The 57,671-nt window shown below is 71.6% G+C and carries 38 protein-coding genes and 1 pseudogene (1 of these 39 running past the window's edge); 17 read left to right on the top strand and 22 right to left on the bottom strand.

All coding sequences use genetic code 11. From position 1 onward, the window contains the following. The 4 genes from ACH4FX_RS03550 to ACH4FX_RS03535 form a co-directional block, all read left to right on the top strand. Window positions 1-2,663, top strand: the final stretch of a protein-coding gene (locus tag ACH4FX_RS03550) for a DEAD/DEAH box helicase (RefSeq protein WP_398474712.1). The gene continues 4,006 nt to the left of window position 1, outside the view; only the last 2,663 of its 6,669 coding nucleotides appear in the window; its start codon lies off the left edge, out of view; it ends in the stop codon at window positions 2,661-2,663. After that, window positions 2,660-5,053 carry a UvrD-helicase domain-containing protein gene (locus ACH4FX_RS03545; RefSeq protein ID WP_398474710.1) on the top strand — a complete coding sequence of 798 codons (2,394 nt, stop codon included), beginning with the start codon at window positions 2,660-2,662 and terminating at the stop codon, window positions 5,051-5,053. Before ACH4FX_RS03550 ends, ACH4FX_RS03545 begins: the two co-directional genes overlap by 4 nt. A 1,489-nt stretch (window positions 5,054-6,542) precedes the next feature. After that, window positions 6,543-8,507: a glycosyltransferase family 2 protein gene (locus ACH4FX_RS03540; protein WP_398474708.1), complete on the top strand. Its 1,965-nt coding sequence runs from the start codon at window positions 6,543-6,545 to the stop codon at window positions 8,505-8,507. Window positions 8,508-8,534: 27 nt separating this feature from the next. After that, window positions 8,535-10,460: a galactose oxidase-like domain-containing protein gene (locus ACH4FX_RS03535; RefSeq protein WP_398474706.1), complete on the top strand. Its 1,926-nt coding sequence runs from the start codon at window positions 8,535-8,537 to the stop codon at window positions 10,458-10,460. Between the two features lie 12 nt (window positions 10,461-10,472). Here the strand turns inward: ACH4FX_RS03535 and ACH4FX_RS03530 are convergent, their stop codons facing one another. Further along, on the bottom strand, window positions 10,473-11,357 hold the full coding sequence (locus ACH4FX_RS03530) for a glycoside hydrolase family 6 protein (RefSeq protein ID WP_398474704.1): 885 nt from the start codon (window positions 11,355-11,357) through the stop codon (window positions 10,473-10,475). A 319-nt stretch (window positions 11,358-11,676) separates the two neighbouring features. On the opposite strand from ACH4FX_RS03530, the gene ACH4FX_RS03525 reads away from it, so the two are divergent. The 4 genes from ACH4FX_RS03525 to ACH4FX_RS03510 all read left to right on the top strand — a co-directional run bounded on the left by ACH4FX_RS03525 (window position 11,677) and on the right by ACH4FX_RS03510 (window position 15,619). Next, window positions 11,677-12,372, top strand: a complete 696-nt coding sequence (locus ACH4FX_RS03525; protein ID WP_398474702.1) for a TetR/AcrR family transcriptional regulator — start codon at window positions 11,677-11,679, stop codon at window positions 12,370-12,372. 240 nt (window positions 12,373-12,612) lie between these two features. Next, the gene (locus ACH4FX_RS03520; RefSeq protein WP_398474700.1) at window positions 12,613-13,755 is read left to right on the top strand and encodes an FAD-dependent oxidoreductase; all 1,143 of its coding nucleotides are present in this window, start codon (window positions 12,613-12,615) and stop codon (window positions 13,753-13,755) included. A gap of 67 nt (window positions 13,756-13,822) precedes the next feature. Beyond that, a complete protein-coding gene (locus ACH4FX_RS03515) occupies window positions 13,823-14,575 on the top strand; it encodes an alpha/beta fold hydrolase (protein ID WP_398474698.1) in 753 nt (250 codons plus the stop codon). A gap of 147 nt (window positions 14,576-14,722) precedes the next feature. Next, complete coding sequence (locus ACH4FX_RS03510; RefSeq protein ID WP_398474696.1) at window positions 14,723-15,619, top strand: VOC family protein; 897 nt, start codon at window positions 14,723-14,725, stop codon at window positions 15,617-15,619. A gap of 90 nt (window positions 15,620-15,709) precedes the next feature. Here ACH4FX_RS03510 and ACH4FX_RS03505 read toward each other — a convergent pair whose 3' ends face one another. Then, the gene (locus ACH4FX_RS03505) at window positions 15,710-16,099 is read right to left on the bottom strand and encodes a VOC family protein (protein WP_398474694.1); all 390 of its coding nucleotides are present in this window, start codon (window positions 16,097-16,099) and stop codon (window positions 15,710-15,712) included. Between the two features lie 202 nt (window positions 16,100-16,301). Here ACH4FX_RS03505 and ACH4FX_RS03500 point away from each other — a divergent pair, with 202 nt between their 5' ends. Next, window positions 16,302-17,189: a LysR family transcriptional regulator gene (locus ACH4FX_RS03500; RefSeq protein ID WP_398474692.1), complete on the top strand. Its 888-nt coding sequence runs from the start codon at window positions 16,302-16,304 to the stop codon at window positions 17,187-17,189. Between the two features lie 137 nt (window positions 17,190-17,326). Here ACH4FX_RS03500 and ACH4FX_RS03495 read toward each other — a convergent pair whose 3' ends face one another. Continuing rightward, window positions 17,327-17,845 (bottom strand): phenolic acid decarboxylase, encoded by a 519-nt coding sequence (locus ACH4FX_RS03495; protein ID WP_398474690.1) that lies wholly within the window; start codon window positions 17,843-17,845, stop codon window positions 17,327-17,329. Between the two features lie 150 nt (window positions 17,846-17,995). On the opposite strand from ACH4FX_RS03495, the gene ACH4FX_RS03490 reads away from it, so the two are divergent. Then, complete coding sequence (locus ACH4FX_RS03490) at window positions 17,996-18,445, top strand: MarR family winged helix-turn-helix transcriptional regulator (protein ID WP_398474688.1); 450 nt, start codon at window positions 17,996-17,998, stop codon at window positions 18,443-18,445. A 9-nt stretch (window positions 18,446-18,454) separates the two neighbouring features. Here ACH4FX_RS03490 and ACH4FX_RS03485 read toward each other — a convergent pair whose 3' ends face one another. The 6 genes from ACH4FX_RS03485 to ACH4FX_RS03460 form a co-directional block, all read right to left on the bottom strand. Continuing rightward, window positions 18,455-19,903, bottom strand: a complete 1,449-nt coding sequence (locus ACH4FX_RS03485) for a hypothetical protein (RefSeq protein ID WP_398474686.1) — start codon at window positions 19,901-19,903, stop codon at window positions 18,455-18,457. Next, entirely contained in the window at window positions 19,900-21,231 is a 1,332-nt protein-coding gene (locus ACH4FX_RS03480) for an MFS transporter (protein ID WP_398474684.1), read from the bottom strand. Before ACH4FX_RS03480 ends, ACH4FX_RS03485 begins: the two co-directional genes overlap by 4 nt. 75 nt (window positions 21,232-21,306) lie before the next feature. Then, the gene (locus ACH4FX_RS03475) at window positions 21,307-21,762 is read right to left on the bottom strand and encodes a MaoC family dehydratase (protein ID WP_398474682.1); all 456 of its coding nucleotides are present in this window, start codon (window positions 21,760-21,762) and stop codon (window positions 21,307-21,309) included. 60 nt (window positions 21,763-21,822) lie between these two features. Then, the gene (locus ACH4FX_RS03470; RefSeq protein WP_398474680.1) at window positions 21,823-23,325 is read right to left on the bottom strand and encodes a long-chain fatty acid--CoA ligase; all 1,503 of its coding nucleotides are present in this window, start codon (window positions 23,323-23,325) and stop codon (window positions 21,823-21,825) included. 13 nt (window positions 23,326-23,338) lie between these two features. Next, window positions 23,339-24,211, bottom strand: coding sequence for an amidohydrolase family protein (locus ACH4FX_RS03465; protein WP_398474678.1), 873 nt, complete (start codon window positions 24,209-24,211; stop codon window positions 23,339-23,341). Beyond that, complete coding sequence (locus tag ACH4FX_RS03460) at window positions 24,208-25,161, bottom strand: SDR family NAD(P)-dependent oxidoreductase (protein ID WP_398474677.1); 954 nt, start codon at window positions 25,159-25,161, stop codon at window positions 24,208-24,210. The genes ACH4FX_RS03465 and ACH4FX_RS03460 overlap by 4 nt, the downstream gene beginning before the upstream one ends. A gap of 278 nt (window positions 25,162-25,439) precedes the next feature. On the opposite strand from ACH4FX_RS03460, the gene ACH4FX_RS03455 reads away from it, so the two are divergent. The 3 genes from ACH4FX_RS03455 (at window position 25,440) to ACH4FX_RS03445 (ending at window position 31,855) form a co-directional block, all read left to right on the top strand. After that, window positions 25,440-25,868, top strand: coding sequence for a MarR family winged helix-turn-helix transcriptional regulator (locus tag ACH4FX_RS03455; protein ID WP_398474675.1), 429 nt, complete (start codon window positions 25,440-25,442; stop codon window positions 25,866-25,868). A 141-nt stretch (window positions 25,869-26,009) separates the two neighbouring features. Continuing rightward, a complete protein-coding gene (locus ACH4FX_RS03450; protein WP_398474673.1) occupies window positions 26,010-29,882 on the top strand; it encodes a hypothetical protein in 3,873 nt (1,290 codons plus the stop codon). Between the two features lie 284 nt (window positions 29,883-30,166). Next, window positions 30,167-31,855, top strand: coding sequence for a GDSL-type esterase/lipase family protein (locus tag ACH4FX_RS03445; RefSeq protein WP_398474671.1), 1,689 nt, complete (start codon window positions 30,167-30,169; stop codon window positions 31,853-31,855). 79 nt (window positions 31,856-31,934) lie between these two features. Here the strand turns inward: ACH4FX_RS03445 and ACH4FX_RS03440 are convergent, their stop codons facing one another. From ACH4FX_RS03440 to ACH4FX_RS03415, 6 genes are all read right to left on the bottom strand, one after another. Next, window positions 31,935-32,333, bottom strand: a complete 399-nt coding sequence (locus ACH4FX_RS03440) for a hypothetical protein (RefSeq protein WP_398474669.1) — start codon at window positions 32,331-32,333, stop codon at window positions 31,935-31,937. 285 nt (window positions 32,334-32,618) lie between these two features. Continuing rightward, window positions 32,619-33,314, bottom strand: coding sequence for a formyltransferase family protein (locus tag ACH4FX_RS03435; protein ID WP_398474667.1), 696 nt, complete (start codon window positions 33,312-33,314; stop codon window positions 32,619-32,621). Between the two features lie 299 nt (window positions 33,315-33,613). After that, window positions 33,614-34,855 (bottom strand): cytochrome P450, encoded by a 1,242-nt coding sequence (locus ACH4FX_RS03430; RefSeq protein WP_398474665.1) that lies wholly within the window; start codon window positions 34,853-34,855, stop codon window positions 33,614-33,616. Next, window positions 34,852-36,636 carry a beta-ketoacyl synthase N-terminal-like domain-containing protein gene (locus ACH4FX_RS03425; protein WP_398474663.1) on the bottom strand — a complete coding sequence of 595 codons (1,785 nt, stop codon included), beginning with the start codon at window positions 36,634-36,636 and terminating at the stop codon, window positions 34,852-34,854. The genes ACH4FX_RS03430 and ACH4FX_RS03425 overlap by 4 nt, the downstream gene beginning before the upstream one ends. Before the next feature lie 37 nt (window positions 36,637-36,673). Further along, a complete protein-coding gene (locus ACH4FX_RS03420) occupies window positions 36,674-38,491 on the bottom strand; it encodes an amino acid adenylation domain-containing protein (RefSeq protein ID WP_398474661.1) in 1,818 nt (605 codons plus the stop codon). Further along, window positions 38,488-44,553, bottom strand: a complete 6,066-nt coding sequence (locus tag ACH4FX_RS03415; protein ID WP_398474659.1) for an acyltransferase domain-containing protein — start codon at window positions 44,551-44,553, stop codon at window positions 38,488-38,490. The genes ACH4FX_RS03420 and ACH4FX_RS03415 overlap by 4 nt, the downstream gene beginning before the upstream one ends. A 1,238-nt stretch (window positions 44,554-45,791) precedes the next feature. Here ACH4FX_RS03415 and ACH4FX_RS03410 point away from each other — a divergent pair. After that, complete coding sequence (locus tag ACH4FX_RS03410; RefSeq protein ID WP_398474657.1) at window positions 45,792-47,138, top strand: MFS transporter; 1,347 nt, start codon at window positions 45,792-45,794, stop codon at window positions 47,136-47,138. 45 nt (window positions 47,139-47,183) lie between these two features. On the opposite strand, the gene ACH4FX_RS03405 is transcribed toward ACH4FX_RS03410, so the two are convergent. Continuing rightward, the gene (locus ACH4FX_RS03405; protein WP_398474655.1) at window positions 47,184-49,526 is read right to left on the bottom strand and encodes an FUSC family protein; all 2,343 of its coding nucleotides are present in this window, start codon (window positions 49,524-49,526) and stop codon (window positions 47,184-47,186) included. 318 nt (window positions 49,527-49,844) lie between these two features. On the opposite strand from ACH4FX_RS03405, the pseudogene ACH4FX_RS03400 reads away from it, so the two are divergent. Then, window positions 49,845-50,074 (top strand): annotated as a pseudogene (locus ACH4FX_RS03400) (transposase); the annotation flags it as partial. 54 nt (window positions 50,075-50,128) lie between these two features. Here ACH4FX_RS03400 and ACH4FX_RS03395 read toward each other — a convergent pair. The 3 genes from ACH4FX_RS03395 to ACH4FX_RS03385 form a co-directional block, all read right to left on the bottom strand. After that, window positions 50,129-51,214, bottom strand: a complete 1,086-nt coding sequence (locus ACH4FX_RS03395) for an FAD-dependent oxidoreductase (protein ID WP_398474654.1) — start codon at window positions 51,212-51,214, stop codon at window positions 50,129-50,131. 83 nt (window positions 51,215-51,297) lie between these two features. Continuing rightward, window positions 51,298-51,738, bottom strand: coding sequence for a MarR family winged helix-turn-helix transcriptional regulator (locus ACH4FX_RS03390; protein ID WP_398474652.1), 441 nt, complete (start codon window positions 51,736-51,738; stop codon window positions 51,298-51,300). A gap of 163 nt (window positions 51,739-51,901) precedes the next feature. Further along, a complete protein-coding gene (locus ACH4FX_RS03385) occupies window positions 51,902-52,963 on the bottom strand; it encodes an ATP-dependent DNA ligase (protein ID WP_398474650.1) in 1,062 nt (353 codons plus the stop codon). An 88-nt stretch (window positions 52,964-53,051) separates the two neighbouring features. On the opposite strand from ACH4FX_RS03385, the gene ligD reads away from it, so the two are divergent. Further along, window positions 53,052-54,056: a non-homologous end-joining DNA ligase gene (ligD, locus tag ACH4FX_RS03380; protein WP_398474648.1), complete on the top strand. Its 1,005-nt coding sequence runs from the start codon at window positions 53,052-53,054 to the stop codon at window positions 54,054-54,056. Between the two features lie 40 nt (window positions 54,057-54,096). Here ligD and ACH4FX_RS03375 read toward each other — a convergent pair whose 3' ends face one another. Then, entirely contained in the window at window positions 54,097-54,972 is an 876-nt protein-coding gene (locus ACH4FX_RS03375) for a hypothetical protein (protein WP_398474646.1), read from the bottom strand. Continuing rightward, entirely contained in the window at window positions 54,972-55,541 is a 570-nt protein-coding gene (locus ACH4FX_RS03370) for a SigE family RNA polymerase sigma factor (protein ID WP_398475488.1), read from the bottom strand. Before ACH4FX_RS03370 ends, ACH4FX_RS03375 begins: the two co-directional genes overlap by 1 nt. A gap of 295 nt (window positions 55,542-55,836) precedes the next feature. Here ACH4FX_RS03370 and ACH4FX_RS03365 point away from each other — a divergent pair, with 295 nt between their 5' ends. Further along, window positions 55,837-56,646 (top strand): endo-1,4-beta-glucanase, encoded by an 810-nt coding sequence (locus ACH4FX_RS03365; protein WP_398474645.1) that lies wholly within the window; start codon window positions 55,837-55,839, stop codon window positions 56,644-56,646. Window positions 56,647-56,814: 168 nt separating this feature from the next. On the opposite strand, the gene ACH4FX_RS03360 is transcribed toward ACH4FX_RS03365, so the two are convergent. Continuing rightward, the coding region (locus tag ACH4FX_RS03360; protein WP_398474643.1) for an IS701 family transposase at window positions 56,815-57,671 on the bottom strand (857 nt) is incomplete at its 5' end.

The following is a 57,671-nucleotide window of genomic DNA, read 5'->3' as shown; positions in this document are numbered from 1 at the left end:
CGGCCGACCAGAAGCCGCGCTACAAGTCGAAGACGTACTCCTACGAGCGGCCGCGCGCTTACGCGCTGTCCGAACTCGCCCCCGGGAACACCTTCTACGCCGAGGGCTACAAGCACCGCATCACCGGCATCGACATCGTCACCGGCAAGGAGCAGGACTGGCGCACCTGGCGGTTCTGCCCCTCTTGCGGGTACGTGCGCACCGAGCACGCCGAGAGCGACATCGCACCCTGCCCGCGCTGCGGCGATGACGGCATCGCCGACTCCGGCAGCCTGTGGCAGATCGTGCAGCCCACCGTCGTCACCGCGCGCGCCAAGCGCGACGACGCGCGGATCGGCGACGAGAGCGACGATCGCGACCGGCGCTACTACACCGTCATCGACACGGTGGACATCGCACCCGAGCACTTCGTGGCCGGAAAATCCTGGCGGCACAAGCGTGAGATCTTCGGCGTCGACTACACCCGCAGGGCCGTGATCCGCAAGGTCAACGCCGGGCCGCTGCGCGTCGGCGCGCAGGAGAACGACCAGCTCGCGGGCCAGAGCGTACGTATCGCGCCGTTCCAGGTGTGCACCTCCTGCGGAGCTGCCAGCGCGGACGGGCGGCCGGTCTTCGACGACGACCGGGACGCCGTCGACAACTCCGCCAACCGCCAGAGCGACGTCAAGCACCACACGCCCTGGTGCCCGGTACGACGCGGAACGAAGGGTGTGCCGCAGGAACAGGTCCTGCTCGCGCACGAGCTGGAGACGGAAGCCCTGCGCATCCTGCTGCCTGCCGCAACCGTCCTGGTCGAAGAGAAAATCCACTCCTTCCAAGCGGCCCTGCGCCTCGGCGTGGACCGCGCCTTCGGCGGCGACCCGCAACACCTGGACACCACGCTCGCCTCCATGCCCGACCAGGCCACCGGCGAGAAGCGCAACTTCCTGGTCCTGTACGACAAGCTGCCGCACGGCACCGGCTACCTCGACCGGCTCACCGCCCCGGCCGACTTCCGGCAGGTCCTCGAGGACGCCCGAAGCATCCTGGTCGACTGCCCCTGCAACGACGAAAGCAGGGCGGCATGCCACCGATGCATGCTGCGTTACGCCGAGGACCGGCACGCTGAGCATGTCTCGCGCCCGGCCGCTCTGGAGATCCTCGACGGGCTACTGGGCACCGAAACCGACGCCTGGGACACCGAACAGGTCGGCAACACCGACCAGATCGGCCTGGACGGACAGGTCGAGTCCGATCTGGAGACCCGGTTCCTCAAGGCCCTGCGCGGCTGGGCCGCCAAGCGCGATGACACCGTCCTCGACGAGAGCGGCGACAACAGCGGATACCTGCGCCTGGACGAGGCCGGCACGGTGCACGGCTGGCGGCTCACCGCTCAGCGCAACGAGGGCTTCACGCGTACCGACTTCACCTTCGAACGCACCGACGGGCCCAAGCAGAAGATCACTGTCTACCTGGACGGGCACCGCTACCACGCCACGCGCAAGCACAACCGGCTCGCCGGCGACGCCGACAAGCGCAACCGACTGCGCGCAGACGGCCGGATCGTGTTCCAGCTGACGTGGGACGACCTCGATTCCTTCGAGCAGAAGGCCTCGGTTTCCGGGGGTGGGGCCGCGCGGGAGACCGCCGAGGCTGTGTGGCCGCCGTACCCGCACAGCGCTCGGGCTGTCGCCAAGCAGCTGTACGGCGGCGGGGACGACCTCGCCGACACCGTCTTCGCCGACCCGATGAGCATGCTGCTCTCCTACCTGCGCGGACCGGACAACGCGGCCTGGGGCAAGCGGGCGACCGCCGTGGTGGGAGGACTCCTGGGAGGCGACAAGAAGCTGCTCGTCGGTAACGGCACTGCTGAGCAGGCGGGTGAGCAGCTCGGCCGGGTGCTTCAGGCCTGGGGCGACACCGGTGGCATCGGCCCGTCACCCGTAACGGGATCCGGCACCCTCAACCTCTTCCAGGCGTGGGACGCTTCCAGTCTGCCCGTCGCACTCCTCGTCGACGGGGCCACACAGCGCTGCACCGCGCTGACCTGTCTCGACGACACCGACCTGGCTCAGCTCGGCACGCCGGAGCACAAGGCGCGCTGGCGCGCCTGGCTCCAGTGGTCCAACGTCCTGCAGTTCCTCGCGTACGACGGTGGCGACGGCGCCCAGCTGACCACCTCCGCGGCCGGCGCTTTCGACCCGTCCGTACTCAAGGCGCTCGGCGGCGTCGGCGAACTCGAAACCCTCGTCATGCGCCACGGCAGCCCAGCGGCGGGCGCCGCCCTGATCGCGCGCGAACCCTCGGGTGACTCTCGTGTCGAGACGGCCCTGCGCGACCTGCTCTGGGACCGGGAGATCCTCGAACTCCTCGACGAGGACGGCGCCGACGCCCCTCTCACCCGCCTCGCGCACCTCCTCGCCGACCGAGGAAAGAAGGCCCCCGCGTACGGCTACGAGCTTGGCGAACGAGGCTGGCTCGCCGACTTTGCCTGGCCCGACGCCGAGCGCAAGATCGCCGTTATGGTCGACCTGTATGACGAAGAGGACGAGGAGAGCGTCAAGACCTGGGGCGCCTACCGCGACGCGGGATACACCGTCCGCACCGCCGAGGAGTGGCTCGCGGACCTCGACGCGCTTCTCGCCGCACTGCCCGACTCCGACGAACAGAGTGCCGCACGATGACAGCCCGCCTGAGCCTGTACCAGAAGGCCGAGAACGAGCTTTATAAGATGGACTCGTCGGTCAAGACGAAGTTCTACGACTTCTGCCATCTCTTCCGGCAGAACCCCGAACACCCAAGTCTCGACCTCAAGCCGCTCAAGGGCGACGGCCGCATCTACCGGGCCAGGATCAACCCCAAGTACCGGGCGCTGTTGGCCCGTGCGGGGGCTGGTGCCGACGGTGTGCAGCAGTGGCTGGTCGTGGCCGTACGGCACCGTAAGGACGTCTACGAAGAGCTGTCCGTCGCGATCAACCGGATCACCGGTGAGATCGAGTTCGTCGATCTCGGTGTGGTCGGCCAGAGCGTGCTGCAGCGCGCGGGACTTCAGCTGACGCCGGCCGTGGACGAAGCGGAGCCCGGGACTGCGCCTCAGGCCGAGGCCCCGCTGCCCGCCGTCCCGGTCGCGGAGCAGCCGACTTCGGGCTCGGTCGCGGAGTCGCGTGCCTCGGTCCCGGACGAGGAGGCGGCCGTCCCCACGCCCGCTTCCGCCGCGGCCGCGCGGCCGGTGATCGGCGACTGCACTGCCGAGGACCTGCGGCGCCTCGGCGTTGCCGAAGCCCTGGTCGACCTCGCGCTCACGGTGACCACCGAGGAAGAGCTCGATCAGCTCATCGCCGGCGCCCCGCGGCTGACCGCCGAGGTTCTCACCGGGCTCGGCTCCGGCATGGACATCCAGGAGGTCGAGGACGAGATCACCCGGCCCGCCGCCGCCGAGCTTGAGCCCGGTTTCGAGAACGACATGGCCGCGGCCCTGTCCCGCACCGCGGTCACCACCGTCGACGACGACATTCGCAACGTACTGGCCGAAGGCGACTTCCGTGCCTGGAAGGTCTACCTTCACCCCACCCAGCGCAAGGCCGTCGAGAGGCACTACAAGGGCCCCGCACGCGTCAGCGGCGGACCGGGCACCGGCAAGACCATCGTCGCGCTGCACCGCGTAGCGCGCCTTGCGTCCCAGCTCCCTCCCGGCCACGGCAAGCCGATCCTGCTGACCACCTACACCAAGAACCTCACCGCCGACCTGCGCTCGCGCCTCACCTCCCTGGTGGGACCCGAACTGCTGGAACGCGTCGACATCAAGCACATCGACCAACTGGCCCAGGGCGTTCTCAACGAGAACACCGCCCCCGGCTCCCAGCGCTCCCTCACCACCGACGACAAGGCCCTGGAAGTCCTGCGCGAGATCCTCTTCGAGTACGACGAGAAGCGCTGGGACGCCGAATTCCTCCTCGACGAGTGGGAACAGATCGTCCTTGGCCAGTCCCTCGCCACCCGCCAGGACTACTTCAAGGCCCGCCGGGCCGGCATGGGAAAGGCTTTGACCCGCCCCGAACGTGCCGTCATCTGGAAGATCCTCGACCAGCTCACCCTGCGCCTGAACGGCATCAGCCGCGAGACCTGGGCCCAGGCCGCCGAGCGCGCGGCACGCTACGAAATGGAACGCGCCCGCAAGATCCAGATCCGTGCCGAGCGCAAGGAAGAGGTCGGCGGCGATCTGATCCACCTCGATGCCAACAGCTCGGGCAAGCGCTACCTGCGCCACCGCTACCGGCACATCGTCGTCGACGAGGCTCAGGACCTCAGCCCGGCCCACTGGAAGATGCTGCGCGCGATGGTGGCCCAGGGGCCCGACGACCTGTTCATCGCGGGCGACACCCACCAGCGCATTTACGACCGCCAAGTCACCCTTTCCACCGTCGGCATCAACATCCGCGGCCGCTCCTCGAAGCTGACCCTCAGCTACCGCACTACCCAGGAGATCCTCGACAAGGCCGCCATGGTCGTTGGCGACGCCACGTACGACGATCTCGACGACGGCACCGACAACCTGGACGGCTACCACTCCCTGCTGCGCGGCCCTGTCCCCGAACTGGTCTCCTGCGCCGACTGGGACGACGAGATCACCCAGCTCGCCGCGGCGCTGAAGAACTGGCGCGGGGAGATCGTCCAGCCGACCGAGGACGGCACTGTGCGCGACCCCAGCGGCACCATGGCCGTCTGTGTCGCCGACGGCGAGATGGCCGGACGGGTCGCTGCCGACCTGGAGATGAAGCACGGCATCACCACCGCCACCCTCACCAAGGACGGCCCGCAGGGCGGCGGTGAGGTCCACATCGGAACCATGCATCGCTTCAAGGGACTCGAGTACCAGAAACTCGCCGTGGTCGGCGCGAGCGACGGCGTCCTGCCGAGCGCCACAGTCGTCGAGAAGTACCAGAAGCGGGACCCCAAGCGCTATGAACGCGAGCTGAAGAAGAGCCGCAACCAGCTCTTCGTCGCCACTACCCGCGCCCGCGACGTTCTGCGCATCTCTTGGCACGGAGCGCCGAGCCCAATCCTGCCGGTGTAGACGAAGCCGTGTGCCCGGGGAGTGGACGTGGGCTTGCAGTGGTGTGGTCGTGGACGTGACCGGCTCGGTGAGAATGAGTTTTCTGGAGCTGTGCGCCGCAAGCCATATGTCCTGGCGCGTGTGCCCGTCTGGGCGAGCTTCCGGGTGGCAGTGGCTCCTGGGGGCGGCGTGGCGTGAACGGTGCCGACAGTGCCAGTAGTCGCTACCGGCAGACGTCCTTTTGTCAGTGCCGTGCCCAACGCGGCGGTGACGGCGGTCCGGGTACATGGATCCGGCGTACTGGGGCATTGGTCGTGGCCGGGGTCGCGACGTATGCCTCAGCCGTCATGGTGGTGCTTGGTGAGGGGGTGAGGGACTGGAGGAGGTGGGCGGTAGAGCGGCCAGGCCGGAGCATCCTGCGGCTTCGGCCATGATGCGTTCGGCGTGGAAGGCTATTTTGTCGTTGCCGTTGCCGGTGGTGTCGGTGATCAGCAGGAGGCCTGGGCCGGTAGCAAGGTCGGTCAGGTGTCGGGCGATGTCGGCTTGCAGAGGGCGGGGCTGGGGACGTCGAAGGTAGCGGCGAAGGGCTGCAGGGGTTTCTAGGCGGCGGGGGTGAGTCTGTGGGCGCGGACGGTGAGGGGCGGCCGTCTGAACGCGTTGGTATTCGTGTGCCGGGGGCGCTGGGGTTGCCGCATAGCTCGTGGACGAGTTGGGCCAGGGCCGTCGTTCCGGGTGCCAGTGCCAGTGCCAGTGCCCGTGGCCGAGGCGCGGATCGAGGGTGGTCGGGTCTTCCAGCCCGGAGACGGGCAGCATGACGGGCAGGTGTCGTGGTGACCAGCGACGATCTGTGGGAGGGCCCGATGTGATCTCGTGGGAGGTGCGACCTTGCCGACGAGTCCCTCCACGTCGTTACCGGGTTTCGAACCGCGGGATTTCCCCGGATTGTCCGGACAGTGTGGCAGGACGATGACATCCTCGCCGGCGAGATCGCGGAACGCATCTACGCGCAGCTCGCCGCAGACGGCTTCGGTCTCGCCTGTGCCAGCATCCCCGTGCATGGCGCGGTCCGGCAGTTCCGAGACCGATACCCCAGGTTCCAGACTCTTTGGACGGCGCACATCCACCTAAGACCGTGTCAGTCCAGGGGTTGCTCGTCGGCTACCCTGACGGTCGCCTTAACGGAGGTTGGCGGACACCAACGTCGACAACCCCGAACGGAAGGTCCGGCTGAGCTTCCTGGGCTAGGACGCCGGTTCGGTCCGCCGGTAGCCGGGGCGGCGTCGGCACTGCACTCTGCCGAGCGAGCCCGCGCCGGTTTCCGGCCGCCGGGAGTGTTGGCCAAAGGGTCACGGTTCGCGGCCGAGTGGGCCCTGTTGGGCGTCTGCTCGGCTCGGGCCCGGGCGGATGGCGGCTTCTGAGAGGCCCCTCGCGCGAACCCTTGTTAGCTTTTTCCCTGATTGCCCTATCTGCCTGCCATGAGGCGGCAGACCGAGCATGCGGGGACCGTTCCATGTCCACGACGCAGCACAGCTTCCGGCGACGCTCACGGCGCCGCCGTCCAGCCCTTCCGGCCCCGGCCGCGGCCTCCGCGGGTCCGGACGAGCCCGCGGAGAGACCGTACGACTACCCGCGCTTCAGCCGGCTGGCCGGTCCGCTGACCGACCCGGAGCCCGGCGCGGACGGCGACGCCTACCGGGTGCGCTACCGCAGCCTGCTGGGCTCGGGGCGGCACCGGATCGGCACCGCGCTGCTGCTGGCCGGCGCGCCGCTGGTCTCTTTGGGGCTGCTCGTGTGGCTGATGCAACCGCAGCACTGGGTGCACCGTCCGGGTGTGAGCGCCTGGGAGCGCGGCGCCGACCTGGTCATGCTCATATCCCTGGGGCTGCTGGAGACCTTCCGACTGGTCAACGTGGCGTCCAACGCGCACGCCACCTTGATGGCCCGTGACCCGGTCCCGGTGACGCCCCGCCCCGGCAGCCGGGTGGCCCTGCTGACCAGCTTCGTACCCGGAAAAGAACCCCTGGCCATGGTGCGGGCCACGCTGCGGGGAGCACGGGCGGTACGCCACGAGGGGCGGGTGGACGTATGGCTGCTGGACGAGGGCAACTCGCGCGAGGCGCGGCAGCTGTGCCGGGAGCTGGGGGTGCGGCACTTCTCCCGGAAGAACGTCGTGAACTGGAACCAGCCGTCGGGGCCGTTCCGCGCGCGCACCAAGCACGGCAATTACAACGCCTGGCTGGACCAGCACGGTCACGCCTACGAATTCATGGCCGGAGTCGACACCGACCACGTACCGCTGCCGGAGTTCCTGGAGCGCATGCTGGGCTACTTCCGTGATCCGGACGTCGCTTTCGTCGTCGGGCCGCAGGTCTACGGCAACTGCGAAAGCGCCCTCGCCCGCGCCTGCGAGAGCCAGCAGTTCCTCTTCCACGCCCTGATCCAGCGGGCGGGCAACGCCTACCGTGCCCCGATGTTCGTCGGCACCAACAACTGCATACGCATCAGCGCACTCAAGCAGGTCGGCGGCCTGTACGACTCGATAACCGAGGACATGGCCACCGGAATGGAGATACACCGGCACCGCAACCCGGCCACGGGGCGCCGCTGGCGTTCGGTCTACACCCCGGACGTCCTGGCGGTCGGCGAGGGCCCCGCGGCCTGGAGCGACTTCTTCAACCAGCAGCTGCGCTGGAGCCGGGGCACCTACGAGACCCTGGGCCGCCAGTTCCCGCGCGCCGTGTTCAGCCTCCCGCCCGGGCGGATCCTCAACTACGCCCTCATGATCGCCTACTACCCGCTGACGGCCGTCAACTGGATGCTGGGCGGCCTGTCCTGCCTGCTGTTCCTGGGGCTGGGCGCCTCGGGCATCCACATCGAGTCGCAGGTGTGGCTCATGCTCTACAGCGACGCGGCCGCCTTGCAGATCGGCCTGTATCTGTGGAACCGCCGCCACAACGTCAGCCCGCACGAGCCCCAGGGCTCCTCCGGCGCGGTCGGCATGGCGCTCTCGGCGCTGTCCGCTCCTCTGTACGCGCGGTCGCTGGCCGCGGCGGTGCTGCGCCGCAAGGCCGGGTTCGTGGTCACCGCCAAGGGGGACACGGCGAGCCCCGACACGTGGCGCACCTTCGCCACCCACCTGGCGTGGGCCGCCCTGTTCGCCGGCTGCCTGCTGGCCGCTCCGCTGCTCGGCCACACCCAGGTGGCCATGTGTGTCTGGGCCCTGATGGCTCTGGTCATCGCCCTGGCCCCGCCGGTGCTCTGGCGCTGGGGCCGGCGCACCCGGCCCGCCCGCGTCCGCCTCGCCCGCCCCCGGCTCACGGCCGCGCAGGGCCCGGGCACACCCGTCGCCGCCGACCCGGGCAAGCCCGCCACCACCGGCCCGGGCATACCCGTGACCACCGGTTCAGACAAACCCGTCACCACCGGCGCGGGCACACCCGTCACCACCGGCCGGGGCCTGCCCACCGCGTCGTAACTCCGCGCAGCCGAGAAAGGGACCTTCGTGCCGTACCGCCCCAGCGCCCGCACCCGCAAAACGGTCATCGGGGCGGCCGCCCTGCTGACCCTGGCGGGACTGAACGCCCCGGCCGTCCACGGCATCGCCACCCGGGCCTACCACCAGTACGTGATCAGCCGACCGGAGTACCTGGCCGACCACGGGCGCTGGGAGACCGTGGAGGTCCCCGAGCGGTGGCGCGTCAACGCCATCCACGCCGCACTGCTGCACACCGGCAAGGTGCTGCTGATCGCCGGTTCCGGCAACGACGAGAAGCAGTTCGCCGCCGGCACCTTCCGCAGCGTGCTGTGGGACCCGGCCGGGAACACCTTCACGGAAGTGCCCACGCCCAAGGACCTGTTCTGCGGCGGGCACGCCCAGCTGCCCGGCGGACGGCTGCTGGTGGCCGGGGGCACCGCCCGTTACGAGAAGCTCGAAGGCGACGTCCACCGCGCCGGCGGCACCATGATCGTCAGCAATGAGTACCCCGACGCCCCGAAGACGCTGCCCCAAGGCACCGTCTTCCGCTCGCCGGCCGGCAAGACCTACCGCTCGCAGAGCGCCGTCCTGGTGCCCCGGGCGCGGAAGGTTCCCGTCGACGGGGGCCGGCGGGTACGGGTCACCGCCAGCCGGGTCCGGGTGTACGTGGAAGCCGACCGCCCCGGCCCCGAGGGCGCCACGCACACCGCGGCCCGGTACACCATCGACGGGCTCAGCGGCGCCGACGCCCGTAACCACTACGGCACGGCCAGCAAACTCGCCCTGGACAAGAAAGACTTCCAGGGCATCCGGGAAGCCTACGAATTCGACCCGGTCGCCGAGCGTTACGTACCGACCGCCCCCATGGCCGAAGCCCGCTGGTACCCGAGCCTGGCCACCTTGGCGGACGGCACGGTACTGGCCGCCTCCGGCCTGGACGACATGGGCCAGATCATCCCCGGCAGGAACGAGATCTACCGTCCCGCCACCCGCACCTGGTCACCCGGGCCCAACCGCTACTTCCCCACCTATCCGGCCCTGTTCCTGACGGCCGACGGCAAGCTGTTCTACTCCGGCTCCAGCTCCGGCTACGGCCCCGCCGACCGCGGCCGCAGTCCGGGCCTGTGGGACGTACGCGGCAACACCTTCCAGCCCGTGCCCGGACTGGACGAGGCCGACCTGACCGAGACCTCTGCCTCCGTGCTCCTGCCGCCCGCCCAGCAGCAGCGGGTCATGATCCTGGGCGGAGGCGGCGTCGGCGAGTCGCCGCGGGCGACCGGGCGTACCGCCATCGCCGACCTGACGCGGCCCGCGCCCCGCTACCGCCGGGGCCCGGACCTGGGCCGCGGCACCCGCTATCTGAACGCGGTCCTCACCCCCGATGACCGTGTCTTCACCACCGGCGGATCGAGCGACTACCGCGGCAAGGGCACCAGCGACCATCTGGTCGCCCAGTTCTACGACCCGGTACACGACGTCTTCCGCCCCGCCGCCGAGCCCGGCGTGGGCCGCAACTACCACGCCGAGGCCCTGCTGCTGCCCGACGGGCGGATCGCCACCTTCGGCTCCGACCCCCTCTTCGCCGACGAGGCCAACACCCAGGACGGCTCCTTCGAACAACGCATCGAGGTCTATTCGCCGCCCTACCTCTACCGCCCTTCCCGGCCCCGTGTGCTGGCCGGCCCGTCCCGCATCGCGCGCGGCGCCGCCGCCACGTTCACGCTGGAGGCGGCCGGCACCGTGCGCGGGGCCCGGCTGATGCGTCCCAGCGCGGTCACCCACACCACGGACATCGAACAGCGCTCCATCGCCCTGGACATCGCCCAGCACGGCACCCGGCTGCGCGTGACGGTGCCCAAGTCCCCGGGCCTGGTGCCACGCGGCTGGTACATGCTCACCGTCACCGACGCGCGCGGCACCCCGTCGCCGGCCCGGTGGGTGCAGGTGACGTGAGGGGCGTACGGGCTACCGCCGCTCCCGCCCCAGCACGTCCCGGGCCAGCCCCACGGCATAGGCCGTCCACCACTGTCCCGCCGGCGGCCCGCCCCGGCAGGTGCCGTCCGACTCGCCCGGAACCTTGATCCACAGGTACGCGTCCAGCCGGGGGTGCCCGGTGGAGGCGGTGGGCAGGCGCCCCAGCGCCCGCCCCGGCGGATTGCACCACTCCTCGCCGCCGGCCGGCTTCGCGCCGGGCACCGCGGGCGGCGGGCCGTTGCCGTTACGGCTGGTGTCGATCACGAAGTGCGCCCCGCCCAGCGCCTCGGAGATCTCTTCGCCGTACGCGAGGGTGGCGTCCGTGGTGTGGAAGCTGGCGACGTTGAGGGCGAACCCATCGGCCCGCACTCCGCCCGCGGCGGCGAGGGCGGCAGCCAGCCGCCCCGTGTCGGGGACCCAGCCAGGGTTGCCCGCGTCCAGATAGACCCGCGTCCCGGGCCGGCGTTTGAGCGTGCGCACCGCCTCGGCGAGCAGGCGCTGCCGCAGCTCCGTACGCGGGCAGCCGGTGGTCAGGGCCTGCGCCACGGCGTCGGGCTCCAGGATCACGACGGCCCGCCGGTCCTCCAGGCCCTCTGCCAGGCGAGCGACCCACTGGCGGTAGCCGGCCGCGTCCGAGGCACCGCCGGCGGAGTACTGGCCGCAGTCCCTGCCCGGGATGTGGTAGGCCACCAGCACCGGCACCCGCCCGACGGCCTCCGCCGCCACGGTGACCTCCCGGGCCCGCGGCAACGGATCGCTCTGCGTCAGCCAGACCGCGGTCGGCTGCTCGGCGAGCCGGCGCAGTACGGCCCGCTCCTCCTCGTCACCGCCCGAGTGGCCTTCCAGTGCCCGATGCGCGGAGCTGTCCGGATCCACCCACAGGCCCCCCTGCCAGGGTGCCGGTGGCAAACCGGGGTCGCTGCTCCACCCGACGCACGTCAGCAACACCATCACGGCCGGCAACCAGACCGCGCCCCGCCACTGCTTCCTGCTCCACCTGCCCATAACCCTGCCGTGCCTCCGTCCGGGACTGCCCTCGCCCTTTCAGACACACCCTCGCGGAGACCACCGCACACGGCAGTCCCGCCTAGACCGAACGGCCGGGCACCGCCTCCAGATGGTCGGCGGCCTCCCAGCTCCCAGGTCCTCATGCGGTCCGCATTCCGTCGCGAACGCGTTCGTTACGATCGGCATCATGACTGCGAGAAGAGAGCCCATCAGTCGCCGGGAGCGTCCGGCCAAGCCCGCCCTGTCCCGACGCTGGATCGTGGACACCGCCGTACGGATCATGCGGACGGAAGGGCTGGCAAAGGTCACGATGCGTCGTCTGGCACAGGAGTTGGACACCGGTCCGGCTTCGCTGTACGTCTACGTCGCCAACACCGCCGAGCTGCACGCGGCCGTGCTGGACTCGCTGCTGGGCGAGGTCGATCTGAGCGGCGGGGACGGCGGTGACGACTGGCGAGAGCAGCTGCGGGCCGTGCTGACGTCGTACACGCTGGTGCTGTTCGAGCGCCCGGAACTCGCCCGGTCGGCGCTGATCGCCCGCCCGAGTGGCGAGAACTACCTGCGCCTGGTGGAGCGCATACTCGACCTCCTCTCGCGCAGCGGCGCGGGCCGTGAGCAGGTCGCCTGGGGGGTGGACAAGCTGCTGCAGGACGCGACGGCCACCGCCGCCGAGCAGTCGACGCATGAGCACGACCCCGCCGCGGAGGACGACTGGAACGCCATGGTCCGCGCGCTGCACGACGTGGACGCGGCCACGCATCCGGCGATCACCGCGCACATGCCCGCTGTGATCAGTGGCTCGGTGCAGGACAGGATGCGCTGGAGCTTCGACGTCCTCGTGAACGGCATCACGCACACGCCCGTCCCCGGCGCGACGGGCTGAGCCCCGGGCGGGCCCGTTCGTCCGTCCGCCGGTGTCCTCGGCCCGGGTGCGGTTCGCCTGCCCTGTGCCGGGCGCCGCGCTGTGATCTGTCGAACTTGTTCGCTACGAACGCGTTCGTTACGGTGGAGTGGTCGGCCCGCCGTTCGCCGACCGGTCGCGCTCGCCCCCTGTGAAGGGCTTCGCGGCACCGGGCGGCGGCTTTCCGGCGCGCGGAATTCCCTACTTCTCTTCGGAGGCCCCATGAGCACCCGGCATGTCCCCATCGCGATCATCGGCGGAGGCCTCGGCGGCCTGACCGCCGCCCGCGTCCTGCACGTCCACGGCATCGAGTCGGCGATCTTCGAACGGGAGGCGTCGGCGGCGGCCCGTACCCAGGGCGGGATGCTCGACATCCACGAGGAGAACGGACAGAAGGCCCTGCGCGCCGCCGGCCTGCACGACGACTTCCTCAAGATCGTCCACCAGGGCGGCCAGGCCATGCGCCTGCTCGGCCCCGACGGCACGGTGCGGGTGTCCGAGGAGGACGACGGCTCCGGCGGCCGCCCGGAGGTGGACCGCGGCGATCTGCGCGACGTGCTCCTGAACTCCCTTCCCGACGGCACGGTCCACTGGGGCCGGAAGGTCACCGGCGCCCGCGCGCTGGGTGACGGGCGCCACGAGGTGACGTTCACCGACGGCTCGGCCCTCACCACCGATCTCCTGATCGGGGCCGACGGCGCCTGGTCGCGCGTACGGCCGCTGGTCTCGGACGCCGAGCCCGCCTACACCGGCATCTCCTTCGTCGAGACCGACCTGTTCGAGGCCGATACCCGGCACCCGCACAGCGCCGCGCTCGTCGGCGGCGGATTCTTCATCGCCCTGGGGCACGAACGCGGCTTCCTCGCCCACCGGGAGAGCGACGGGTCGCTCCATGTCTACACCGCGCTCAAGGCCGGGGAAGGCTGGCTGGACACGGTCGACTTCACCGACCCCGACGCCGCCAAGGCCGCGGTCCTGGCCCACTTCGAGGGGTGGGACGAGGGCCTGCGCGGTCTGGTCGCCGACGCGGAGGCGATCACCCCGCGCCGCATTCACGCGCTGCCGGTCGGGCACCGCTGGGACCGCGTCCCGGGCGTGACTCTGCTCGGCGACGCCGCTCACGTGATGTCCCCGTTCGCGGGTGAGGGCGCCAACCTGGCCATGTTCGACGGCGCCGAACTCGCGCTGGCCATCGCCGCCCACCCCGGCGACACCGAGGGTGCTGTGACCGCGTACGAGGAAGCCCTCTTCCCGCGCAGCGAGGCGTCCGCGGCCGATTCCGCCGCCGGTCTGGAGAGGATGTTCGGCGAGCGGGGCCTGGAGCAGATGGTCGAGTTCTTCACCGCCGGCCCGGCGGCCCGGTGATGACGGCTCCGACGGCCGCCACATCCCCGGTGCCCCGACCCGCCGCGTACGGAAGGAAACCATGACGGTGACTGTTCGACGCACCCTCCCGATACGGCCCGGCCTCGACCTCGAACTGCGCGATGCCGGCCAGGGCAGTCCGGTCCTCGTCCTGCACGGCGGCCCCGGCCCCGGCAGCATCGCGCCCCTGGTCGATCACCTCGCGCCGCACCACCGGGTCCTGGTACCCACCCACCCGGGCTGGGACGGCACCGTACGGCCCGGCGATCTGGATTCCGTGCCGGCGCTCGCCGCCGTCTACCTGGATGTGCTCGGCCGTCTCGGGCTGGAGGACGTGACGGTGATCGGCACGTCGTTCGGCGGCTGGGTCGCCGCGCAGACCGTCCTGGACGACCGTGAGGGCCGGATCTCGCGGCTCGTCCTCATGGACGCCATCGGCCCGGTGGTGCCCGGCCAGCAGGTCACCGTGCCCGCCGGGCCGCCGGTTCCGGAGCCCGCGCCCCCGACGGGCGGCCCGGCGCCGCGCGGCGGACCCGCGCAGTCGATGGCCGCACTGCGCGCCTATACCGGGCCGGCCATGGCGGACGCCGGCCTGCTGCCCCGCTTCTCCACCGTCACCTGCCCGGTGTTGGTCATCTGGGGCGGCAACGACACCGTGGTCACCCCCGACTTCGGCCGCGCCTACGCGGCGGCGTTCCCGGACGTACGGTTCGCACTCATCCCGGGCGCAGGGCACCTGCCCATCCGTGAGGAGCCCGAGGCGGTCTTCACCGTCCTCGACTCCTTCCTCGCCCGCCACCCTGGTGCCCGCCGTATGTGACCGCGTTCTCCCTCGCGCGCCAGGAACGGGTTCCACGTCAGCAACTGCGCCTCGCCCTACCTGAGAGGGCAGGGCCGCAGTCCACCCCGCTGCGGTTCACCCACGTGCCCATTGCCGGGGAACCGCAGCACGGATGAAAGGCCGACCATGACCGGCTATCGGATGGACCGGACATTCACCCTCGGCCCCGTCGGACTGACGGTGGCCGAACTGGACCGCAGCGTGCACTACTACACGCAGGTCGCAGGATTCGGTCTCCTCGGCCGCCGAGCACAGTGCGCACACCTGGGAGTTGAGGGAACGGTACTGGTCCGCTTGCAGGAAGTCGCCGGGGCCGTCGCGCCGCCGCCGTCGAGCCCCGGGCTGAGCCACTTCGCCCCGCTCGTGCCCGCCATGGCGGACGTCGCCCGCTTCGCCCGGCGGCACCTGGACGCAGGACTCGACATCGATCTGCGCGACCACGTCGTGTCCCGATCGTGCTACGCGACCGATCCCGACGGCCACACCATCGAGGTGACGTGGGCCTGCCCGCAGGAGGAATGGCAGTGGACCGACGAGGGCCTGCCCGTCGTGGTCGCCGCACCGATCGCGTCACAGGACCTTCTCGACGAGCCCGGCGCGAGCCTGCCCGCGCCCCTGCCGGCCGGTACGCACATGGGACACGTCCAGCTCAAAGTGACCGACGCCGCCCTCACGTACACCAAGCGGTTCTACTGCGACCTGCTGGGCCTGGAACTCTATGCCCGCCTGGGTGACGGTTTCGTCGGCGTCGGCGTCCGCGACCACCGCAGCCTCCTCGTGTTCACCAACCGGTTCAGTCCGGACGGTGGCACCCCCGCGGGCCCCGACACCGCCCGTCTGACCTGCGTCGACCTGCTGCTCGGCACCCAGGAGGCGATCGAGGCGCTGGCCGGGCGCCTTACCGCCGACCGCCACCCGCACCAGCGCGAAGGAAGCAGCCTGACCACACAGGACCCCTCCGGGAACATCCTGCGCTTCTCCGTTGCCGACGCCGCGAATCCGGCACCGGGGACGGACTGGTAGGCCACAGCACCACCCACCCCGCGGCGGCCTGCACAGGGACACCGTGCAGGCCGGTCGTCGTGGATGTCCGGCGGGTCGCCGCGATGAGCCTCAGCTGTCCTGCGGGTACCAGCGCAGTTCCACGGTGTTGCCGTCCGGGTCCTGTACGTAGAGGGAGACCGCGGTGCCCCGGGCACCGAAGCGCTCACCGGGGCCGTCCAGCACCGTGAAGACGCCGGATTCGATGACCTGCTGCCAGTCGAGCGGCTCGACCACCAGGCAGATGTGGTCGACGTTGGAGCCCTCCTTCCGGTCTTCGGGCGCCGCGACGAGGTCGATGATGGTGGTGGGGCTCACCCGCACGGACGGGAAGGGGACCTTGCCGGCCCGCCACTCCGCCACCCGCACCGGTTCCAGTCCCAGTGGGCCGGTGTAGAAGGCGAGCGAACGCTCGATGTCGGTGACGTTCAGAACCAGGTGGTCGAAGGCGATCACACGCATGGGTGTCTCCGCGAGGTCGGGACGCCGGGGCGCCGGTGGTGGGTGGGCGGAACCGACCGTTCCGGACTTCGCCGTCCGGAACGGTGGCCGACGGGTGATTGCCGACTGCCGTGGCCCGCCGCCGTGTTCAGCATCGCCGGACGGGGATTCATCTGTCCAACACATGTTTGTCATCCAATCCATCGTGTTTCACGATGGATCAATGGATCTGCAGCAGATGCGCTTCGTCCTCGCCGTGGCGGAGACCGCGAACTTCACCCGCGCCGCCGAGCGGTGCCACGTCGTCCAGTCCGCGCTCAGCCACCAAGTGGCCCGGCTGGAGAAGGAACTGGGCGCCCGGCTGTTCGAGCGGACCAGCCGCCGGGTGCGGCTGACCGCCGCCGGAGAGGCGTTCCTGCCCGCCGCCCGCCAGGCCGTGGAGGCAGCCGAGCGGGCCCGGGCGGAGGTGGCGGCGGCCACCGGCGAGATACGCGGCCGACTGGCCGTCGGGTCGATCCCCACTGTCGCGGCCGTCGATCTCCCGGTGGTGCTGCGGGACTACCGCCTGCGCTACCCCCAGGTCCGGATCGGTCTGCGGACCGGCTCCAGCGAGCGGCTCATCGAGCAGGTGCGCGACGGCGGGCTGGACGTGGCGTTCCTCGGCGTACCGCCCGGTTTCCGGCCGCGGGGCGTCCGTGACCGGGAACTCGCCCACGGGCGGCACGTCGCCGTGGTCGCCCCCGGCCACCCGCTGGCCACGGAGCGGGAGGTGGACCTGCGGCTGCTCGCCGGGGAGGTGTTCGTGGACTTCGTCGCCGGCAGTGCCGCCCGTGCCCAGTCGGACGAGGCGTTCGCGGCGGCCGGCCTGCGGCGCGAGGTCGCCTTCGAGGTGTCCGGCGTCGAACTCATGGCCCGGATGGTCCGCCACGGTCTCGGCATCGCCCTGCTGCCCGCGGCGTTCGCCGCCGAACTGCACGGCCTGCGGAGCGTGGCGGTCACCAACGGGCCGGTCCGGGTGGAGCGCCTGGTCTGGAGCAGGTTCACCCCGTCACCCGCGGCCGCCGCCTTCCTGGCCCTGCTGGACGGCGGGACGCCACCCCCGGCCGCATGACCAACCCGTACTCCGGGGCCGTCGGAGCGGTGGGGCGGATGCCCGGCGACCGGACGCCGACGCGGTGCGGGCCCGGACGGCCGGGCAGCCGACGGGAACAGCCCCGGCATGCCCGGCCATGAAGGCGTCCGCCCCTGTCAGTTGGTGCGGTCGGACCAGCCGGCGGGGAGGTCGCCGGGTGCGGTGGAGACCACCGAGTCGTCGTCCGTGCCGACATGTTCGAACAGCGTGATCTTCGCGAATTCGGGGACGATGTAGATGGGGTAGACCGGGCCCTGGTCGCGGTAGGCGCGCATCTCCTCCAGGTGGTCGTTCTGGAAGCAGACGGTGCGCTCGCCGTGCCGGCGGATCCAGTCCGGGAAGAAGATGACGCCGTGCAGGCGGCGCTTGCCGGGCATGACGTTGACGGCGACGGAGGTGCCGGTGGGTTCGGTCCACGACACCTTGTAGCTGTCGTCGTCGAGCTGGACGAGGTCGACTTCCTGGTCCTTGACCCAGCGCCCGCCGACGTGGCCGCTGTGTATGCGGTAGTCGATGGTGTGGTCGTTCTTCACGTACATCTCGTACTGCCAGCCGTTGGCGTACGTGTAGATGAAGCGGTGGCCGACGATCCCGGAGAGGTCCTGGGCGGGGATGGGGTCGGCGACAGTGGTCATGGGTTCCTCCTTGGACGAGGGGTGCTGGACGCGAGGCGTCACGGATGTGCCGAGGGCGACGGGTCCGCGAGTGCGGGACCCTCACCGCCCCTCTCCATTTTGCTTCAAAACTGTTTTGTTGCAAAATGTTAGATGGGGCACAATGGGGCCATGGACACCGCGACCGAATTCGGCCGACTCCTCGGCCCCCTGCGCCGGGCCGTGCTGCGCACCCGTCGTTCCGAGCGCCTGCCCGACCTCCCCGAGGCCCAGATCGAACTGCTGCGGGTGCTGGCCGAAGCCGGCACGGTCACCCCGCGCGAGGCCGCCCACCGGCTCAAGGCGGCCCCGTCCACGGTCAGCAACCTCATCCGCACCATGACCGCGTCGGGCCTGGTCGAGCGCACGCCCTCGCCCACCAACCTGCGCACCGCCCACCTCACCGCCTCGCCCAAGGCCCTCGACATGCTCGACCGCTACGACCGCACCAGTACGGCCGCTCTGCGCCGTGCTCTGGACGGTCTGCACCCGGAAAGCCGCGAGGCGCTGGAACGGTCGCTGCCCGCGCTCACCGAACTGCTCACCGCCCTGGAGGCACAGGCCCCCGCCGGCCAGGGGTGAGGACGCGGTTCAGGCGGCCGGGTGTGCGAGGTCGTACGGGCGGGGGTACGGGCCGGGCCGGTAGCGGATGTAGCGGGCCGGGGAACTGGGGTCGGCGGTGCGGGACTCGGCGTTGAGGGCCGAGGGGGTGGTGTCGCTCCACCGGCCGCTGCGCAGGCGCTTCTCCAGCGTGTGCAGGGCGGCGGCCCGTTCTCCCGGGGAGAAGGCGCAGTGCCCGGGGGCGTCGACGTACGCCTGGCGCAGCAGGGCGGTGCGCCCCGTGGTGCCGACGGCCTGGCGGTAGGCGCTCTCGGACTGGACGGGGATCAGTCCGTCGCCCGTGGTGTGGATGTCCATCTGCGGTTTCCGGAGGGCGCCGGTGAAGGTGACGTTGCGGGTCATGTAGCGCACGGCGTCGCGGTCGGCCGTGATGCGGGGCGAGTCGGCAAGGGTGCGCAGATCGCCGCTCAGGGAGCGGCCGGCTGCCTTGTAGAGGGCTTTGACCTCCTTGTAGTTCGCCGAACGGCGCAGCATGGCGGTGTAGTCGACGCCGGTGTTCCACGACATGTTGCCGCCGGCCCGCGCTTCGGCCTCCTGCCGCCACGCGAAGGCGGGATTGCGGACGAGGCCGCTGATGGCCTCGTACTGGTTGGCCTGTGCCGTGGCGTGGTCGGAGGGGGCGGGGCGCGGCTGGTCGGGGCCGTTCCAGGCGGGGATGTCGTGCAGGGCGGCGGCGAGCGCGATACGGGCGCGGCCCGCCGCGGTGGTCTGGGCCTTGGAGAGCACGCCGGTGAGTTTCCGCGCGGAGGCGGTGGCCTCGGCCGCGTCGGCGAAGCCGGCCAGCGGGATGCCGGCGTCCGGGGCGAGCAGGGAGGCGAGGGCGAAGACGGCGTCGAGGGTGGAGTTCCAGTTGGCGACACCGCCTTGGACGAGGCCGCACAGGGACAGCGAGCCGTCGATGCGGCCGGCGTGGCGCTCGGCGATGGTGGTGGTGACCAGGCCGCCGTACGACTCGCCCCAGGCGATGGTGCGGCGTGGGGCGCCGATCTTGCCGGTGAAGGCGGTGAGCGTGCCGAGCTGGTCGGGTACGGCCTGTTCGACGGCCCATCCGGTGGTGGCGTAGGACGACCCGGCCAGGGCGTATCCCTGGGCGAGCAGCAGCGCGCGGGTGGCGTCGTCGGGAGCGTTGGCAGCCGGGTTGGGAGAGCCGGCCGGGCGGTAGCCGTGGCTGAACAGGAGCACGGTCCCGTTCCAGTGGCCGGGTACGTCGATCACGTAGGCGGCGCCTGAGGCGAGGGTGCCTTCGAGGTGGCGGGCGTGCTGTGGTGCGGCGTTGGCGACGGGCGTGGTGAGCCCGGCGAGGAGGAACAGCGCCAGGACGACGGCGCGGGCGGACGTTCTCCTACGGGGGGCTGTCCGTCTGGGCGGCGCTGGGAACGTCCTCGGGCCAGGGGACTTCCGCAGGAACAGGGCCTTCATTGCGTGGCTCCTTGCGGGGGGTGGGGGACGGGTGACGTGCCGTCGGTGAGCCGGTCCCGGCTCGTCTCCGCGATCCGCCACACGGTGAGTGCGGTGACCGCCGCGGCGAGCATGAGCAGCAGTGCGACGGGGGTGGTGCTGTCGTAGGCCCGGACGAGGCCGCCGGCGATGACGGGGGACAGGCCGCCGCCGATCAGCGTCGCGGCCTGGTAGCCCAGGGACGCGCCGGTGTAGCGCACGCGGGTGTCGAACATCTCGGTCAGCAGGGCGCCCAGAGGGCCGTACATCGTGGACTGGGCGACGCCGTGGCCGATGACGCAGGCCAGGATCAGCAGCCCGGGGCTGCCGGAGTCGACCAGCGCGAAGACCGGGAACGCCGTGGCCGCCGAGAGGGCGGCGCCCGCCGCCACCACCGGGCGGCGCCCGAACCGGTCGGACAGGACGGCGGAGCACGGCAGCACCACGAGCGCCGTGGCGGAGGCGAGGGTGACGCCGAGGAGGACGTGCGGCCGGGTGTAGCCGTGGCCGACGGCGTACGAGATCAGGAAGGTGGCCAGGACCGACTGCGCGGCGAAGGGCGCGATGCCCGCTCCGGTGCCGAGCAGCAGCGCGCGGGGGCGGCGCAGGACGTCCAGGAGCGGCAGCCGGGGTACGTCGCGGCGCTCCTGGACGGCGGAGAACAGCGGGCTCTCGGCGACCGTGAGCCGTACGTACAGGCCCACCGCGAACAGGACCAGGCTCAGCAGGAACGGTATCCGCCAGCCCCAGGCGAGGAACTGCTGGTCGGGCAGGGTGCTGACCGCGGTCACGACGGCGGTGGACACGAGGGTGCCCACCGGGGCGCCGAGCTGGGTGAAGCTGGTCCACAGCCCGCGCGGGCGCCCGCCGGCGTGCTCGGCCGCCATGAGCGTGGCCCCGCCCCATTCGCCGCCGATCGCCGCTCCTTGGACGACGCGCAGCAGGACGAGCAGTACGGGGGCCCACACGCCGATCGTGGCATAGGTCGGCAGCAGCCCGATGAGGAAGCTGCCGGTGCCCATCAGGCCCATCGTCGTCAGCATCATCGACTTCCGGCCGAGCCGGTCGCCGAAGTGCCCGAAGACGACGCCGCCGAGCGGGCGGGCGAGGTAGCCGGCGGCGAAGGTGCCGAAGGCCGCGATGGTGCCGGTGGCGGGGTCGGCTCCGGGGAAGAACAGGTCGCCGAAGGCGAGGGCGGCGACGGTCCCGTAGACCAGGAAGTCGTAGAACTCCACGGCGGTGCCGAGCAGGCCGGACAGGGCTACACGGCGCAACTGGACGTCTTTCGAGGCGCGTTGGCGTGGCGGCATGACGTACTCCCTTGGGGTGAGGGGGAAGGGACGCCGGGGCCCGGCGGGACGGGCCGGGGCCCCGGTCTCGGCACGTCAGGCGTAGAAGCGGGACAGGCTCTGCAGTACGGCGGCGGGCTTGTCGCCGCCGTCGATCTCGATGGTGCCGTCCACGGTGATCTGCACGCCGCCGGGCACGTCCTCGACCGAGGCGAGGCGGCCGGCCAGGCGGACGCGGGCGCCCGCCTTCACCGGGGCGGGGAAACGCACCCTGTTCAGACCGTAGTTGACCTTGGTGGTGACACCGCGGACATCGAGGATCTCGGTGAACAGCGGGATGAAGAGCGAGAGCGTCAGGTACCCGTGGGCGATGGGGGCGCCGAACGGGCCGGCCGCCGCCTTCCCGGGGTCGGTGTGGATCCACTGGTGATCGTCGGTGGCGTCGGCGAAGGTGTTGATCCGGTCCTGTGACACGGTGATCCACCGGCTGGTGCCGAGGTCGCTTCCGGCGAGGGCGCGCAGTCCGTCCAGGCCGTCGACGGTGATGCTCATAAGGCGTACTCCATGGTGTCGTGATGTCCGTGGCGGATGGGATGTGCGGTACGCGATGGGTCAGCGCGCGCCGTAGAGCTCTCGCACCCGGGGCTTGCGCAGCTTCCCCGAGGCGGTGCGCGGCAACGCGTCCGCGATCACCAGTGACTTGGGGACCTTGTACTTGGCGAGACGCCCGGCGAGCGAGGCGAGCACCGCACCGGCGTCGAGCGCGGCGCCCTCACGGGCGACGACGACCGCGCGGGGCACCTGGCCCCAGGTGGGATCGGGGACGCCGATGACGGCGCACTCCGCGATGTCCGGGTGGGTGAGCAGCGCGGCTTCCACCTCTGCCGGGTAGACGTTCTCGCCGCCCGAGATGATCATGTCTTTGAGCCGGTCGACGATGGTGACATGACCGTCGGCGTCGATGCGCGCGGCATCCCCGGTGCGCAGCCAGCCGTCGGTGAGGACCTCGGCGCTCTCCTCGGGCAGACCCCAGTAGCCGGACATGACGTGCGGCCCCCGCACGATCACCTCGCCGGTTTCCTCCGGCTCGACCGCGGTCAGATCGGGACGGACGACACGTACGTCCGTGAAGAAGTGCGGCACGCCGGCCGACCCGGTCTTGGCCACGGCGTGCTCGGCGTCCAGGAACAGCACCCCGGGCGATGCCTCCGTCATGCCGTACCCCTGCTGGAAGGAGAGACCGCGCCGGTGGTACGCCGCGATGAGCCGGGACGGGACGGGCGCGCCGCCGCAGTTGAGGGTGCGCAGCGAGGAGAGATCGGCCCGCTCCCACCGCGCGCAGCGCGCCATCTGCTCGTACATGGTGGGCACCCCGAACATGAAGGTGACCCGCCGCCGTTCGACGAGGTCGAGCGCGGTGTCCGGGTCGAAGGACCCGACGAGGACGCAGGTGCCGCCCTTGAGCAGGACCGGCAGGGTGAGCATGTTGAGCCCGGCGGTGTGGAACAGCGGCGCGCACACCAGAGCCACCTCGCCCGCCGTCAGGTCGGTGTCCACCAGGACGTTGACGGCGTTCCAGAGGAGGTTGGCGTGGGTGAGCATGGCGCCCTTGGGGCGGCCGGTGGTGCCCGAGGTGTACATGATGAGGCACACGTCGTCGCCGGTGACGGTCGTGTCGATCCGGTCGACGGGCGCCGCGGCGATCAACTCCTCATACTGTTCGCCGACTTCGACGACCTCCGCGAGGTGCGGAGCTTCCCCGGGGCCGGGCACGAGCGGTTTCTGCGCGGCGGCGTGGACGAGGACCGACGCCCCCGCGTCGGCGAGCTGGTAGGAGATCTCGGGGGCGGCCAGGCGGGTGTTGAGCGGCACGAAGACCGCGCCCAGCAGACCCGCGGCGAAGAGGGTTTCGAGGTACGACGGGTGGTTCGGGCCGAGGTAGGCGATCCGGTCGCCGCGGCGCACCCCCAGCCCTCGGAGGGCGTGCGCGAGACGGGTGGTGCGCTCGTGCAGCGCGGCGTAGGTGAGCGCGGCGCCGTCGTGGAACAGGGCGGTGCGGTGGGGCGTCTTGCGGGCCCGGCGCGCGGGCCACGACCCGATTCCTTCGTTGCGCATGGCGGGTGCCCCTTCAGGCGCGGGTGAGGCCGAGCAGGCGGGCGGCGTTCTCCTTGAGGATCTTCGGCCTGACCTCGTCCTTGATGTCCAGCCGGGCGAAGTCGGCGAGCCAGCGGTCGGGGGTGAGGACCGGATAGTCGGAGCCGAACAGGACCTTGTCCTGGAGCAGGCTGTTGGCGTACTGCACGAGCTGCGGCGGGAAGTACTTCGGCGACCAGCCCGACAGATCGATGTGCACACCCGGCTTGTGCGTGGCCACCGCGAGGGCCTCGTCCTGCCAGGGAAAGGAGGGGTGCGCGAGGATGATCTTCAGATGGGGGAAGTCCGCGGCGACATCGTCGACGTACAAGGGGTTCGAGTACTTCAGCCGGATGCCGCCCCCGCCGGGCACACCCGCGCCGATGCCGGTCTGCCCGGTGTGGAACAGGGCGATGGCGCCGGTCTCCTCGATCACCTCGTACAGCCCGTACGCGAGGCGGTCGTTCGGGAAGAACCCCTGGAGGCTGGGGTGGAACTTGAAGCCCCGTACGCCGTGCTCCTCCACCAGGCGCCGCGCCCGCGCGACCGCCGCCCTGCCGCGGTGCGGGTCGAGCGAGGCGAAGGGGATGAGCACGTCCGGGTTGGCGGCGGCCGCCTCGGCGACCTCCTCGTTGGGCACGGGTTCGGTGCCGGTGGCGGACTCGGCGTCCACGGTGAAGACGACCGCGGCCATCTTCCGTTCGCGGTAGTAGGCCGCCATCTCCTCAAGCGTCGGCTTCCGGTCGCCCTCGACCTTGAAGTACGCGCCGGAGGCGGCGTACAGGGTCTCGTCCAGCGACGCCGTTCCCTTCGAGGACACCTCGGCGTGGGTGTGGACGTCGATCGCGGTCAGCTCGTCGAGGTTCACCGGGCCTCCGGGAGGCGGGGAGCAGGGATGCCGACGGTCTGCGGCTCGGCACCGAGGGTGGTGGGCCAGACCGCGGCGATGCCGTCGGGACTCCAGCCGCCGTCCGCGTACGCCGCTGTGACCTCCTGCGGGTGCGACCACAGCGTGAGCCGGTCGCCGCCGATGCCGACGCACTGGCCGGTCACGTCCCGGGCGGCGTCGGAGGCGAGGAACGGGACGAGCGCGGCGCAGTCCTCGGCGGTGCCGAAGCCCTCGCCCTTGCGCAGCGCGTCCGGCAGCGGCCGCCCCTGCTTCAGGGCCGCCACGTACGGCGCGAACGCGGGGATGGTCTCGGTCATCGCGGTCGCCGCGACCGGCACGATCGCGTTGACCGTGATCCGCGCCCTGGCCAGCTCCATCGACCAGGTGCGGGCCAGGGCGGCGATCCCGGCCTTGGCGGCGGCGTAGTTGGTCTGCCCGAAGTTGCCGCGCTGGCCCGCCGGCGAGCCGACGAGGATCAGGCTGCCGCCGTCGCCCTGCTCGCGCATGCGTACGGCGGCGGCTCGGGCGCAGGTGAAGGTGCCCCTCAGGTGGGTGGTCACGACGGCGTCGAAATCGTCGTCGGACATCTTCCACAGCACCCGGTCCCGCAGGATGCCGGCGTTGGTCACCATGACGTCGAGGCGCCCGAACTCCGCGACGGCACGGGCGACGAGCCGGTCGGCGGCCTCGCCCGTGCCGACCGCGACCGCCTCGGCCACGGCCCGGCCCCCCGCCTCGGTGAGGGTTTTCGCGGCGTGTCCGGCCGCCTCCTCGTCGATGTCGTTGACGACGACGGCGGCACCGGCCCGGGCGAGCGCGGCGGCGTAGGCCAGCCCCAGGCCGCGGCCGGAGCCGGTGACCACGGCGACCTTTCCGGTCAGGTCGACGGGGTGGGAAGCGGGGGTGTTCGAGGGTGAAGGGTTCGGCACTGCACGGTCCTTTCAGCAGGGACGGGGCGCGTGGAGATGAGGCGTCCGCGGGGGCTGTCGCACGCCGGGGCGTCTCGCGCTCGGCCGGCGCCGGACGACGTAATGGAAGCTAAGACCAATCATTGTTGTCGTCAATAGTTGTTGAGCGCGACGAGGGTGCGGCATGCTGGTACCGGCAGCGTCACCGCCCCGACCGAGGGGCCCGGACCAGGGAGCTCACCATCACCGCCCAGACAACCCCCGTACGAGCAGAGCCCGTTGACGCCGACGAGCCCTGGATGCGGGGCCTGCACTCCGACACCGGCTATCTGCTCTACCGGATCGGACTCCGCTCCGGGCAGCTGTTCAACGCGGCCCTCCAGGAGTCCGGCCTGCGGCTGCGCCACTACGCGCTGCTGCGCTACCTCGCCACCACCGAGGGCTCTTTGCAGCGTGAGCTCAGCGAACGCCTCGGGTACGACCCCAGTGCCATCGTCGGCCTCGTGGACGACCTCGAACGCAAGGAACTCGTCGAGCGGCGCCCCGCGCCCGGTGACCGGCGCAGCCGCGTCGTCGCCCTCACCCGGGCCGGCCAGACGTTCCTGAGGGACGCCGACGAGTCGAGCCGCCACGTCACCGACCAGCTGGCCGGCCCGTTGTCACCGCAGGAGCGCGAGACGCTGCACGCCCTGCTCCTGCGCATCGCCAATCCCGACGCGGGGGAGTAGCCGCAGCGTCGGCCGGTGTTCCGCGCGCCTTCCGCGGCTCGGCCGGTGCTGCCGGCCATGCCAGTACGTGTTGTTCAGCGTCCGGTAGCTGGTGACGGACAAACCGATGCTGAACAATGCGGGGCTTGGGGAGGTGAGGTGATGCCTCGCGCGGAGCGCCCTCTGGACCCGGGGGACAGCCCGCTGCTGCGGCTCGCCGCGGACCTGCGGCGGCTGCGGGCTCAGGCCGGCAGTCCCACGTACCGGGTGCTGGCGGAGCGCGCGCACTACTCGGCAGCGGCCCTGTCCGGAGCCGCCGCGGGGCGGCAACTGCCCAGCCTGGCGGTGGTGTCGGCGTATGTGCGCGCCTGTGGCGGCGACGCCCGGCAGTGGGAGCGGCGCTGGCGGGAGGTGGCGGCCGAACTCGCCGCCGAGGCGGCAGTGCCGGAGAGAGCTGGCGCGAAGGAGGGGGAGCGTGCGCCGTACGCGGGGCTGGCGGCCTTCCGGCCGCAGGACGCCGACTGGTTCTTCGGCCGCGAGCGCCTGGTCGGGGAATTGGCCACGCGCCTGGAAAGGCAGCGGTTCGTGGCTCTCTTCGGAGCCTCGGGAGCGGGCAAATCCTCGCTGTTGCGGGCGGGCCTCCTGCCGCGCCTGCGTACTCGGAACACACACCGCATCCCCTTGTTCTTCACGCCCGGGGGACATCCGCTGGAGGAATGCGCGATCCACCTGGCGCCGCACACAGGCCGCGCCCCGGGCCGGCTGCGCGGCGATCTCTTGGCCGACCACGCGGAACTGAACCGGGTACTGCGCCAGATCGCGGTCCTGACCTCGGACGACGCAGAGGTCGTCGTGGTGGTGGACCAGTTCGAGGAAGTCTTCACCGTCTGCGGAAGCGAGCGGGAGCGTACGGCCTTCGTCACCGCGCTGGTCACCGCGGCACAGGCCCCCAACAGCCGCTGCCGGGTGGTGCTGGGCGTACGCGCCGACTTCTACCCGCACTGCACCCAGCACGCGCAGCTGGTGGAGGCGTTGCGTGACGCGCAGGTCACGCTGGGGCCGATGACCAGCTGCGAGCTGCACCGGGCCATCGTCCAGCCGGCCGTCCGCGCCGGGTGCCGGGTGGAGGGAGCGCTCCTGGCGGCGCTGACCGCGCAGGTCCACGGGCAGGTGGGCATGCTACCGCTGCTGTCCCACGCTCTGCTGGAGACCTGGCGACGCCGGCAGGGCACCACGCTGACGCTAGCCGGCTTCCACGCGGTCGGCGGGCTCGACGGCGCTCTCTCGCAAAGCGCGGAGGCCTTCTACACAGCCCTCACCGACCGCCAACAGGGCCTGGCCCGCCACCTGTTCCTACGGATGACCGCTCTGGGCGAGGGCACCGAGGACACCAAACGCCGTATCCCGCGCGGTGAACTCGACGAAACCGCGGACCTCACGGCCGTCCTGGACCGTGCGGCCCGCGCCCGGCTGCTCACCCTGGACCGCGGCCACGTGGAGATCACCCACGAGGCACTGATCCGCAGCTGGCCCCGTCTGCGCCGGTGGCTGGCCGAGGACCGCGACCGGCTGCGCCTGCACCGCCAGCTCACCGAGGCCGCCCAGGAATGGGAGGCGCTCGGCCGCGACCCCGGCGCCCTGTACCGGGGCACCCGTCTCGCCCTGGCCAAGGGCCTCCTGCAACAGGACGAGACCACCCTGACCGCACGCGAGCGGGCGTTCTTGGACGCCGGTCTGGCCGCCGAGGCCGCGGAGCACGCAGCGGTCCGCCGCCGCGCCCGCCGGCTGCGCCGACTGGTCGCGCTGCTCGCCGTGTCCGTGGTGCTGTCCGCCGCCGCCGCGCTCTACACGGTGGGCGCCGAACGCCGGGCGACCGAGGAGCGCAACAGTGCGCTGGCCCGCAAGGCGGTGGCCCAGGCCGCCGCTCTCCAGGTGCGGGACCCGGCCCTGGCGGCGCAGCTACGGCTCGCCGCCCACCGGCTGGCACCCCAGGCCGAGACGCGCGACAGTGTGCTCAGCACCTCCTCCCAGCCGTACACGGCCCGGCTGACCGGGCACCACCGCGGCACCACCCACGCGGCCTTCCGACCCGACGGCACCGTGGTCGCGACCACCAGCATGGACCGGACCATCAAGCTGTGGGACGTCAGGGACCGGCACCGCCCCCGGGAACTGTCGACCCTGAGAGGGCACACCGCCACCGTCCAGGCCGCCGCCTTCCGCGCGGACGGCCGCCTACTGGCCACCGTCGGCTGGGACCGGACGATCCGTCTGTGGGACGTCACCGACCCGGAACGGCCCCGTCGGCTGTCCGCCGTCACGGGCCACTCGGCGGACATCAGCGCGCTGGCCTTCCACCCCACGGGCTCGGTGCTGGCCACAGGAGGCCAGGACGGGACGGCCCGGCTCTGGGACGTGGCCGATCCCCGCAGGCCCCGCGCGCTGGCCGTACTGAGAAACCATCGCGACAACGTCAGTTCCGTGGCCTTCAGCCCTGACGGCACGACGCTCGCCTCGGCCGACTACGACGCCACGACCCACCTGTGGGACGTCGCACGCCCCGCTGACCCCCGTCACCTCACCACCCTGACGTCGGCGGGCTATGCGACGGCCTTCAGCCCCGACGGCAAGACGCTGGCCACCGCCGGGAGCGGCCGGACCATCCAGCTGTGGGACCTCCCGCCGCGCCGGCCGCCCCGCCCGCGTACCGCGTCGCTCGCCGGCCACACCGACGTCATCAACGCGCTCGCGTTCAGCCCCGACAGCGCTACGTTGGCCAGCGCCAGCACGGACGACACGACACGGATCTGGCTCACCGCCGGGCCGGGCGGCCCCCCGACGCCGCTGACCGTCCTCACCGGTCACACCGACATGGTCTCCTCGGCCGCGTTCAGCCCGGACGGCACCACGCTGGCCACCGCCAGTGACGACTACAGCGTCCGCCTGGAGGACCTGCGCGCCCTGACCGCACGCCACACCGGGATCGTCTACAGCGTGGCCTTCAGCCCCGACGGACGGATTCTGGCGACCGGGAGCGCCGACCGCACGGTCCGGCTCTGGAACGTCACCGATCCCGCCGCGCCCTCCCGCATCGCCACCCTCACCGGCGATGGTGAGGCCGTCCATACGGTGGCGTTCAGCCCCGACGGCCGGATGCTCGCCACAGGCGGCGCGGCGCACACCATTCAGCTATGGGACATCAGTGACCCCCGCCGCCCCGAGCGCATCGCTACCCTCCCCGGACCCGCCGGTACACCTGGAGGCCCGGGTTCCGGTGTCATGTCGGTCGCCTTCCACCCCCGGGGCCACCTCCTGGCCAGTGCCGGCACGGACCAGACCATCCGCCTGTGGGACCTCACCCACCCGGCACGGGCCCGCCGCCTGGCCGCCATCCCCAGCCGCACCGGTTCCCTCATGGCGGTGAGCTTCCACCCCGGCGGTACGGTCCTGGCCGCCAGCGGCGTCGACCCCACCGTCCGGCTCTGGAACGTCACCGACCCCCGGAACCCCAAGAAGCTGCGCAGCATGACCGGCCACACCGACATCACCGGACTGGCCTTCGTCGCACACGGCGACCTCATGGTGAGCTACAGCGCGGACCGCACCGTCAGACTGCGCACCGTGACCCCGGCAGGATCGGCCCGCGAGCTGTCGGTGCTGCGCGCGCACACCGCCACCCTCCAGGACGCCGCCTTCACCCCCGATGGCAGCAGCCTCGCCAGCGCGGGCAACGACCAGATCGTCCGTCTATGGGATACCGCCGACCCACGGCACCCCACGGAGGCAGCGCGGCTCACCGGGCACACCGCCAAGATCTACTCGGTGGCCTTCCACCCCCGCGGGACCGCCCTCGCCACCACGGACGCAGACGGCTCCGTCCGGCTGTGGGACACCGACCTCGACCGCGTCACCGCCCGTATCTGCCGTACCGTCCACCCGGTCATCACCCGTGCCCAGTGGGACCAGTACTTCCCTGGGGTCGCCTACACACCACCGTGCACGGAACCTGCCACCGGCCACCGGGACCAGGGCTGACCCACGGCATCCCCTTTCGCGGCCCGCTCGCCTCATTGTTCGGTGTGTGTTTGTTGAGTACGGCGCCCTGACCCTGAACAACGCGTCTCCGGTATACCCGGCACACACGAAGCGCCCATCGGCGGCTGCGCAGGCGAGAACTGGTCGGGACGCGGCAGACGACGGTGCGCCACTGTCCTGGCCCGGGCGACGGTACGGCCCGGCCCGGGAGAGGGGCCGGGCCGGCAGGAGCCCGGCCCACCAGGAATGTGTCGTTCTTCCACACGGGAAAGGACTGTCCTTCCATGCGCTCTCTCAGACGCACCGCGGCCGTCGTCGCGGCCGTGGCATTCCCCGGGGCGGCGCTGACCGCCACGGCGAACGCCGCCGAGACGGCACCCGCCTCGCCCCGTACGGCCATCGCCTCAACAGCCGCCGTGCCGGCAACAGCGCCGACGACACCCCCGGGCCCTCGGACCCCGGGCCCCCGGTCCGAGGTGCCCCGGCCCAAGATGTCCGCCAAGGACTGCCTGACCGTCCTCGACCCGGTCCAGCCAGGACAACGGTTCTCCCGCGTCGTCTCGCGCACCTGCGGACAGCGCGCCGAGAAGCCGCTGGCCGAGGCCCAGCAGGCCCGTACTCTGCTGCTGAAGGTCTACGAGCACGAGCAACTGCGCGGCAACTGGGAGGTCTACAGCAGCAGCGACGGCTCCTGCGACGCCAGCGGATACGGCATCCGGGACCTGGGCTACACCGCCAGCACGACGACGACCTCCTTCGTCATGTACAACAACTGCACACAGGTCACGGCCTACCAGGCCACCGACTTCCGCGGCCTGTCCGAGGACTACTACGGCGACCGGGTCGTCAACGTCGGGCTGAAGATGAACGACAGGATCTCCTCCGTCCGGCTGAAGGACGCGCCGCGCAGACTGCCGCCGGGCGAGACCGTCGCGGTGGCCATGGGCGACAGCTACATCTCCGGCGAGGGCGGCCGTTGGCACGGCAACTCGCCCACCGGGGACCTGACGCGCAACGAGTCCGACCGGGCGGCCACCTGCACCGTGCTGTCCTGCGACTACGACCCGGCCAGGATCTACGGCGGCACCACCGCCGACGGCGGCAACGGGTGCCACCGCTCCGACACCGCCGAGATCGAAGCCAGGAGTTCCGGTCTCCCGGTCACCACGCGCATCAACCTGGCCTGTTCCGGCGCCGAGACCACCCACGTACGCAACACGTCCTTCAAAGGAGAACCGCCGCAGGTCGAACAGCTCGCCAATATCGCCGCCCAGGCCCAGGTGAAGTACATCGTGCTGTCCATCGGCGGCAACGACCTGGACTTCACCGGCATCATCACGGACTGCGTGACGCGCTACATGACCGGACAAGGTCCGTGCAACGGCCTGCACCAGCCGAATATCGACCGCAAACTCGCCGGCGTACGGGACGGTATCGCCGCGACCATCGCCGACATCCGCACCGTGATGGGGACCCAGAGCGGCTACCGGATCATTCTGCAGTCCTACCCCTCGCCCCTGCCGCGCGGCAGCGAATCCCGCTTCCCCGCTCCTCCCGGCTCGCTCCGGCGCGGCTGTCCGTTCTACGGCGCCGACGAGGACTGGGCCCGCGACCGGCTGATCCCGCAGATATCAGAGAGCCTGCGGCAGGTCGCCCGGGAGAACAACGTGGAATTCCTCGACCTGCGCGATGCCCTGGAGCGCCGGGAGGTGTGCGGACGGGACACCCGCCAGGCCGACGAGCAGCGACCCGGCGACACCGTCAGTGAATGGGCCCGCGACATTTCCTTCTTCCAGGGGCACGTCCAGGAAGACGCGCACCCCAACGCCTACGGTCAGGCCGCGCTCGGCAATTGCCTGCAGAAGATGGCGGTCCTGTCGCCCGGTTTCTACGGATGCGACAACGGCGGTCCGGGCGCGTCCGCGTCCGCGATGACCGTACGGCCGATACCGCAGGCGAGGGTCCGCGAGTAACGCTTCGCGAGTCCACCGCGCCCCTTGCGCCCGGGCCCCGGCCCGGGCGCAAGGAATTTCTCGAAACCGTCGTGGCTTCCTACTTGCAGTAGGTGACCCCGGTGACACTCGTAGGTTCCGGTGGATAGGAGCCTGCGGGGAAATACCAGCCCTCGGTGTGGCCGGGTGCGATGTACTGGCAGACCCGGACGTAGGTGTAGGTGTTTCCCTTGCCGTTCGAGAAGACCGGGGTCTCGCTCAGGCCGTGATTGTCCGCCCAGCAGTTGTTCCAGTAGACCCAGGCCGGGGCACCGGTACCTCCCGGCTGATCGACCGAAAGACCGCAGGGGCGTTTCCCGGCCTGCACCTCGGCCGCGGTGAGCGTTCGGGGCTGTGGCGCGGTCTTCTGCGCACCGTCACCGGCCCGGCCGGCTGCGGGCACCGCGACGGCGACGACCAGGACGGCCGCTGCCGCGACCCCGGTCCTGACGAATCTCATGAAGCCCTCCCCAACATCGCCGGAGGAGCGGCGCACCGATACCCGCCGCACACCGCCCCGATCGGTTCCTCGCCGCGTCACCGCGACGAGGCGGCCTGTCGAGGGTCCGGTATAGCCGCGACGCGTTGTTCAGTGTCAGGACGCCGCGCTGAACAAACACACGCCGAACAACCGGCCGAGTCACAGGGGTGCGGGAGCCGCGGCCCGGGTCGGGCCCGCCCGTCGTGAACGGGCCCGGACCGGTGGTCCGCCGGTCTTCGACGCGGTCGGCACCGCGCCGCCTCCTCACCGCGCGTGAAGCGCCCACTTGCTGCCGTCGACGAGCTCCGTTCCCGGCAGTGCGATGAGTTCGGGCTTGAACAGCGGTGGCGCGTCCATCGCGGGTTCCCAGGTCGCCAGCTTCTCGTCCTGCGGGACCTCGATCCGCCTGCCCTCGGCGAGGTCGGCGACCACCCGTACCAGCAGCCGTACGCCGAGCGGGGCCAGGTGCTCGCGCCACAGGCTCTGTACGGTCGCGCCCGGGGGAACGAACAGGTGCTCCTGCGCGGCGATCGGGCCGGCGTCGGTACGTTCGGTGAGGTGGTAGACGCTCCCGCCGGTCACCTTGTCACCGTCGCGGATCGTCCATCGGATCGCGTCCCGGCCGCGGTGCAGCGGCAGCAGGCTGGGGTGGTAGCCGATGGCCGCGACGGTGGCCCTGGCGCGCGTCCGGCGGCCGATGAAGGCGTGCGAATGCGCGGCGACGATGACGTCCACGCCGTCCGGGACGTGCATCGCGCGCAGCTCGGCCGAATCCGTCCAGGGGACGTCCCGGGGGAACGCCCAGGAGCGCAGGCGGTCCCAGGACATCGCGTTGCCCTCGTCGGAGTGCCCCTTGCGCAACCGGGGAGCGGCCACGCCCGCGATCTTGTGTCCTTCGTCCCACAGGGCGTCCGCGACCTGCACCGCGAATGCCCCTTGTCCTGATATGTAGATGTTCACTCGCGCTCCCGGCAGTCGCTGGTCGGGTATCTGTTCGGTACGGGTGGAGGGCGCCACACCGCGGCACCGGAACAGCCGGAGGCCGCTCCGGTGCCCGGCACCGGCACCTTCTTGCCTGCGGTTCGTCGCCGCCCGGTGCGGCCGGGCCCACGGGCAGGCCCTCGGCTCGGCGGCCGGTCCGGCCAAGGCCGGTATGCGGGTGGGCGGTCGGTCACGTGGCTGGTCGGGTTACGCGGCGAGTCGGGCCGTCGGCGTCATGAGGTGCTGTGCGACGCGGGCGGGGGCGCCGTCCCGGCCGCTCATCGGTCGGTCTCCTTCATCCCGGAGGGGTCGGGCCGGAACCGCACCGGCAGGGTGGACAACCCGGTCAGGAAGTTGGACCGGATGCGCAGCGCCTCACCGGTCTGCTCGAACCCGGTCGTGAAGTCCCGCAATGCCATGAGCAGTTCGGAGATCTCCACCTTGGCCAGGTACGAGCCGATGCAGAAGTGCGGGCCGTAGCCGAAGGCGAGGTGCTTGTTGGGGGTGCGGCCGAGGTCGAACGTCCCGGGCCGGTCGAAGATCCGCTCGTCCCGGTTGCCGGAGGCGTGCCAGAGGGTGACGATCTCGCCCGGCCGCAGCGGTACGCCGTGCAGCTCGGTCTCGCGGACGACCGTGCGCCCGAAGTGCATGGTGGGCGACGCCCAGCGCAGCACCTCGTCCACCGCGGTGTCGATCGTGACCTCACCGTGCTTGAGCCGCCGCCACTGCTCGGGCTGCGCCGCGAGCGTGTGGACACAGTCGATCATCGTCAGCCGGCTGGTCTCGTCACCGCCGACGATCAGGCTGTAGCAGTTGAGCACGATGTCCTCGTCGGACAGCGGCACACCGTCGATGGAGCTGCCGACCAGCATGCTGATCACGTCGTCGCCCGGCGCCGCACGCCGCTCCTCGACCATGTCCATGAAGTACAGCAGGATCTCGTTGCGGGCCATCTCGGAGTCGACCTCGTCGACGTCCTCGTCGTCCGTCGAGAGCGCCGTCTTGGTCAGGCCGAGCAGGAAGTCCCGGTCCTCCTCGGGCACGCCGAGAAGATTCGAGATGGTGGTCATCGGAATCCGGCTGGCGATCCGCTCGGCGAAGTCGCAGCCGCCCGACTCGACCGCCTCGCGGATCCACTGCCGGGTGTTGGCCCGCACCGCCGCCGCCACCTCGCGGAGCACCCTCGGCGAGAGCACCCGCTGGAGGATCTTGCGGAGCTCGTGGTGCCGGTGCCCGTCGGTGACGGCCAGCATCCGGCCGGCCCCGGCGTCGCCACCGCTCAGCAGCGTGACCAGCACGTTGCCGCGCTCGGACGTGAAGTGCTCGTCGTCCCGGTAGGTGGCCATGATGTCGTCGTAACGGGAGAGCACCCAGAACCCCCGGCGGCCGTCGGCCGGCGGGTTCCAGTACACGGGGGCGGTGTCCCGCAGGGTGCGCCAGAACGCGTCGAGATCGTGGCGCGCGAACGTGTTCGGGTCGCCCAGGTCCAGGGTGTCCAGTGCCGGTGTGCTCACGGTCACCAGTCCGTACGCCAGAACCGGCGCGGCTGGAACGGGTAGGTGGGCAGCGGCACGCGGTGGCTGGCCTCCCCGCGGTGCAGCGAGCCGAAGTCCACCCGCTGGCCGTTCACCCAGGCGGCGGCCAGCTCGGACAGCGCCTGTGCGTCCGTTCCGTTCTGCACGATGCCGTTGTCGTTGCGCTGGAAGGACTCCACGTCCACCTGCGGCGCGTTGCCGGTCGTGACGGCCAGGCCGCGGGAGGGCCCGTCGGACAGCGCTTCGATCAGCTCCGCACGGCTGCGGACCACGGCGGCCCACCGGCGGTCCATCACCTTGCGGCCCATGGTGAGGCTGAAGCAGATGTCGTCCAGGCGCAGGCCGGGGTTGGCGGTCAGCCAGTCCTTCAGCCGCGCGCGCTGGCGGGCCAGCGCCTCGTCGTCCAGAGCGGAGAGCGTGGCCAGGCGCGGTGTGCCGACGGCCTCGGGGGCGCGCTCGGCGACGGCCGGCGGCTCCTCCAGCACCAGGTGCGCGTTGTAGCCACCGCCGCCGATCGAGGTGATGCCCGCGCGGCGGATGCCGGACTCCGTCTCCCAGTCCGCCGTCTCCAGCTGCGGCACGAACGGGGTGCTCGGCAGGTCGAGGTCCGCGTTGACCTCGGTCAGGTTGATCGTCGCCGGCAGCGTCTTGTGGTACAGCGACATCGCGGCCTTGATCGCGCCGAAGCCGCCGGAGACCACGCCGCCGTGGCCCACGTTGCCCTTGACGCCGCCGATCGAGGTGGTGGTGGTCTGCTTGCCGAACGCCATGCTCGCCGCGTGCACTTCGAGCTCGTCGGTCATCGGCATGCCGAGTCCGTTGGCCTCGTACATGGAGACGGTGTCCGGGGTGACACCGCCGACCTCCATGGCGTTGGCGATGCACGCGCTCATCCGCTCGGGCTGGGCCAGACCGTAGGCCATCACACTGATGCCGTTGTTGTTGACGGCCGAGCCCTTGACCACGGCGTAGATGTGGTCGCGGTCGGCGACGGCCTGGCCGAGCGGCTTGAGCAGCACCGTGACGACGCCGCTGGAGAGCGCGGTGCCGGTTCCGTTGGCGTCGAACGGGCGGCAGTGGCCGTCCTTCGACAGGATGCGGTTCTCCTCCCACAGGTGACCGCGGGGATGCGGCAGGCGGACCATCGAGCCGCCGGCGATCGCCATGTCGGTCTGGCCGAGCAGCAGCGACTGGCAGGCCAGGTGCACCGCGTAGTGGAAGCCCGCGCAGACCGCGGCGACGGTGACGGCCTCACCGGTCAGGCCCATGTAGTACAGGGCGTTGGACGTCATGGTGTCCGGCGACCAGGCGAGGCTCGCCTCGATCGCCTCGGGGCCGACCGACACGCGGTCCGGCGGAGAGCTGTACAGGGCGGCGGTCTGCGGGTTGTTGGCGCCGTACATGCCGATCTCGGCATTGATCCGGTCCGGGTCGTAGCCGCCGTCCTCGAGCGTCTCCCACGCGCTCTCCAGGAAGAGCCGGTTCTCGGGGGTCATCGCGGCCGCCATCCGGTCGCTGATACCGAACACCGACGGGTCGAACTTGTCGTACGTGTCGAGGACGCCGCAGGCCCGCACGTAGAACGGGCTGTGGATCAGGGTCTCGTCGACGTGGATGTCGTCCTTCTCCAGGAACGACACCGTTTCCCTGCCGTGCACGAGGTTGTCCCAGAACTGCTCCTTGGTACGGGCGCCGGGCGCCCGCAGGGACATGCCGATGACGGCCACATCGCCCGGGTCGTAGTCCTGCTCGGGACTTTCGGTCATGGAAAGGCTCCTGCTTCGGGTTGAGTTGGGCGGTGGCTCAGTTGCCGCTGGAGGCGCGGCCGCGCAGCGCGGCACGGCGGGCGCCCGCGCGGCGGCGGGCGGACTCGACCACCTCGGGGGTGGCGCCGCTCTCCTCGTCGAGCCAGCGGGCGAGGGAGGAGATGTCACGGAAGCTGAACAGGTCGGGCACGCGGACACGGCGGTCGAACCGCCGGGTCATCAGCCGGGCGAGGCGGACGAGCAGCAGCGAGTCGCCGCCCAGGTCGTAGAAGGCGGCCCGGACGTCGATGCTCGCCGGTTCGAGGTGGAGCAGCTGGCCCCAGATCTCCGACACCGCCACCTCGGTCGGCGTACTGGCGGCCGTCAGGGGCGCGTCGGAGTCGGCGGCCGGCGGTTCGGGCAGCGCGGCCCGGTCGAGCTTGCCGCCCGGGGCCAGCGGCAGCGCGGGCAGGAACACGATCGTGCCCGGCACCATGTAGTCGGGCAGCTCGGTGGCGAGCCTGCCGGTGATGGTGCTCTGGAGCGCGGCGTCCACCCGGGCGGCGTCCGGGGTGTCGCCCTCGGGCACGACGTAGCCGATGAGCCGGTTGCCCCGTACGACGGCGGCGGCTTCGCGCACCTCGGGGCAGCCGGTCAGCCGGGCCTCGACCTCTTCCAGCTCGATGCGGTAGCCGCGCAGCTTGACCTGGTGGTCGGTGCGCCCGCCGAACTGGAGTTCGCCGTCGGCGGTGAGCGTGACGACGTCCCCGGTGCGGTACATGCGGGCGCCGTCCACGAACGGGTCCGGCACGAACCGTTCGGCCGTGGTACGCGGCCGGTTGACGTAGCCGTGGGCCAGGCCGGCACCGCCGATGTAGAGCTCACCGGGCTCGCCGGCCGGCAGCCGTTTCAGGTCCTCGTCGAGCACATAGGCACGGGCGTGGGCCGACGGCGGGCCGATCGTCGGCTCGCCGGTCCCGTCCCGCGGCACCAGACCGTACGAGCAGAAGACGGTGCCCTCGGTGGGGCCGTAGGCGTTGAAGACCCGGTCGGCGCTGGTCTCCCGGTACGTCCGGTCCACCAGCTTGCGCCGCAGGGGCTCACCGCCGAACACGACCGTGCGGACGTTCGGCGGCAGATACCCGGCGTCGAGCAGGCCGTTCATCACCGACGGGACGACGTTGAGGTGGGTGATCCTGTCGGCGTACCGGCTCTCCGGCAGGTGGACGGCGCTTTCCACGAGCACGACGGCGCCGCCGCGGCACAGCGCGGCGAAGATCTCCATCACGGACATGTCGAAGCAGACCGAACTGGCCGCCGAGACACCGCTCAGGTCGCAGCCTTCGAAGATCCGGTCCATCTCGGACAGCATGGCGACACAGCCGCTGTGATGGATGGCCACGCCCTTCGGCAGGCCGGTGGATCCCGACGTGTAGATGATGTACGCGGTGTCGCCGGGCACGACCGGCACGGGCTGCTCGCCGGGCTCGGTCGTCACCGTCCCGTCCAGCACGACCACGGTCGGGCCGGCCGGGCAGTTGGCCCGGGACGCGGGCGTGGTCAGCAGCAGGCGGGTTCCGCTGTCCCGGACCATGAAGGTCAGCCGCTCGGCCGGATAGTTCGGGTCCAGCGGTACGTAGCAGGAGCCGGCGCGCAGCACGGCAAGGATGCCGATGAGCAGGTCGGGGGTGCGCTCGACGCAGATGCCGACCGGGACACCGGGCCCGGCGCCGTCGGCGACGAGCCGCTCGGCCAGCACACGGGACCGCTCGTCGAGCTCGCCGTAACTCAGGACGCCGGCGTCGGAGTAGACCGCGGTCGCGTCGGGGTTCTTGACCGCTCGCTCGATGAACTCGGAGTGCAGGGTTTCGGTCACCGGTCCGTCTCCTCGGGGCGTCCGCTCAGCGCGATGTCCTGGAGTGCCAGGTCTGGGTGGGCGATCGAGTCGAAGAGCACGGTGCGGTAGTGCGCGAGCAGTGCCGTCACGGTCTGCCTTTCCAGGTAGCTCGGTTTGTACTGGACGTGGCCGGCGACCTCGCCGTCGATGTCGGCCATCGAGATCTCCAGGTCGAATTTGGCGAGGTGCCTGCGTACCTGGAGCGGTTCCAGCGGCAGGGCGCCGTCGGGCGTGATGGTGTCGCCGATGCCGTGGAAGAGCTTGACGGACCGGGGGAAGGCGTCCGAGGACAGCCAGTTCACGACCACGTCGAACCACGGGGAGCGGCCCTCGGCCCGCGGCGGCTTCAGCTGGGACGCCAGCAGGTCGAGGGGGTAGTTCATGTGCTCCAGCAGGCCGAGCGAGAAGGCGTGGACCTCGCGCAGCAGGTCGCGGAAGCTGCGGTCGCCGGTGGGCTTCGCCCGTACCAGCACCGTGTTCAGGTAGTAGCCGATGGCGGTCTCCCAGCCCGGCTCGGCGCGTTGGGCGATGGCGGTGGCCAGCACGGAGTCCTCGGTCCCGGCCGCGCGGTTGAGCGTGGCGAAGAATCCGGCCAGCACGACGGTGCTGATCGACACCCCTTCGCGTACCGCGAACTCCCGCAGCAGGCGCGTCTCTTCGGCGCTCCAGCGGAATGTGAGGTCGCGGCCTTCGTAGGTGACGCCCGGGGGCCGCTCCTTGGTGGACAGGTCGAGGTGGGCCGGCGGGTCGGCCAGCTTCCGCGACCACCAGTCCAGTGCCGCGTCGGCCGCCGGGCTGTCCAGCCACTGCCGCTCCCACTCGACGAAGTCCGTGTACGGGGCGGCCGGCGCGCTGCCGGCGGGGTCGGCTTCCTCGTAGTACTCCTGGAGTTCGCGGATCATCACGTCGGCCGAGGCCGCGTCCGACGCGATGTGGTGCACGAGCACCAGCAGGTAGTGGTCGGCCGGCCCGCGCGTCATGAGGACGACCCGCACCAGCGGCCCGTTGTCCATGTCGAGCGGCAGGTGCCCGTACCGGGCCAGTTCCTCGCGGGCCTGTTCGTCGTCCTGGTCCGTGCTGTCCACCACGAGGAACTCGTAGACCGGTTCGTCCAGGATGACCTGGTACGGGCGGCCGCCGGCCTCCACGAAGACCGTGCGCAGCGCGGGGTGCCGCTCCAGCACCGCCTGTACGGCACGGTCGAGCGCCTTCTCGTCGACCTCGGCCCGGATCCGGGCGGCCACCATGAAGTTGTAGGGCACGGCGTCCGGCGCGACCATCTGCATGAACCACAGCGAGGCCTGGCCGTGCGACGCCGGCGCCAGTTCGAGGCCGAGGCCGTCGGCGCGCAGCTGGTCCAACGGCGGGGAGTCGGTGGGTTCCAGCAACCCGCGCGCGGCCAGTTCCTCCACCAGCTCCTCGGCGTCCAGCTCGGACAGGTCGTCGAGGAACGCCTGGGGCGACGTGGTCCTGGGCGCCGGCTCGGCCACCGCCTGGGGCACCGGTTCGGGCGCCGGGGCCGGCTTCGCCCGCGCGACCGGTGCCGGCTGCGCCGTGGCGGTCGCATTCCCACCGACGATCCCGGCGAAGTGGGCGACGACCTCGGCTATCGTCCGGCCGTCCAGGAACACCACCGGCGACACCCGGTGCCCGAACAGCGCCTGCATCCTGTTCACAAGGCGGATCGCCAGCATGGAGTCCAGGCCGAAGTCGCGGAGGCTGGCGTTCTCGTCGAACCTGCTCACCGGCACGCCCAGCCCGTCGGCGAGTTCGGCGAGGACGATGTCCTCCACCGGCTTGCCCGCCGTCCCGTTCTCCGCGGGCTCGCTCCGCACCGGCTCGGCCACGGCCACGGTTCCGGCGGCAGGGGCGGCGGCGGAGGCCGGGGCCGGGGCAGCTGGACGGCGCGGTTCGGTGTCCAGCCAGTAACGTTCCTTCTGCCACTGTACGAGCGGGGTCTCCACGACCTCGACGTCATCGGCGAACAGCGAGTCGAAGGTCAGCGGCAGGCCCCTGACGTACAACGACGCGGCGGCGCCCAGCAGGCAGCGGACGTCGCTTTCCTCGCGCCGCAGGGAGTTGACCGCGTGCACCTCGGCGCCACGGGACAGCGCGATCTCCTCGACCGCGCCGCGCAGCGTCTCGTGCGGGCCGATCTCGATGAAGGTGCCGACCCCGTCGTCGACCAGCGCACCGATCGTCTCGGCGAACCGGACCTGGTTGCGCAGGTTGTGCGCCCAGTAGTCGACGTCGGTGACCGGGTTCACCGTATCGGCCAGTGCCGTGGAGCAGAAGTCGATGGTGCCGGTCAGCGGGGTGATGCCGGCGATGCGTTCGCGCAGCGGCTCGATCAGCGGGTCCATGCCGGGGCTGTGCACCGGCCGTTCGACCCGGATGTTCCTGGTCGAGATCCCGGCCTGCCGGAGGTCGGCCTCCAGGGCGCGGACGGCTTCGGGCGAACCGGAGACCGCCGCGCTGGTGGGGCTGTTGACCACGGCGACGGCCGCGTGCTCGGCGTACGGGGCGAGCCACGGCAGCAGCTCCTGCTCCGGCAGGTCGACCGAGATCATGGCGCCGGGGGCCGCTTTCCGTTCGAGCAGGTGCGACCGGGCGACGACGACGCGGGCGGCGTCGTCCAACGACAGCGTCCCCGCGACACAGGCGGCTGCGACCTCGCCCAGGCTGTGCCCGACGACGGCGGTCGGCCGGATGCCGAGTGCGAGCCAGACCTTCGCCAGCGAGACCTGCAGAGCGAAGAGCACCGGCTGCTGGAAGTCCATCTCCTCGAACCCGGCCTCGTCGGCCGGGGCGGCGAGCCGGTCGAGCACCGAGCAGCCGCCGGCCGCGCGCACGGCGGCGTCACAGGCCTCCATCGACGCGCGGAAACCGGCGTGCGCGCGCATGAGTTCCCGGCCCATGCCGACCCATTGCGTACCGCCGCCGGAGAACACCAGCGCCACCCGCCGGTCGCTGTTCCCGGCGACCGTGCCCGTGACGACATCGGGGTGCGGCTGACCGGCGGCGACCCGGGCGAGTCCGTCCAGGACGTCCTGACGGTTGCGGGCGAACAGAGCTATCCGATGGCTGTGGTGGGTGCGCCGGGCCGCGAGCGTGTACGCGAGGTCGGAGACCCGCAGGCCCGCGTCGCGTTCGACGTGGTTGGACAGCTCACGGCAGGTGTCGGTCAGGGCCGCCGCCGTACGCGCCGTGACGGGGACGAGATGCACCTGCTCGTCGGCCGCGGCTTCGCCCTGGCTCGGGGTGACGTGGCGCCCCCGGTCGCCCGCGAGGAAGGGGCTGAAGGTGACGGGGTGGCCGGCGGCGTACAGCGCTCCGAGCGAGCCGAGGAGGGTCGAGGCCTCGTCGGCGCCGCGCCGGAGCGAGGGCAGGGTGGCCGCGGGCAGGATCTCCGAGACCGACTTGAGCAGGACCGGGTGCGGACTGAGTTCGACCACCGCGTCGATGTCGTGGTCGCGCAGGGTGGTCAGGGCGTCGACCATCCGGATCTCCCGGCGCAGGTTGTCCGCCCAGTAGTCCGGTCCGAGCTCCGCGCCGTCGACGAGTTCCCCGGTGACCGTCGAGATCATCGGGATGCGCGTGGTCCGGGGCCTGATGCCGTCGAGTTCGGTCCGGAGCGGGCCGAGGACGTGGTCGACCAGCGGCGAGTGCGGTGCGTGGCCCATCCGCACCCGGTGGTTGGTGACGCCTTCTTCGGTCAGCCGCTGGACGAGTTCGTCGATCTCCTGCGGCGTACCGGTGACCAGGGTGGAGTTCAGGCCGTTGTAGCCGGAAACTGTGAGCCGGCCGGTCAGGTGCTGTTTCACCTCGTCCGCGGCGGTCATGACCACGATGCCGTCGCCGCGGCCGACGGCCAGCTGCTGGAGCAGCCGGCCGTGGTGGGCGGCCAGGCGGGAGGCGTCCGCGAAGTCGAGGGCGCCGGCGATGTGGGAGGCGGCGAACTCGCCGACGCTCTGGCCCAGGACGACGTCCGGCTCCACCCCCAGCGAACGCCAGGCGTCGGCCAGCGCGACCTGCATGGAGAACAGCAGCGGCTGGAAGACGTCCATGTCGTCGAGGCGCCCGTCCGGCGCGAGGAGCTGGTCGACGAGCGAGAAGCCCAGCAGGTCCCGCATCCGCTTGTCGGAGTTCATCATGGACCGCCGGAAGACGGGCAGGCCGGCGAGCAGTTGCCGGCCCATGCCCACCCACTGCGAACCGTTGCCGGAGAACAGGAACGCCACCCGCGGCCTGCGCCCGGTCTTCTCCCCGACGCTCAGCCCGGCGGCCGTCGCGCCGGTGCCGAACGTGTCCAGCTGCGTCCTGAGTTCGGCCATGTCGCGGGCGGTGGCCGCGAGCCGGAACGCGCCGTCGCCGGGCGCCCGGCGACAGAGCGCGCGCAGGTCGGTCTCGTCGCGCAGCGCCCGGGCCCGCTCGGTCAGCGCCTCCCGGGAGTCCGCGGACAGCAGGAGGAGCGAGCTTTCGGGGCGCGGCAGTTCCTCGACGACGACGTGGCAGATCGCGCCGCCGAACCCGAACGAGCTGACGCCTCCCCGGCGCGCGTCGGACCGCCGCGGCCACGGCGTCAGCCGGTCCTGGACGGCGAGGCGGTACTCGTCGAACATGATCTGCGGGTTCGGGGCGGTGTAGTGCAGGCTCGCCGGCAGCACCCCGTTGCGGATCGACAGCGCGAGTTTGACCAGGCCGACGATGCCGGCGGCCGCCTCCAGGTGCCCGACGTTGGACTTGACGGAACCCAGCCGCAGCGGCTCCGCGCGGTCCCCGCCCAGCACCGCGCCGATGGCGTTGGCCTCGATCGGGTCGCCGAGGGGCGTCGCGGAGCCGTGGCACTCGATGTAGTCCACGAGGTGCGGTGCGATGCCGGCCCGTTGGTAGGCGGTGCGGAGCATCTTCTCCTGCGCCTGGGGGTTCGGCGCGGTCATGCCGTTGCTCAGGCCGTCGTTGTTGGAGGAGCTGCCCTTGATCAGGCAGTACACCGGCAGGTCGCGTTCGAGCGCCACGCTCAGCGGGGCGAGTACGACGACGCCGGCGCCCTCACCGCGGACGTAGCCGTCGGCGCGGGCGTCGAACGACTTGCAGCGGCCGTCGGGGGCGAGCGCGCCCATCGCGTCCATGGCGGTGTAGTAGTCGGAGACGAAGCTCAGGTTCACGCCGCCGGCCAGCACCAGATCGCTCTCGCCCAGCCAGATCGACTGGCATCCCACGTGCACCGAGACCAGCGATCCGGCGCAGGCGGCGTCGATGGCCATGCTCGGGCCCTGGAGGCCGAGGACGTAGGAGACGCGGTTGGCGATGATGCCGTCGTGCATGCCGGTCGCGGTGTGCGGGGTGATCTGGCTGTCGGGGCCGCGGTAGTGCGCCAGAGCGGCGTAGTCGCCCCAGCAGGAGGCCATGAAGACGCCGGTGTCGCTGCCGACGAGGCTGTCGGGCGCGACCCCGGCGTCCTCCAGCGCCTCCCAGCACAGCTCCAGGATCAGCCGCTGCTGCGGGTCCATCTGGACCGCTTCCCGGGGGGAGATGCCGAAGAACAGCGGATCGAACTGGTCGATGCCGTCGATGAACCCGCCCCACCGCACCCGGTCGTTGAGGAGGTCGCGCCGTGCGGCCGGCACCGGGCCGACGGCGTCGCGGCCCTCGGACAGCAGCCGCCAGAACGCGGACGGGTCCGGTCCGCCGGGGAACCGGCAGCCGATGCCCACGATCGCGATGGGTTCGTGCGTCGCCGTACGACGGCGGTCCTCGCCCGGGGCGGCGGTCTGCGCGGCCTGCGGGCCCTCGACGAGCGCGCGGGACAGCTCGTCGACGGTCGGGTACTGCCACATCCAGGTGACCGGGACTTTCCAGCCGAGGAATTCGGTCAGCGAGGCGGCGAGCGTCGCCGCCTTCGCCGAGTCCAGGCCGTACTGGTGCATCGGTGCCCAGCGGTCCACCGCGTCCTGGGACACGTCCAGCAGTTCAACGACGCGCGAGAGCAGGAAATCTGTGACGGCGCGCACATTGCGCGCTCCGCGCTCTTGGGGCACTTCGCCTCCTCGGCAAGGGGGTTGTTCCACGCCACGGGGATGCGCTCCGCCGTGTCGAGTGAGGTGTTTGCGCAGGACAGGGGTGGGCCCGTGGGCCCATGGCAGCGGTTTTTTCGACACCGGGAAGCGGAACCCGGCCCGCCACCGGCCACACGGATCAGCCGTCGCGTGCTGATGATCGGGGGGTTCAGGGGTTCAGGGATTCTGGAGATCGGCTGGGCGATCGGGTGTGCGCGACGCGCCGGCGGTCACCGGTCGGTTCGCGCTTTCATCGCCCCGACTGACCGGAGTTTCGATCGCGTTCAGCTGCTGACGGGGCCGCACCGTTGCTTCAGCTCGAAGCGCTCACCGGGCCGGCTCCGGCTGCACACGGCGCCGTGCCGGTCCCGTCGGCCGAGCTGGAATACGGCGAGCTGGAAGAATGTGCGGAAGCGGTGTCAGGAGAGCGGGCCGTGTGGCGCTCGGCGCCCTGTACTTCCCCGGATGTGAACGCGCAGCTGCCGAAGAACCAATGATTGCACTGGGCTGCCCCCGTTGAGTCATCCGGATCGAATCAGCTCACTGTCTGATTCGGAAGCACTGCCCGGCAGACTTTCCGCCGGATACGTGGTCCATCTCTTGGTCAGGTTGATCAGCGACTGCGTTGTCCGTGGCGGCGTACACGCGTTGTTCTTCACCCGCACGGCCACTGCCTACCGAGGCCAAGGTCCGTTTTATCCGGGTGGGCCGGATTACGAGGTGCTTGCCCGATCGGCGAACGTCAGATTGCCACCCCTGTGATGGGTGAGACAAGAGTGATCTGTTGGCCGGAAGGTGCAGTGGCAAGTTTTCGCCCCCCAAGTGGCCGGTTCACTCCTGTCCCGTATGAAGACGCGGGGCGGTTCGGGCGTACATCCGCAAAGGCAGCTTTCTTGACGAAAGGGCTCATACCCGGGTGAGGGTGGGAGTGGTGCCACCGGAACGGGTGGCCTGGCTCCCCTATCTGCCAGACGTGCGCGAACTGCCTGCTGTTTCCAGCCAATTGCGGAGGCGGACAGTTGACCTGCGTGTGGCGCGATGATCGGCTTATGCGGTTCGTGTACAGCCCACCTGGGGAGAGGGAGCAACACCGCCATGCGCAAAAGATCATCACGGGGCCGGGACCTGTCGGCCACGGCAGGCACGGCCCCGCTGGTGCCCGTCAGCCGTGCCGGCCGGGCGCATGCCGACCGCGGCGAAGAGTTCCCCGGCAGGTCCGCATGACCATCACCGCAACGCCGCCGCGGCACCGGCCGGGGCTGGCGCTCGGGGTACTGGCCGGGGCGCTGGCGCTGGATCTGAGCGGAATGGCCGTCCTGAACGCGGCCCTGCCGTCCGTCGGAGAACGCTTCGGCCTGGGCGAAACCACGCTCCAGTGGGTCATGACCGCCTACTCCGTCACGTTCGCGGGATTCCTGCTCGTGGGGGGCCGGCTGGCCGACGTGTTCGGCCGGCGGAGGGTCTTCGAGGTCGGTGTCGCCCTGTTCACGGTGGCGGCGCTGGCCGGTGCCGTGGCACCGGACGGCGCGGTGCTGCTCACCGCGCGGGCGGTCCAGGGCATCGGCGCGGCGCTCTCGGGCCCGGCCGCACTGGCCCTGCTGACCGAGGTGTTCCCGGCCGGGGCGGAGCGCAGCCGCGCGCTGGGTGTGTACGCCGCGGTCGGCGCGGCCAGCTTCAGCGGCGGGATGCTGCTCGGCGGCGTACTGACCGAGTTCCTCGGCTGGCGGTCGGTCCTGTGGTTCTCGGTGGCGCTCGGCGTGCTCGTGCTCGCCGTCACCCGGGCCGGGCTCCCCGACGGGGCGGGCCGCAAGGGCCCGCTGGACATGGCCGGCGCCATCTCCGGCACCCTCGGCCTCGCACTGCTCGTCGTCGGCGTGAGCTGGGGCGGGGGGCAGGCATGGGGCGTCATCGCCGCCGCGGTGCTCTTCCTGGTCGTCTTCGTCGTACGCGAACGACGCGCCGCCGACCCGCTGCTGCCCCTGTCCCTCTTCCGGCTCTCCTCGGTGCGGATCGCGACCGTGGCGGCGTTCCTCCAGTACACGGCGTCGGTCGGGATCGTGTTCTTCACGCCGCTGTACCTCCAGGGGATGCTGGGCTACTCCCCGGTCGCATCCGGTCTCGCCCTGGTGCCGATGTCGCTGACGGTCTTCCTCACGGCCACCTTCGCCACCGGACGCCTGCTGACCCGGTACAGCCCGCGGACCCTGATGGTCACCGGGCTCATCCTGATCGGCGTGGGAACGGCGCTGTGGATGACCACCCCGGAGCAGGGCAACTACCTGTTGCACGTGATGCCCGGACTGGTGATCAGCGGCTTCGGTCAGGGGCTGAACTTCCCCGCGATGACGACGGCCGGGCTCACCGGCGTCCCGACGCACCAGCACGCGGTCGCCGGAGCGGTGAACGTCGTCGCGCAGCAGATCGGTTCCAGCGCCGGGGTCGCGGCCCTGGTCCTGGTCGCGGCGACCGGCGACACCCGGCTGGGGGGCTATCACCTGGCCTATCTCGCGGCTGCCGTCGCCTGTGTGGTCGGCGCCGTGGGCATCGCGCTGACGCGGCGGCCATAGCCGCGCACGCCGTCGTCCGACCCGGCCGGCGGGATACCGGCCGGGTCAGCTCTGCGCGGTCCTGGCGCCGGCGCGGTTGGCGTTCTTGCTCCGCTTCTCCGTCCGCCCTTCCACCGGCACCCCCAGCGGCCGCGCCAGACCGGACACGCCCTCGTCCAGGCGCTGGAGGTGGCGGAGCACGCGGTAGGTGACCGTGCTGGGGTGGGGCGCGCCGGAGCCGTCGGACTCCAGGAGGGAGACGACGGTGGCGCCGGACTTGACCTCGGCGTCGGTCCGGTCGCCCCGTACGTGGGCGGTGATGGTCTCGATGTTGTGGGCGATGCGCAGGCCGACGCGTTCCAGGCGGGGGTCGGCGGCGATGGTCTTGCTGTAGGGGACGAGTTCGGCGGTGGCCGCGAGGGAGCGGGCGTGGTACGCGCTGGTCTCCAGGAGGGCGACCACGTAGCGCACGGTCTGGCGGCGGCCGCGCAGCGGCGTGATCGGGTGGGTCAGCGGCCGGGTGGAGGCGCGCAGCTCGTCCAGGGCGGTGTCCAGGTCTCGGGAGAGGCCCAGCAGGTCGGTGGCGGGGCCGCCGCTGAGCTGGTCGACGGAGGCCGCGACGACCTCGTCGAGCTTGGTCAGCACGGTGCCGAGGAGGTCGTCGGTGCGGCGGTCGGTGTGCACCGGCAGGACGAGGGCCGCGGCGATGATCCCGCAGGCGGCGCCGAGGGCGGTTTCCTCTATGCGCAGGATGAGGACGTCGAGGCTGTAGGTGTTCAGGAGGGTGTAGAGCAGGCCGAGCATCGCCGTGACGAAGAAGGACATCAGGGCGTAGGAGAGAGGCGCCGTGAAGAACATGGCGAAGACGAAGAGGAGGATCAGCGCGAACGCCGTCCAGGTGTGGTTGCCCACCAGGCCCGCGAGCGCGACACCGGCGACCACGCCGAGGACCGTACCGACCAGCCGCCGGTAGCCCTTGATGATGATCTCGCCCGTGGAGGCGGTGTTCAGGAAGACGACCCAGCAGGTCAGCACGGCCCAGTACCACCGCTGCGCGGAGAGGAACTCGCCGCCGATGATGGCGAGCGTGGAGCCCACCGCGATCTGGAAGGCGGCCCGGGTGGTGGGCCGCCGGAGGCCGGTGCGGTCGTCCTCCTCGGGCTCCTCGGCCCCGGCGAGCGCCACGTCCTCGGCGTCGAACTCCTCGCGGGAGCGGGTCGTCGCGGGCGAGTCGTCGGACTCGTCCTGCGGCCCGTCCAGCGCCAGCCGCAGGCCCAGCACGGAGCGGGCGGCCTCGCCGATGCCGCGGAAGACGTCCTGGACGGCGATCGAGGCGCGCGGCAGGTTGTCCTCGTCGCGGTAGCCGAGCAGCCGGTTGCGTACGTGCGCGACCGCCGTGCCGCCGGGCCCGGAGGCCGGGCGGGTCACCAGCAGGTGCAGGGCGCGCAGGTCGCGGCGGAGGGTGACGGTCGTGGCGTCCTCGGCCGGCATCTCGTTCTTCGCGGTCGGCAGGGGCGCCTGCGGCAGGTGCAGGGTGAGGGTGTCGGCGCGCTCGGCGGTGCGCGCGTTGAGCAGCAGGACGCCCAGCCGCTCGGTGGCGATCTCGGCGTCGGCGATGCGGCGCTGCAACAGCGCGGCGGTGGCGGGGTCGCGGGTGCCGTCCTCCAGCCGGCCCTGGATCATCAGGGCCGACTCGTGCAGCCGGGCGGTGTGCCGCCGCAGGTCGTCGAGGACCTTGTCCAACTGGTCGGGGGCGGCGTCGAGCAGTTCTACGTGGGTGGCCACCAGCTGGGCGACCCGGGCCCGGAAGGCGCCGCGCAGCCATTGCAGGATGCGCTGCGGCGTCTCGGGCACGACGGTGAAGCGGACGACGGCGCTGCACCCGAAGGCGATGGCCAGGGTCAGCGCCAGGACGGGCAGCGCGGACACGGTGGCACCGACGAACAGCGAGACGAAGTAGGTCTGGAAGCCGATCAGGCCCAGGGCGGTGCCCCGGTCGCCGAACCTGCGGCAGTAGACGGCGCCGAAGATGAGGGCCACGAAGAAGATGTCGCCGGCGATGACCTGACGGTGCAGCAGCGCGCCGAGCGAGACCGCGGCGAGCGCCACGGGCAGGCCGAGCGCCAGGGTGACCGCCTGGCCGCGCACCTGCTTCTCCTTGATCGCGAAGGTGGCGACCATGGCCGTCATGGCGCCCGCGACCAGATGCGTGACATCGGTGCCGAGGACGGCGAGGACGACCAGGGTGAGCGCGATGGCCGCCACCGTCCGCAGCCCCGCCATCAGCCGCAGCAGTCCCGGATCGGACGCCGCGAAGCGGTCCCACGCACCGGTCAGGCCCCGTCGTATCACTGCCCCCACGCTGCCGTACTCTCCCGTCTCTGCCGTGAACTGCCGAGGTCTCAGCATCGCATGGCCGGGAATTGCCAGGCCGCGACCGCCGGTGGGCGGCGGCGTTTGTATCGGGGTTGTGACGGTCCGCGGAAAAAGTGGCAACGGTGCCGGGATGCGATAAAGGCTCCGCCAGGTATGAGACGAGGCTGATGAGGTCGTCCTCGGCTGCCGCCGGGGCATTTTCGTCTGTTCGCTTTGCCTGTTGCTTCCGCCTCTGCCTATGGCTATGCCGACGCCTTCGCCACGGCGGCAATACCCGGACTTACTGGCTCTGACAAAAGCTGCTGAGCATGAGACTGTTCGCCTGCTTTCTCGCAGGTCTAGGTATGAGAGCGGGCCGCTCGGCGCGGCGGCAGAAGCGGGCCGAGCCCGGTCGACTGTGCACGGCCGGGCAGCAAGCACCACGTCATCACCGACGCTCAGGGCGTCCCGCTCGCGGTGTCGCTGACCGGCGGAAACCGCAACGGCGTCACACAGTTGCTGCCGCAGTGGAGAAGGTCCCGGCTGTGGCCGGCGTCGCCGGCCGCTCCCGGCGTCGGCCGGACATACTCCTCGCCGACCGACCACGTCCAGCGCCTGCGGTGAATTCTCCGGCTTGTCCAGGTGCTGTCGTCAGTTCAGTGGGGTGTGAATTCGGGGTAGTAGGCCGCGGCGGCGGTCGCGGTGTCGATGTTCCGTGGGAAGAGCGCGGTTTCGTAGGCGCGGATGGCCGCATCGATGTTCTCGGGCTGTTCGGCGATGGCGTTGCCGAGCCGGCCTGCGTCGAAGAGCGCCCAGTTCGCTCCTTCGCCGTCCGGCGGTGCCAGGTGGGCGGCGTCTCCGATGAGCGTGACCCCGGGTATATGGTCCCAGCGGTGTCCGATCGGCAGCCCGTACAAGGGGCGGAAGATCGGTGGGATGTCGCTGTCGGCGACCAGGGCGACGAGCTCCGGCGCCCATCCCTTGAACATCGCCGCGACCGTGCGGGCGGCAGCTGGGCCGTTGTTGAAGTCGATGCCGTCGAACCAGTCGAGCGGCTGGTCGAACATGGCGTAGGAGTGCAGGGTGTCCGCGCGTTCGCGCTGCACGCCGAGACCGATGCGGGTGGTTTCGTCGTAGGCGGTCATCGACCCGCCGCCGACCAGCGCCAGGGTGGCGGGGTGGCGGGTGTCGCTCTCATACAGGTACGTCTCGATCATCGAGCGTCCGGCATAGGCGGGCGTGGCATCGGAGAGCAGCGGCCGGACCTTCGACCAGGCGCCGTCGGCACCGACGAGGATGTCGGTGATGACCGTCGATCCGTTGGCGAAGGTCACTTCGTGGCGACCGTCGGCGAGGGTCCGCACGCTTCGGGTCTTGTGGCCCCAGACGACCGTGCCGGCCGGCAGGGATTCCAGCAGCAGCTGTCGCAGTTCGCCACGCTGCACCTCGGGGCGGCCTCCGGCGGGGTCATCGGGCTGGTCCGCCAGGATGGTGCCGTCAGGTGCCACGTCACGGGATGCCTGCCGGCCTTCGAGGACGAGGGATCGGAAGCCGTCCATCAGGCCGGCGGCACGGATGCCGTGCTGTCCGTTGTAGTCGTGGATGTCGAGCATGCCGCCTTGGCCCCGGGCCTGAGCAGACGCCTCCGCTTCGTACACCGTGGACGGGATTCCATGAACCGCCAGGGTGCGTGCCAGTGTCAGTCCCGCAAGACCGGCACCGATGATCGTGATCTGAGTCATAGACGTGTTCCTTACTGCTGGTGGAGGAACCGGTGGTTCTGCCCGCGAGGCTTCCGGCCGCCGTGCGGAGCAGTGGAGCCGGGTCAGGGAGAGCGGGGTGGCTCGATCCGGGACGCGAGCTGTTCCAGGAGTTCATGGAGCCGCGCCTGCCCTGCGGCGCCCAGCGGTGCGAGGATCGACTCCTCGACACGGTCCATGGCCTCTTCGAAACCCTGGATCAGTTCGGAGCCCGCTGGAGTGACCTGCACCCGACGGCTGCGCGTGTCGTCCTCCTGGGTCTGGCGCTTGACGAGTCCGCGCCGTTCGAGTCCGGCCAGGAGCCGCGAGATGCTCGGCGCGCTGGTGCGCATGGCCCGGGCGACGTCACGCTGAATGGCGTCCGGATTCTTCGACAGGTAGGCCAGCACGGCACTCTGCTCGTGCGTGAGGCCGCGTTCCCGTATCCAGTCATCGGCGATGCGTCGCTGCCCCCACACCACCCACCGCATCAGTTCCAGCGTGCTCTCGCGCTTCGATCCGCTCATGGTTAACACGCTAACTGTTGTCGGGTTAACTATCAAGCCTTCGGGCTTTGCCTCGGAGCGGAGAAGACCGAGGAGTTCGCCGTGTATGACGCGAAGCTCAACGCCCGTGCCCCTGCGCGTCGTTCGCCGACGACGTGCCCGGGCCGGCGCGCCGGCCCGGGCGTCAGGCTCCGAGGACCTCCGCAAGGTCGTAGCGGACCGGCTCCGCGAGCTGGGCGTATGTGCACTGTTCCGGTTCGCGGTCGGGGCGCCAGCGGCGGAACTGGGCGGTGTGCCGGAAGCGGTCGCCCTGCATGTGGTCGTAGGCGACCTCCAGTACGCGTTCCGGGCGCAGCGGGACCCAGGACAGGTCCTTCTTCCCGGTCCACCGGCTGGGCCCGCCGGGCAGCCGGCCCGCCGCCTGCGCCTCCTCGCTGGTCCACGCCTCCCACGGATGGCCCGCGACGGACTCCATCCGCAGCGGCGCCAGCTCCTCCATCAGCTCCCGGCGCCGGCGCATCGGGAAGGACGCGCAGACGCCCACGTGCTGGAGCCGGCCGTCCGCGTCGTACAGGCCCAGCAGCAGCGACCCGACGACCGGGCCGCTCTTGTGTGCGCGCAGGCCCGCCACCACGCAGTCGGCGGTCCGCTCGTGCTTCGTCTTGACCATGACCCGCTGACCCGGCCGGTACGGCATGCCGGGCGGTTTGGCCACGATCCCGTCCAGCCCGGCCCCCTCGAAGTGCTCGAACCAGTCGCGGGCCTCGTCCAGGTCGTCGGTGACCGGCGCGGTGAAGACCGGATCGGCGGCGTCGCGCAGCGCCGTCGTCAGGGCCTCCCGGCGGTCCCGCTGCGCCGTGGACATCAGCGAGGTGTCGCCCAGGGCCAGCAGGTCGAAGGCCACGAAGGCGGCGGGGGTCGCCTCCGCCAGGTGGCGCACCCGGGACTCGGCCGGGTGGATGCGCTCCAGCAGCGCGTCGAAGTCCAGGCGTCCTTCCCGGGCGATGACGATCTCGCCGTCCAGCACGCAGCGCGCGGGAACCTCGGCGCGCAGGGCCTCGACCAGCTCCGGGAAGTAGCGGGTGAGCGGCTTGCCCGAGCGGCTGCCCAGCTCGACCTCGTCCCCGTCGCGGAAGACGATGGCCCGGAAGCCGTCCCACTTGGCTTCGTACTGTATGCCGGGCGGGATGGCCGGGGCGGCCTTCGCCAGCATCGGCTCCACCGGGGGCATCACGGGAAGGTCCATGAGGGCGATTGTGCGGCGGCGCGCGCGGACCGGCGGCGGTACGCGCCGCCGACAGGCGGGGCCTGCCCGTACGGCCTAGCGTGGGTGCATGGCAGAGTCGCTGGAGCTGACCGCGGGCGGACGGACGGTGCGGGTGTCGCACCCGGACAAGGTCTACTTCCCGCAGCGCGGCTTCACCAAGGCCGACGTCGTCCGCTACTACCAGAGCGTCGGCGACGGCATCCTGCGTGCCTTGCGGGACCGGCCCACCACGCTGGAGCGCTACCCCGACGGGGTGGACGGCGAATCGTTCTTCCAGAAGCGGGCGCCGAAGAACCTGCCCGACTGGATCCCCACCGGCCGGATCGCCTTCCCCAGCGGCCGGTACGCCGACGAGATCTGTCCCACCGAGCCCGCCGCCGTCCTGTGGGCGGCCAACCTCGGCTGTCTGACCTTCCACCCCTGGCCGGTCCGCCGGGGCGACACCGAGCACCCGGACGAGCTGCGCATCGACCTCGACCCGCAGCCGGGCACGGGCTACGCGGACGCGGTACGGGCCGCCCTCGCCCTGCGCGACGTCCTCGACGGGCTCGGTCTCACCGGCTGGCCCAAGACCTCCGGCGGCCGTGGCCTGCACGTCTTCGTCCCCGTTGCGCCGGAGTGGACCTTCACCCAGGTCCGGCGCTCGGCCATCGCGGTGGCCCGGGAGCTGGAGCGGCGCGACCCCGAGCGGATCACCACCTCCTGGTGGAAGGAGGAGCGCGGCGCCAGGATCTTCGTCGACTACAACCAGACCGCGCGGGACCGCACCATCGCCGGCGCCTATTCCGTACGGCCCTTCCCGCACGCGCCGGTGTCCGCGCCGCTGCGCTGGGAGGAGCTGCCCGACGCCGTGCCGGAGGACTTCGACCTGGTCACCATGCCCGTCCGCTTCGCCGAACTGGGCGATCTGCACGCCACCATGGAGGCCCGCCCCTGCCGTCTGGACGCCGCGCTGGAACTCGCCGACCGCGACGAGCGCGAGCACGGGCTCGGCGACCTCCCGTACCCGCCGGAGCACCCGAAGATGAAGGGCGAACCGAAGCGGGTGCAGCCGAGCCGCGCGAAGAAGTGACGCGCGGCCGGCCGCCCGGAGGCTCCGTGGCCGGGACCCGTCAGAAGCCCCCCTGCACCCGCAGTGCGCCCTCCGGCGCCTCGGCCCTCGCCGTGTACATGTCGTCCTTGGCGTCGCGCCCGCCTTCCGCGTGGTTGTACTGACCGGCGAAGACATGGCGCCCGGCGGGCACCGTCCGCCCCGGCTTCAGCGTCCACCGGTAGACCAGCGCGCCGTCACGCTCGCCCACGGACACCGTGAAGTCGGCGGCGGGCAGCGTGCTCCAGTGCCCGGTGTCCGCCACGCCGCCGGTCCCGGCGATCCGCAGCTCCACGGTGAGCGCGGTCAGCGGCCGTTCCGTCCGGAGCGTGACGTTGCTCTGTGCCCAGTACGCGTTGCTGTGCGGGTCGACGGAGCCGTCCGACCACAGCGGGCCGTCCGCGGTACGCGGCGCGCCGTCACCCGCGCCCCCGGACGGTGGACGCGCCCCGGAGGCGCCGGGCGACGGGGGCGGCGACGCGCTGCCCGTACCCCCGGGGCCGGACGTCCCACCGGTGTCACCGGGCCCGCCCGTCCTCCCCGGTGCGCCGGAAGGCGGCACGGCCGGCGTGTGCGGCGAGGGCGTGGGCGGGGCGGGCGTCTCCTCGCCCGGCCCGGCCGGGGGCACCGGGCGGGTGATCACCTTCCCCGGCGGCTCCGGCGCCTGTACGACCGCCGCCACCGCGTAACCACCGGCGACCAGCGCCCCCACCGCCGCGGCGGCCGCGAGCGCGGTCCGCGGCCACGAACCGGCCCGCGCCGGGCGGCGGTGCCGCTCCGTACCGGTGCCGGTGGGGCCCGCCATGCCGCGCTCCACCCGCGCGAGCATGCGGGCGCGGTCCGGGCTGTGGGCCAGCGCCGCTTCGCGCAGCCGCTCGCGCAGGTTCTCGTCCGCCATCACTTCCCCCTCCCGGAGAGGCCGTCCGCGACCCCCGTGCCCAGGTACCGCTGCAGCTCCGCCATGCCCCGGGAGGTCTGGCTCTTGACCGTACCGACGGAGATGCCCAGGGCCAGGGCGGTGTCCCGTTCCGACAGGTCGAACGCGTGCCGCAGCACGACGCACGCCCGTTTGCGGAACGGCAGCCGCTCCAGCGCCTGCCGGACGTCCACGACCGCGGCCACGTCGGGGCCGTCCGCGCGCTCGGAGCGCTGGGACCAGAACAGGGCGATCCGGCGCCGCTCGCGCACGCTGCTGCGGATCCGGCCGCGGGCCATGTTGGCGACCACGCCCCGGGCGTAGGCCACCGGGTGCTCCGCGCCGCGTACCCGGTCCCACCGGTGCCACAGGGCGAGCAGCGCGTCCGCCGCGAGGTCGTCGGCGGCGTCCGCCTCACCGGTGAGCAGATGGGCCAGCCGGGCCAGTTCGGCGTGGTGGCGTTCGAAGAAGGCGTGGAACTCGGCCGACGCGTCACCGGCGGCGGGGACCGGGCCGGCGGCGGTGGCGCCGTGCGGGGTGTTCCTGCGCATCGGAAGGGTGGACGGGCTCATGCCGGCCATTCCGTGTGCGGCGGCGGTGGCCGGTGACCGGGGCGGGGGAGAAGGGTGGGCACGGGGCGGGCTTCCTTGATCGGGGACACTCTGTCAGCCCCTCAGTTGCCGCCGCCCGGCGGAAGGTTGCCGGCGTGGGCGGAATTTCCGCGGGGCGGCACCGGACGGCCCGCTGCCCGGTCTGCGGCAGCGCCCGACCCGATCGTACGGGCAACCTTTTCCCGGCCCGCGGCAACGAGGTGGCACCGATCCGGACCGAAAGGCAGGCCGTCCCATGGCAGCACCTGGCCGTCACCGCTCGTCCCGCAAGCGCTTCCTCGTCGCGCTGCTCGCCGCCGCCACACTCGGCGGCGGCTCCCTCGTCGCCCTCGACGCCTCCGCCCACCCCGCACGGGCGGCGGACGGCTGCGTACCGAACGAGTCGACGCCGATGGGCAAATACTGGCTCAACAACAACACCTGGGGAGCGGGCAGCGGTTCCGGGTGGAGCTGCACCTGGGCCACGTACCAGTCCGGGAACACGATCGGCTGGGGCACCACGCACGACTGGTCCGGCGCCCCGGAGTCGGTGAAGTCGTACGCGAGCAGCGTGCTCGGCTGGCACTGGGGCTGGAAGTCCGGCGCCACCGGGCTGCCCGTCCGCCTGTCCGCGCGGACCCCGGTCCGCGCGAAGTGGTCCTACCAGGTGAAGGAGACCAGGCCGGGCGCCTACAACGTCTCCTACGACCTGTGGCTGCACGACCGGCCGGACACCGACTGGCAGAGCCGCCCCAAGCACGAGGTCATGGTGTGGCTCGCCAAGGGCGGCGGCGCGATGCCGCTGGGCACCCGGCAGCAGCGGGTGAAGATCGCCGGTGCGTACTGGGACCTGTACGCCGGCCGGACCGACTGGAACGTCTACTCCTTCGTCCGCGTCGGCGGCACCACGGCGTCCGACCTCGACCTGGACGACTTCCTCCAGGCGCTCGTCCGGCGGGGCGCGGTGGCGCCGACCGACTACCTCAGCGGGGTGGAGGCCGGTACGGAAGCCTTCACGGGCCGGGCCCAGCTGGACACCACGGCGTACGAGGTGCAGGTCGGCTGAGGCCGGGGCGGGCCGAGGGGGCCCGGCATCGGCGGCCGTACTGCGATCCGTCCGGCCGTCGCCTCCTGCCCGCGTCTAGGTCGTGACTTTTGGATCAGCCAGGCGCCGCGGGCCCAGGCTGATCCGAAAGACACGGCCTAGTAGTGCTTCGTTAGGTTCTGGTCTTGGTCAGTGGGCGGCCGCAGGTGGTGCAGGTTCCGGTCCAGCACCGCAGGAGGTCCTGCAGGGCGTCGAGGACCTGGTAGAGGGTGAGGCCGGTGTGTGGGCTTTTGGGTCCAGGCGCCGGAGGGTGAGGAAGGCCTGGGCGGCGGTGACCAGGGTGACGTGGTGGTGCCAGCCGCGCCAGGTGCGGCCCTCGAAGTGGTCCAGGCCCAGGCCGTGCTTGAGTTCGCGGTAGTCGTGCTCGATGCGCCAGCGCATCTTGGCCCACCGCACCAGGTCGGCGATGGGGGTGGTGGCGGGCAGGTTGGTCATCCAGTAGCCGGTGGGCGCCGTTGCTTCCGGCGGCTGTTCGACCAGCAGCGTTCGTGTGGGCAGCACCCCGTCCCAGCGGTTGCGGCCGCCGCCTTGTTCCTGCGCGGTGCGGCTGGCCTCCTTGCCCGAGGGGCGCACCTCCAGCACCGCGAAGTGCGAGGTCAGCGTCCCTTTGCTGCCCTTGCGCCAGGCCACCTCGGTGAAGGCGAGGGTCTCCTCGATGAGGTCGGGCAGGGGCCGGGCCGGAGTGCGATAGCGCGGCAGGGTCGGCGGCCCCAGCCCGCCATAGGCCGGCAGGTACGGCTCCGCGGCGGCCGGCCGGGCGACCTCCTTGGGGTCGACCGCCACCACATAGGACCAGTCGCGTTCCTCCAGGGCCAGGCGGAAGGCGACGCTGCGACCGTAACCGGCATCAGCCACGATCACCGGCACGGCCGGCAGCCACGCCGCCAGCCGGTCCAGCAACGCCAGGGCCAATCGGGACTTGGCCACGTGGCCGACCTCGTCGGGCACCCCCGCTGCCCGGCGCCGCCGGGCATCCTCCGTCCACT

This window comes from Streptomyces sp. NPDC018019, from assembly GCF_044327805.1.
In the GTDB taxonomy this organism is placed as follows: Bacteria; Actinomycetota; Actinomycetes; order Streptomycetales; family Streptomycetaceae; genus Streptomyces.
The sequence above is the reverse complement of the archived record's forward strand: the minus strand, read 5'-3'. Positions and strand labels throughout refer to the sequence as shown.

Excerpts from the sequence above, each read along its gene's own strand:
- ACH4FX_RS03405 (WP_398474655.1), bottom strand. The coding sequence starts at position 49,526 with ATGCTGAGACCTCGGCAGTTCACGGCAGAGACGGGAGAGTACGGCAGC.
- ACH4FX_RS03510 (WP_398474696.1), top strand. The coding sequence starts at position 14,723 with ATGACCGGCTATCGGATGGACCGGACATTCACCCTCGGCCCCGTCGGA.
- ACH4FX_RS03365 (WP_398474645.1), top strand. The coding sequence starts at position 55,837 with ATGGCAGCACCTGGCCGTCACCGCTCGTCCCGCAAGCGCTTCCTCGTC.
- ACH4FX_RS03370 (WP_398475488.1), bottom strand. The coding sequence starts at position 55,541 with ATGCGCAGGAACACCCCGCACGGCGCCACCGCCGCCGGCCCGGTCCCC.
- ACH4FX_RS03390 (WP_398474652.1), bottom strand. The coding sequence starts at position 51,738 with ATGAGCGGATCGAAGCGCGAGAGCACGCTGGAACTGATGCGGTGGGTG.
- ACH4FX_RS03440 (WP_398474669.1), bottom strand. The coding sequence starts at position 32,333 with ATGAGATTCGTCAGGACCGGGGTCGCGGCAGCGGCCGTCCTGGTCGTC.
- ACH4FX_RS03410 (WP_398474657.1), top strand. The coding sequence starts at position 45,792 with ATGACCATCACCGCAACGCCGCCGCGGCACCGGCCGGGGCTGGCGCTC.
- ACH4FX_RS03485 (WP_398474686.1), bottom strand. The coding sequence starts at position 19,903 with ATGAAGGCCCTGTTCCTGCGGAAGTCCCCTGGCCCGAGGACGTTCCCA.
- ACH4FX_RS03455 (WP_398474675.1), top strand. The coding sequence starts at position 25,440 with ATGCGGGGCCTGCACTCCGACACCGGCTATCTGCTCTACCGGATCGGA.
- ACH4FX_RS03525 (WP_398474702.1), top strand. The coding sequence starts at position 11,677 with ATGACTGCGAGAAGAGAGCCCATCAGTCGCCGGGAGCGTCCGGCCAAG.
- ACH4FX_RS03395 (WP_398474654.1), bottom strand. The coding sequence starts at position 51,214 with ATGACTCAGATCACGATCATCGGTGCCGGTCTTGCGGGACTGACACTG.
- ACH4FX_RS03425 (WP_398474663.1), bottom strand. The coding sequence starts at position 36,636 with ATGACCGAAAGTCCCGAGCAGGACTACGACCCGGGCGATGTGGCCGTC.
- ACH4FX_RS03375 (WP_398474646.1), bottom strand. The coding sequence starts at position 54,972 with ATGGCGGACGAGAACCTGCGCGAGCGGCTGCGCGAAGCGGCGCTGGCC.
- ACH4FX_RS03385 (WP_398474650.1), bottom strand. The coding sequence starts at position 52,963 with ATGGACCTTCCCGTGATGCCCCCGGTGGAGCCGATGCTGGCGAAGGCC.
- ACH4FX_RS03480 (WP_398474684.1), bottom strand. The coding sequence starts at position 21,231 with ATGCCGCCACGCCAACGCGCCTCGAAAGACGTCCAGTTGCGCCGTGTA.
- ACH4FX_RS03540 (WP_398474708.1), top strand. The coding sequence starts at position 6,543 with ATGTCCACGACGCAGCACAGCTTCCGGCGACGCTCACGGCGCCGCCGT.
- ACH4FX_RS03520 (WP_398474700.1), top strand. The coding sequence starts at position 12,613 with ATGAGCACCCGGCATGTCCCCATCGCGATCATCGGCGGAGGCCTCGGC.
- ACH4FX_RS03490 (WP_398474688.1), top strand. The coding sequence starts at position 17,996 with ATGGACACCGCGACCGAATTCGGCCGACTCCTCGGCCCCCTGCGCCGG.
- ligD (WP_398474648.1), top strand. The coding sequence starts at position 53,052 with ATGGCAGAGTCGCTGGAGCTGACCGCGGGCGGACGGACGGTGCGGGTG.
- ACH4FX_RS03470 (WP_398474680.1), bottom strand. The coding sequence starts at position 23,325 with ATGCGCAACGAAGGAATCGGGTCGTGGCCCGCGCGCCGGGCCCGCAAG.
- ACH4FX_RS03445 (WP_398474671.1), top strand. The coding sequence starts at position 30,167 with ATGCGCTCTCTCAGACGCACCGCGGCCGTCGTCGCGGCCGTGGCATTC.
- ACH4FX_RS03545 (WP_398474710.1), top strand. The coding sequence starts at position 2,660 with ATGACAGCCCGCCTGAGCCTGTACCAGAAGGCCGAGAACGAGCTTTAT.
- ACH4FX_RS03505 (WP_398474694.1), bottom strand. The coding sequence starts at position 16,099 with ATGCGTGTGATCGCCTTCGACCACCTGGTTCTGAACGTCACCGACATC.
- ACH4FX_RS03450 (WP_398474673.1), top strand. The coding sequence starts at position 26,010 with ATGCCTCGCGCGGAGCGCCCTCTGGACCCGGGGGACAGCCCGCTGCTG.
- ACH4FX_RS03500 (WP_398474692.1), top strand. The coding sequence starts at position 16,302 with ATGGATCTGCAGCAGATGCGCTTCGTCCTCGCCGTGGCGGAGACCGCG.
- ACH4FX_RS03495 (WP_398474690.1), bottom strand. The coding sequence starts at position 17,845 with ATGACCACTGTCGCCGACCCCATCCCCGCCCAGGACCTCTCCGGGATC.
- ACH4FX_RS03475 (WP_398474682.1), bottom strand. The coding sequence starts at position 21,762 with ATGAGCATCACCGTCGACGGCCTGGACGGACTGCGCGCCCTCGCCGGA.